60 protein-coding genes, 2 pseudogenes and 1 riboswitch (1 of these 63 cut by a window edge) are annotated in these 54,106 nt (G+C 69.6%); of the genes and pseudogenes, 19 read left to right on the top strand and 43 right to left on the bottom strand.

Going from position 1 to position 54,106, the window contains the following annotated elements:
- The 4 genes and pseudogenes from MKK54_RS09700 to MKK54_RS09685 form a co-directional block, all read left to right on the top strand.
- Positions 1-1,652: pseudogene (locus tag MKK54_RS09700) on the top strand (PAS domain S-box protein) (its annotated part extends 580 nt beyond the left edge of the window); the annotation flags it as partial.
- A gap of 133 nt (positions 1,653-1,785) precedes the next feature.
- Positions 1,786-2,580, top strand: coding sequence for a heme ABC transporter permease (locus MKK54_RS09695; protein ID WP_244010580.1), 795 nt, complete (start codon positions 1,786-1,788; stop codon positions 2,578-2,580).
- A gap of 80 nt (positions 2,581-2,660) precedes the next feature.
- Complete coding sequence (gene ccmD, locus MKK54_RS09690; RefSeq protein ID WP_244010579.1) at positions 2,661-2,813, top strand: heme exporter protein CcmD; 153 nt, start codon at positions 2,661-2,663, stop codon at positions 2,811-2,813.
- A complete protein-coding gene (locus tag MKK54_RS09685; protein WP_244010578.1) occupies positions 2,810-3,409 on the top strand; it encodes a DsbE family thiol:disulfide interchange protein in 600 nt (199 codons plus the stop codon). The genes ccmD and MKK54_RS09685 overlap by 4 nt, the downstream gene beginning before the upstream one ends.
- Before the next feature lie 95 nt (positions 3,410-3,504).
- On the opposite strand, the gene MKK54_RS09680 is transcribed toward MKK54_RS09685, so the two are convergent.
- Positions 3,505-4,122, bottom strand: coding sequence for a septation protein A (locus MKK54_RS09680; protein ID WP_244010577.1), 618 nt, complete (start codon positions 4,120-4,122; stop codon positions 3,505-3,507).
- A 72-nt stretch (positions 4,123-4,194) separates the two neighbouring features.
- Positions 4,195-5,670 (bottom strand): signal recognition particle-docking protein FtsY, encoded by a 1,476-nt coding sequence (gene ftsY, locus MKK54_RS09675; protein ID WP_244010576.1) that lies wholly within the window; start codon positions 5,668-5,670, stop codon positions 4,195-4,197.
- Between the two features lie 41 nt (positions 5,671-5,711).
- On the opposite strand from ftsY, the gene MKK54_RS09670 reads away from it, so the two are divergent.
- Positions 5,712-6,413, top strand: a complete 702-nt coding sequence (locus MKK54_RS09670; protein ID WP_244010575.1) for an RluA family pseudouridine synthase — start codon at positions 5,712-5,714, stop codon at positions 6,411-6,413.
- A 34-nt stretch (positions 6,414-6,447) separates the two neighbouring features.
- Here the strand turns inward: MKK54_RS09670 and mtaB are convergent, their stop codons facing one another.
- Together mtaB and dapF are read right to left on the bottom strand one after the other, a co-directional pair.
- Positions 6,448-7,737 (bottom strand): tRNA (N(6)-L-threonylcarbamoyladenosine(37)-C(2))-methylthiotransferase MtaB, encoded by a 1,290-nt coding sequence (mtaB, locus tag MKK54_RS09665; protein WP_244010574.1) that lies wholly within the window; start codon positions 7,735-7,737, stop codon positions 6,448-6,450.
- A gap of 1 nt (position 7,738) precedes the next feature.
- Positions 7,739-8,677, bottom strand: a complete 939-nt coding sequence (gene dapF, locus MKK54_RS09660) for a diaminopimelate epimerase (protein ID WP_244010573.1) — start codon at positions 8,675-8,677, stop codon at positions 7,739-7,741.
- A gap of 243 nt (positions 8,678-8,920) precedes the next feature.
- Between dapF and MKK54_RS09655 the strand changes: the two genes are divergently transcribed.
- Positions 8,921-9,634: a GyrI-like domain-containing protein gene (locus MKK54_RS09655; protein WP_244010572.1), complete on the top strand. Its 714-nt coding sequence runs from the start codon at positions 8,921-8,923 to the stop codon at positions 9,632-9,634.
- Positions 9,635-9,894: 260 nt separating this feature from the next.
- On the opposite strand, the gene MKK54_RS09650 is transcribed toward MKK54_RS09655, so the two are convergent.
- Positions 9,895-10,407 (bottom strand): methylated-DNA--[protein]-cysteine S-methyltransferase, encoded by a 513-nt coding sequence (locus MKK54_RS09650; RefSeq protein WP_244010571.1) that lies wholly within the window; start codon positions 10,405-10,407, stop codon positions 9,895-9,897.
- Positions 10,408-10,635: 228 nt separating this feature from the next.
- Between MKK54_RS09650 and MKK54_RS09645 the strand changes: the two genes are divergently transcribed.
- Both MKK54_RS09645 and MKK54_RS09640 read left to right on the top strand, forming a co-directional pair.
- Positions 10,636-12,009, top strand: coding sequence for an MFS transporter (locus tag MKK54_RS09645; RefSeq protein WP_244010570.1), 1,374 nt, complete (start codon positions 10,636-10,638; stop codon positions 12,007-12,009).
- 166 nt (positions 12,010-12,175) lie between these two features.
- Entirely contained in the window at positions 12,176-13,312 is a 1,137-nt protein-coding gene (locus MKK54_RS09640; RefSeq protein ID WP_244010569.1) for an L-talarate/galactarate dehydratase, read from the top strand.
- Positions 13,313-13,416: 104 nt separating this feature from the next.
- Here the strand turns inward: MKK54_RS09640 and gcvP are convergent, their stop codons facing one another.
- The 3 genes from gcvP to gcvT all read right to left on the bottom strand — a co-directional run bounded on the left by gcvP (position 13,417) and on the right by gcvT (position 17,916).
- Positions 13,417-16,263 carry an aminomethyl-transferring glycine dehydrogenase gene (gene gcvP, locus MKK54_RS09635; protein WP_244010568.1) on the bottom strand — a complete coding sequence of 949 codons (2,847 nt, stop codon included), beginning with the start codon at positions 16,261-16,263 and terminating at the stop codon, positions 13,417-13,419.
- 83 nt (positions 16,264-16,346) lie between these two features.
- The gene (gcvH, locus tag MKK54_RS09630) at positions 16,347-16,709 is read right to left on the bottom strand and encodes a glycine cleavage system protein GcvH (RefSeq protein ID WP_244010567.1); all 363 of its coding nucleotides are present in this window, start codon (positions 16,707-16,709) and stop codon (positions 16,347-16,349) included.
- Between the two features lie 76 nt (positions 16,710-16,785).
- Positions 16,786-17,916, bottom strand: coding sequence for a glycine cleavage system aminomethyltransferase GcvT (gene gcvT / locus MKK54_RS09625; RefSeq protein ID WP_244010566.1), 1,131 nt, complete (start codon positions 17,914-17,916; stop codon positions 16,786-16,788).
- A gap of 51 nt (positions 17,917-17,967) precedes the next feature.
- Positions 17,968-18,075: riboswitch (glycine riboswitch) on the bottom strand.
- Between the two features lie 258 nt (positions 18,076-18,333).
- Here gcvT and nth point away from each other — a divergent pair.
- Complete coding sequence (gene nth / locus MKK54_RS09620) at positions 18,334-19,125, top strand: endonuclease III domain-containing protein (RefSeq protein WP_244010565.1); 792 nt, start codon at positions 18,334-18,336, stop codon at positions 19,123-19,125.
- 118 nt (positions 19,126-19,243) lie between these two features.
- Positions 19,244-20,311: a tryptophan--tRNA ligase gene (trpS, locus tag MKK54_RS09615; protein WP_244010564.1), complete on the top strand. Its 1,068-nt coding sequence runs from the start codon at positions 19,244-19,246 to the stop codon at positions 20,309-20,311.
- A 45-nt stretch (positions 20,312-20,356) separates the two neighbouring features.
- Here the strand turns inward: trpS and MKK54_RS09610 are convergent, their stop codons facing one another.
- The 6 genes from MKK54_RS09610 to MKK54_RS09585 all read right to left on the bottom strand — a co-directional run bounded on the left by MKK54_RS09610 (position 20,357) and on the right by MKK54_RS09585 (position 25,978).
- Positions 20,357-21,010 (bottom strand): pyridoxamine 5'-phosphate oxidase family protein, encoded by a 654-nt coding sequence (locus MKK54_RS09610; RefSeq protein ID WP_244010563.1) that lies wholly within the window; start codon positions 21,008-21,010, stop codon positions 20,357-20,359.
- A gap of 251 nt (positions 21,011-21,261) precedes the next feature.
- Positions 21,262-22,329, bottom strand: a complete 1,068-nt coding sequence (gene ilvC / locus MKK54_RS09605) for a ketol-acid reductoisomerase (protein WP_279597274.1) — start codon at positions 22,327-22,329, stop codon at positions 21,262-21,264.
- 98 nt (positions 22,330-22,427) lie between these two features.
- The gene (locus MKK54_RS09600) at positions 22,428-23,066 is read right to left on the bottom strand and encodes a glutathione S-transferase family protein (protein ID WP_244010562.1); all 639 of its coding nucleotides are present in this window, start codon (positions 23,064-23,066) and stop codon (positions 22,428-22,430) included.
- An 83-nt stretch (positions 23,067-23,149) separates the two neighbouring features.
- Entirely contained in the window at positions 23,150-23,491 is a 342-nt protein-coding gene (locus MKK54_RS09595; RefSeq protein ID WP_244010561.1) for a MazF family transcriptional regulator, read from the bottom strand.
- 55 nt (positions 23,492-23,546) lie between these two features.
- Positions 23,547-24,089, bottom strand: coding sequence for an acetolactate synthase small subunit (ilvN, locus tag MKK54_RS09590; RefSeq protein WP_244010560.1), 543 nt, complete (start codon positions 24,087-24,089; stop codon positions 23,547-23,549).
- Positions 24,090-24,202: 113 nt separating this feature from the next.
- Positions 24,203-25,978 carry an acetolactate synthase 3 large subunit gene (locus tag MKK54_RS09585; protein WP_244010559.1) on the bottom strand — a complete coding sequence of 592 codons (1,776 nt, stop codon included), beginning with the start codon at positions 25,976-25,978 and terminating at the stop codon, positions 24,203-24,205.
- Positions 25,979-26,144: 166 nt separating this feature from the next.
- Between MKK54_RS09585 and MKK54_RS09580 the strand changes: the two genes are divergently transcribed.
- The 9 genes from MKK54_RS09580 to MKK54_RS09540 all read left to right on the top strand — a co-directional run bounded on the left by MKK54_RS09580 (position 26,145) and on the right by MKK54_RS09540 (position 37,833).
- Positions 26,145-26,345 (top strand): hypothetical protein, encoded by a 201-nt coding sequence (locus MKK54_RS09580; RefSeq protein ID WP_244010558.1) that lies wholly within the window; start codon positions 26,145-26,147, stop codon positions 26,343-26,345.
- Between the two features lie 118 nt (positions 26,346-26,463).
- Positions 26,464-26,958 carry a chemotaxis protein CheW gene (locus MKK54_RS09575; protein WP_244010622.1) on the top strand — a complete coding sequence of 165 codons (495 nt, stop codon included), beginning with the start codon at positions 26,464-26,466 and terminating at the stop codon, positions 26,956-26,958.
- 29 nt (positions 26,959-26,987) lie between these two features.
- Positions 26,988-28,454 carry a CheR family methyltransferase gene (locus MKK54_RS09570; RefSeq protein WP_244010557.1) on the top strand — a complete coding sequence of 489 codons (1,467 nt, stop codon included), beginning with the start codon at positions 26,988-26,990 and terminating at the stop codon, positions 28,452-28,454.
- Between the two features lie 5 nt (positions 28,455-28,459).
- Positions 28,460-28,999 (top strand): chemotaxis protein CheW, encoded by a 540-nt coding sequence (locus tag MKK54_RS09565; RefSeq protein ID WP_244010621.1) that lies wholly within the window; start codon positions 28,460-28,462, stop codon positions 28,997-28,999.
- Between the two features lie 63 nt (positions 29,000-29,062).
- Entirely contained in the window at positions 29,063-30,736 is a 1,674-nt protein-coding gene (locus MKK54_RS09560) for a methyl-accepting chemotaxis protein (RefSeq protein WP_244010556.1), read from the top strand.
- Positions 30,737-30,855: 119 nt separating this feature from the next.
- Positions 30,856-33,171, top strand: coding sequence for a response regulator (locus tag MKK54_RS09555; RefSeq protein WP_244010555.1), 2,316 nt, complete (start codon positions 30,856-30,858; stop codon positions 33,169-33,171).
- A 44-nt stretch (positions 33,172-33,215) separates the two neighbouring features.
- Positions 33,216-34,259 carry a chemotaxis-specific protein-glutamate methyltransferase CheB gene (cheB, locus tag MKK54_RS09550; protein ID WP_244010620.1) on the top strand — a complete coding sequence of 348 codons (1,044 nt, stop codon included), beginning with the start codon at positions 33,216-33,218 and terminating at the stop codon, positions 34,257-34,259.
- The gene (locus MKK54_RS09545; protein ID WP_244010554.1) at positions 34,256-35,974 is read left to right on the top strand and encodes a response regulator; all 1,719 of its coding nucleotides are present in this window, start codon (positions 34,256-34,258) and stop codon (positions 35,972-35,974) included. Before cheB ends, MKK54_RS09545 begins: the two co-directional genes overlap by 4 nt.
- Before the next feature lie 2 nt (positions 35,975-35,976).
- Positions 35,977-37,833, top strand: coding sequence for a response regulator (locus MKK54_RS09540; RefSeq protein WP_244010553.1), 1,857 nt, complete (start codon positions 35,977-35,979; stop codon positions 37,831-37,833).
- Positions 37,834-37,943: 110 nt separating this feature from the next.
- Here the strand turns inward: MKK54_RS09540 and rplQ are convergent, their stop codons facing one another.
- From rplQ to tuf, 29 genes and pseudogenes are all read right to left on the bottom strand, one after another.
- Positions 37,944-38,354 (bottom strand): 50S ribosomal protein L17, encoded by a 411-nt coding sequence (gene rplQ / locus MKK54_RS09535; RefSeq protein ID WP_244010552.1) that lies wholly within the window; start codon positions 38,352-38,354, stop codon positions 37,944-37,946.
- Between the two features lie 188 nt (positions 38,355-38,542).
- Complete coding sequence (locus MKK54_RS09530; protein ID WP_244010551.1) at positions 38,543-39,562, bottom strand: DNA-directed RNA polymerase subunit alpha; 1,020 nt, start codon at positions 39,560-39,562, stop codon at positions 38,543-38,545.
- 120 nt (positions 39,563-39,682) lie between these two features.
- The gene (locus tag MKK54_RS09525; RefSeq protein ID WP_244010550.1) at positions 39,683-40,558 is read right to left on the bottom strand and encodes an MBL fold metallo-hydrolase; all 876 of its coding nucleotides are present in this window, start codon (positions 40,556-40,558) and stop codon (positions 39,683-39,685) included.
- 44 nt (positions 40,559-40,602) lie between these two features.
- Positions 40,603-40,992, bottom strand: coding sequence for a 30S ribosomal protein S11 (gene rpsK, locus MKK54_RS09520; RefSeq protein ID WP_055949325.1), 390 nt, complete (start codon positions 40,990-40,992; stop codon positions 40,603-40,605).
- A 173-nt stretch (positions 40,993-41,165) separates the two neighbouring features.
- The gene (gene rpsM, locus MKK54_RS09515) at positions 41,166-41,534 is read right to left on the bottom strand and encodes a 30S ribosomal protein S13 (protein WP_238280526.1); all 369 of its coding nucleotides are present in this window, start codon (positions 41,532-41,534) and stop codon (positions 41,166-41,168) included.
- 217 nt (positions 41,535-41,751) lie between these two features.
- Positions 41,752-42,354 carry an adenylate kinase gene (locus MKK54_RS09510; protein ID WP_244010549.1) on the bottom strand — a complete coding sequence of 201 codons (603 nt, stop codon included), beginning with the start codon at positions 42,352-42,354 and terminating at the stop codon, positions 41,752-41,754.
- A 115-nt stretch (positions 42,355-42,469) separates the two neighbouring features.
- A complete protein-coding gene (gene secY / locus MKK54_RS09505; RefSeq protein WP_244010548.1) occupies positions 42,470-43,807 on the bottom strand; it encodes a preprotein translocase subunit SecY in 1,338 nt (445 codons plus the stop codon).
- Positions 43,808-43,930: 123 nt separating this feature from the next.
- The gene (gene rplO, locus MKK54_RS09500) at positions 43,931-44,437 is read right to left on the bottom strand and encodes a 50S ribosomal protein L15 (RefSeq protein ID WP_244010547.1); all 507 of its coding nucleotides are present in this window, start codon (positions 44,435-44,437) and stop codon (positions 43,931-43,933) included.
- 11 nt (positions 44,438-44,448) lie between these two features.
- On the bottom strand, positions 44,449-44,640 hold the full coding sequence (rpmD, locus tag MKK54_RS09495; protein ID WP_244010546.1) for a 50S ribosomal protein L30: 192 nt from the start codon (positions 44,638-44,640) through the stop codon (positions 44,449-44,451).
- 12 nt (positions 44,641-44,652) lie between these two features.
- Positions 44,653-45,240 carry a 30S ribosomal protein S5 gene (gene rpsE, locus MKK54_RS09490; protein WP_244010545.1) on the bottom strand — a complete coding sequence of 196 codons (588 nt, stop codon included), beginning with the start codon at positions 45,238-45,240 and terminating at the stop codon, positions 44,653-44,655.
- 94 nt (positions 45,241-45,334) lie between these two features.
- Positions 45,335-45,697 carry a 50S ribosomal protein L18 gene (gene rplR, locus MKK54_RS09485; protein ID WP_244010544.1) on the bottom strand — a complete coding sequence of 121 codons (363 nt, stop codon included), beginning with the start codon at positions 45,695-45,697 and terminating at the stop codon, positions 45,335-45,337.
- A gap of 12 nt (positions 45,698-45,709) precedes the next feature.
- The gene (rplF, locus tag MKK54_RS09480; protein WP_244010543.1) at positions 45,710-46,243 is read right to left on the bottom strand and encodes a 50S ribosomal protein L6; all 534 of its coding nucleotides are present in this window, start codon (positions 46,241-46,243) and stop codon (positions 45,710-45,712) included.
- A gap of 24 nt (positions 46,244-46,267) precedes the next feature.
- The gene (gene rpsH / locus MKK54_RS09475; RefSeq protein ID WP_055881679.1) at positions 46,268-46,663 is read right to left on the bottom strand and encodes a 30S ribosomal protein S8; all 396 of its coding nucleotides are present in this window, start codon (positions 46,661-46,663) and stop codon (positions 46,268-46,270) included.
- Positions 46,664-46,675: 12 nt separating this feature from the next.
- Positions 46,676-46,981 (bottom strand): 30S ribosomal protein S14, encoded by a 306-nt coding sequence (gene rpsN, locus MKK54_RS09470; protein ID WP_244010542.1) that lies wholly within the window; start codon positions 46,979-46,981, stop codon positions 46,676-46,678.
- 40 nt (positions 46,982-47,021) lie between these two features.
- Complete coding sequence (gene rplE, locus MKK54_RS09465) at positions 47,022-47,588, bottom strand: 50S ribosomal protein L5 (protein WP_056469600.1); 567 nt, start codon at positions 47,586-47,588, stop codon at positions 47,022-47,024.
- Positions 47,581-47,898 carry a 50S ribosomal protein L24 gene (gene rplX, locus MKK54_RS09460; protein WP_244010541.1) on the bottom strand — a complete coding sequence of 106 codons (318 nt, stop codon included), beginning with the start codon at positions 47,896-47,898 and terminating at the stop codon, positions 47,581-47,583. The genes rplE and rplX overlap by 8 nt, the downstream gene beginning before the upstream one ends.
- On the bottom strand, positions 47,898-48,266 hold the full coding sequence (rplN, locus tag MKK54_RS09455) for a 50S ribosomal protein L14 (protein ID WP_018044219.1): 369 nt from the start codon (positions 48,264-48,266) through the stop codon (positions 47,898-47,900). Before rplN ends, rplX begins: the two co-directional genes overlap by 1 nt.
- 344 nt (positions 48,267-48,610) lie before the next feature.
- Complete coding sequence (gene rpsQ / locus MKK54_RS09450) at positions 48,611-48,874, bottom strand: 30S ribosomal protein S17 (RefSeq protein ID WP_244010540.1); 264 nt, start codon at positions 48,872-48,874, stop codon at positions 48,611-48,613.
- An 11-nt stretch (positions 48,875-48,885) separates the two neighbouring features.
- Entirely contained in the window at positions 48,886-49,101 is a 216-nt protein-coding gene (rpmC, locus tag MKK54_RS09445; RefSeq protein ID WP_244010539.1) for a 50S ribosomal protein L29, read from the bottom strand.
- Positions 49,102-49,113: 12 nt separating this feature from the next.
- Positions 49,114-49,527, bottom strand: a complete 414-nt coding sequence (rplP, locus tag MKK54_RS09440; RefSeq protein WP_055949287.1) for a 50S ribosomal protein L16 — start codon at positions 49,525-49,527, stop codon at positions 49,114-49,116.
- A 47-nt stretch (positions 49,528-49,574) separates the two neighbouring features.
- On the bottom strand, positions 49,575-50,315 hold the full coding sequence (gene rpsC / locus MKK54_RS09435) for a 30S ribosomal protein S3 (protein WP_055949284.1): 741 nt from the start codon (positions 50,313-50,315) through the stop codon (positions 49,575-49,577).
- Positions 50,316-50,325: 10 nt separating this feature from the next.
- Positions 50,326-50,712, bottom strand: coding sequence for a 50S ribosomal protein L22 (rplV, locus tag MKK54_RS09430; protein WP_244010538.1), 387 nt, complete (start codon positions 50,710-50,712; stop codon positions 50,326-50,328).
- A 2-nt stretch (positions 50,713-50,714) separates the two neighbouring features.
- A complete protein-coding gene (gene rpsS / locus MKK54_RS09425; RefSeq protein ID WP_055949278.1) occupies positions 50,715-50,993 on the bottom strand; it encodes a 30S ribosomal protein S19 in 279 nt (92 codons plus the stop codon).
- A 5-nt stretch (positions 50,994-50,998) separates the two neighbouring features.
- A complete protein-coding gene (rplB, locus tag MKK54_RS09420; protein ID WP_244010537.1) occupies positions 50,999-51,835 on the bottom strand; it encodes a 50S ribosomal protein L2 in 837 nt (278 codons plus the stop codon).
- A gap of 27 nt (positions 51,836-51,862) precedes the next feature.
- On the bottom strand, positions 51,863-52,159 hold the full coding sequence (locus MKK54_RS09415) for a 50S ribosomal protein L23 (protein ID WP_018044227.1): 297 nt from the start codon (positions 52,157-52,159) through the stop codon (positions 51,863-51,865).
- Positions 52,156-52,776, bottom strand: coding sequence for a 50S ribosomal protein L4 (gene rplD, locus MKK54_RS09410; protein ID WP_244010536.1), 621 nt, complete (start codon positions 52,774-52,776; stop codon positions 52,156-52,158). The genes MKK54_RS09415 and rplD overlap by 4 nt, the downstream gene beginning before the upstream one ends.
- Positions 52,776-53,516 (bottom strand): 50S ribosomal protein L3, encoded by a 741-nt coding sequence (gene rplC, locus MKK54_RS09405; RefSeq protein ID WP_055949264.1) that lies wholly within the window; start codon positions 53,514-53,516, stop codon positions 52,776-52,778. The genes rplD and rplC overlap by 1 nt, the downstream gene beginning before the upstream one ends.
- Positions 53,517-53,566: 50 nt before the next feature.
- Positions 53,567-53,875 carry a 30S ribosomal protein S10 gene (gene rpsJ, locus MKK54_RS09400; RefSeq protein ID WP_018044230.1) on the bottom strand — a complete coding sequence of 103 codons (309 nt, stop codon included), beginning with the start codon at positions 53,873-53,875 and terminating at the stop codon, positions 53,567-53,569.
- Between the two features lie 89 nt (positions 53,876-53,964).
- Positions 53,965-54,106 (bottom strand): annotated as a pseudogene (tuf, locus tag MKK54_RS09395) (elongation factor Tu); the annotation flags it as partial.

Raw genomic sequence — 54,106 nt, 5'->3', positions numbered from 1 at the left:
CCGATATCCGCGCGGCGATCGGGGGCAGCGGCGACGATTGGAGCCACGAGTACCGCTTCCTGCGCGCCGACGGCACCTATGCCGACGTGCTCGACCGGGGCTACATGGTCCGCGACGCCTCCGGCGCGCCGACACGGATGATCGGCGCGATGCTCGACATCACCGAGCGCAACCGCGCCGGCGCCCAGTTCCGCGCGGTCTTCCAGAACGCCAATATCGGCATCGTGCAGTTCGACCCCCGCAGCGTCCGCGCCTTCGCGGTCAACGCCAAGCTCTGCGAGATCTGGGGCGCGCCCGAATCGGAGATCCTCGGGCATTCCCTGGCCCGCTGGACGCCTCCCGAGGACGACACGGAGCGCGCCGCGCTGCACGAGCGCCTGGCGTCCGGCCAGACCATGCAGGTCCGCCTGGAGAAGCGCTACCGGCGCCTCGACGGGCGCGTCATCTGGGCCCGGGTGAACCTCGTCTCGCAGAGGCTGGGCAACGGCGTCCATGCCACGGCGATGATCGAGGACATCACCGAGGAGAAGCGTGCCGACGCCCGTCGCGAGGCGCTGATCGCCCTGAGCGATCGCCTGCGCGACCTGCATACGCACGCGGACGTCGTGGCCGCCACGGCCGAGAGCCTGGGGCGTGCCCTCGGCGTCGCCCGCGCCGGCTACGCGCAGGTCGATGCCGGCGGGCAGATCACCTCGATCACGCCGGACTGGATGGCGGACGGGGCCGATGCCGGCACCGGGATGCCGGGCCTGCCCACCGCCCCGCGCTCGACCCTGGCGGCGAGCGTCGACCGGCTGGGGCGCGGCGACATCATCAGCGTGGCCGACATCCGGGCCACGCCGGACCGCGTCGACGATCCCGCGGGGTATGACCGCCTCGGAATGCGCGCGGTGATCAAGGTCCCGGTCCTGCGGCGCGGCCGGCTCGCGGGCATCCTCTACGTCCTGGACCGGGTGCCCCGCGACTGGAGCACGGGCGAGATCGCCTTCGCGCGCGAGGTGGCCGAGCGGGCCTGGGGCGGCCTGACCCGCGTCGAGGCGGACGAGCAGCAGCGCATCCTCAACCGCGAACTCAGCCACCGGCTCAAGAACACGCTGGCCATGGTCCAGGCCATCGCCTCGCAGACCCTGCGCAACGTCACCGACGTGGAGGCGGCCAAGGAGGCCCTGGCCGCGCGCCTGATCGCGCTGGGCAAGGCCCACGACATCCTGCTCTCCGGCGCTCACGAGAGCGCCGAGATGGAGGCGGTCATGCACGGCGCCCTCTCGATCCACGACGACCGCCAGCCGGGGCGCTTCCACCTCGCGGGGCCGCCGATCACCCTGGGGGCGAAGGCGGCCCTGTCGCTGGCGCTGATGCTGCACGAACTGGCCACCAACGCGGTCAAGTACGGCGCCCTCTCCGTGCCCGACGGCCGCGTCGCCGTGGCCTGGAGCCTGGATCTGGAATCGTCCGGCCCGGTGGTGCGGCTGGCCTGGTCCGAGACGGATGGTCCCACGGTCACGCCGCCCACGCATAAGGGCTTCGGCTCGCGGCTGATCGAGCGCGGGCTCGTGGGCGCCGTCGGCGGCACCATCAGCGTCGACTACGCGCCCACCGGCCTCGTCTGCCGCGTGGTGGCACCCCTGGCCGGCTTCCAGGCTAACACCTGATGCCGGGGACGAAGGGCCGCCCCGCCCACCCCCTGCCCGCTGGGCGCACCCCCGAAGAACCGGCGGCGTGCGGCGCCCTGCGCACCATCTGCGCATTGCCGCTGCACCGCACCCTGGGGTAGAGGGCGGAACCATGTGGACTCGCTTCGCCCATCCCGGTCACTTCCTGCGCTGGACGCAACCCGCGATGCCCTGGCTCGCCGGATTGTCGGGCCTGCTCCTCGCGGTCGGCCTGTATCTCACCTGGTTCATGGTGCCGCCCGACTACCAGCAGGGCGAGACCGTGCGGATCATGTACATCCACGTGCCGGCGGCCTGGCTCGGGGTGTTCTTCTACGGCGGCATGGCGCTCTCGGCCCTCGGCACCCTGGTCTGGCGCCATCCCCTGGCGGACGTGGCGCAGCGCGCCGCCGCGCCGATCGGGGCGGCCTTCACGTTGATCTGCCTCGTGACGGGCTCCCTCTGGGGCAAGCCCATGTGGGGCACCTACTGGGTCTGGGACGCGCGCCTGACCTCCATGCTGGTGCTGTTCCTGATCTATTGCGGCATCATCGCCCTGTGGCGGACGATCGAGGACCCGAACCGGGCGGCGCGCGCCATCGCGATCCTGACCCTGGTCGGGGCGGTGAACCTGCCGATCATCAAGTTCTCGGTGAACTGGTGGTCGACGCTGCACCAGCCCGCCTCGATCATGCGCATGGGCGGTTCGGCGATCGACCCGAGCATGCTCTACCCACTGCTGGAGATGATCCTGGCCTTCACCCTGCTGGGGGTGACGCTGCACCTCTACGCCATGCGCACCGAGATCCTGCGCCGCCGGGTGCGCACCCTGACCATCCGTGAGGCCGAGCGCCTCGACGCGGGCATCACGCCGGCGCGCGTGTCCGTGGCGCCCTCGCCCATGGGTGGAGCCGTCCAGGGCCTGTGAAGGGTCCCGCCTGCCCGGTCCGGCCCCTGACGCTGCCCAGAAACCCATGATCCTCGGAAGTCCATAAGTCTCGGAAGCCCATGATTCTCGGAACGCATGCCGGGTACATCCTCGGCGCCTACGCCTTCACCGCCCTCGTCATCGGCGGCCTGATCCTCCACGCCGTGCGGGATCACCGGGCGCAGAAGCGGGCGCTCGCCGGTCTCCAGGACGCGGGCGGAGAGCGCGCGTGAGCGAACCCGCGACGGAGGCTCCGGCGCCGGCCCGGCGCTCGCTCCTGGTGATCCTGCCGCTGGTCACCTTCGCGGTGCTCGCCGCGATCTTCTTCCTGCGCCTGCGCTCGGGCGCCGACCCGGCGGCCATCCCCTCGGCCCTGATCGGCAAGCCCGCCCCCGCCTTCGACCTCCCGGCGATGCCGGGCCTCTCCGCCAACGGCGCGGCGGTTCCGGGCCTGGCGCGCGCCGACCTCCTCGGCAGCGTCACGGTGGTGAATTTCTGGGCCTCCTGGTGCGCGCCCTGCCAGATCGAGCATCCGCAACTCATGCGCCTCGCGCGCGAGCCGGGCGTGCGGCTGGTCGGCGTCGACTACAAGGACACGGCGGAGAACGGACGCCGCTTCCTGACGCGCAACGGCGTGCCGTTCGCGGCGGTCGGGATGGACAGCGAGGGCCGCGCCGGCATCGATTTCGGCGTCTACGGCGTACCCGAGACCTTCATCATCGGGCCGGACGGCACGATCCGCGACAAGCTCGTGGGCATCGTCACGCCGGAGAACTTCGCATCCGTGCTCGACAAGATCCGCGCGGCCGGCACGCCCGCCGCGCGCTGAGGCGGCGGCCTCGAACGCCGTCCGGAGCGGCCGGCGCCCCGGTCGCGGGCTCCCTTTGTGCCGGAGGCCGTGTCCGGGGGCGCCTGATCGGTTCGTCAGACCGGGTCCGGGCCGGGCTCCTTGCGCTCGTGGCGCATCAGCAGCGGGGTCTGGGCCAGCGCGAAGGCGATGGTCAGCGGCATGATGCCGAAGACCTTGAAGCTGACCCAGAAATCCTCCGTCTGGGTGCGCCACACCACCTCGTTGATGGCGGCGAGAACGAGGAAGAACACGCCCCAGCGGAAGGTCAGCTTGCGCCAGCCGTCCTCGGTGAGGGCGAACATCGAGTCGAGCACCACCGAGAGCAGCGACTTGCCGAAGGCGAGCCCGCCGAGCAGCACGAGGCCGAACAGGGTGTTCACGATGGTGGGCTTCATCATGATGAAGGTCTTGTCCTGGAGCGCCAGCGTCAGCCCGCCGAACACCACCACGACGACGCCCGAGACCAGCGGCATGATGGGGAGCCGCCGCATCAGCGCGTAGTGGATGCCCAGCGCCACCACCGTGGCGGCGATGAACACGCCGGTGGCCACGAACAGCTTCTGGTCGGGATGCACCCCGAGGCGCTCGGCGTAGGCGTTGCCGAAGAAGAAGATCATCAACGGCCCGAGCTCCAGGGCGAGCTTGAGCAGTGGCGGAAGGTGGCGGCGCGGAGGGATGGCTTCGATCTGCATGGTGTCCATCATAGGGGAGCCTCGGCACCGGCGTGCCGCGACAAGGCGTTCCAGTGGTTTCGTGGGCGATCGTCAGCCCGCGTCCAGGCCGGCGATCGCGCGGGCGAAGTCGCGCGCCGCGAAGGGCTCCAGGTCCTCGACGCCCTCGCCGACGCCGATGAAGTGCACGGGCAGGCCGAACTTGGCCGCGAGCGCCACCAGGATGCCGCCGCGTGCGGTGCCGTCGAGCTTGGTCATGACGAGGCCGGTGACGTTGGCGGCCTTCGAGAACAGCTCGACCTGGCTCAGCGCGTTCTGGCCCACCGTCGCGTCGAGGACGAGGAGCACCGCGTGGGGAGCCTGCGCGTCGATCTTGCGGATCACCCGCAGGATCTTCTCCAGCTCCGCCATCAAGCCGGCCTTGTTCTGGAGCCGGCCGGCGGTGTCGATCAGGAGGACGTCGGTGCCCTGGGCCTTGGCCGCCTCGTAGGCGTCGAAGGCGAGGCCGGCCGCGTCCGACCCCTGCGCGCGGGCGATGACGGGGGTCTGCGTGCGCTGGCCCCAGACCTTGAGCTGCTCGATCGCCGCCGCCCGGAAAGTGTCGCCGGCCGCCAGCATCAGCGAATGCCCGTCGGCTTTCAACTTCATCGCGAGCTTGCCGATGGTGGTGGTCTTGCCGGCACCGTTGACGCCGATCATCAGGATCACGAACGGCTTCTTCGTGGTGTCGATGCGGAAGGGGATCGCCACGGGGGTGAGGGCGCGCTCGACCTCCGCCGCCAGGATCTCCCGCACGGCGTCCGGCGAGATGCCCTTGTCGTAGCGGCCCTTGCCCACGGCCTCCGAGACCCGCATGGCGGTCTCGATGCCGAAATCGGCCTGGATCAGCGCGTCCTCCAGTTCCTCCAGCGTGTCGGCGTCGAGCTTGCGCTTGGTGAACAGGCCGGTGACGCGCTCGGTCAACGCCGAGGAGGTCCGCTTCATGCCTCCCGTCAGGCGGCTCCACCAGCCGCGCTTCGGCTCCTCGGCGGACGAATCCGGCTCGGGCATGAAGATCTGGGTCGAGACCTCGGGCTCCGGGGCCGGCTCGGGCTCGGGTTCCGGCTCGAGATGCGGCTCAGGCTCCGATGTCGTCGGGAGGACGGGTTCGGGCGAGAATGCCTGGCTCGTGGTGTCGGCGGCCTCGGCGCCGCGCGCCGGGTCGTCGCCGGCCGTGCCGGCGGGCGGGCGCTCCTCGGCGCCCGCCACGGGCTGCAGGTCGGCCCCCTCGAGTTCGTCGGGGACCGCGTTCTTGCGCGCGTTCTCGTCGCCCGGCTCGCCCGCGGGCGGGGGCACGGACGAGACGTCCGTGGCGGCGGTCGTAAAATCCGGCTGTCCCTCGGAGAACGAGGCGGGGGAGTCGGGCGGCGGCGCCACGGGCGCGATGGCCGGCTCGGGCGCCGGCCGCGGGGCGGGCGTCGCGGCCGGCTTCGGATCGGGCGGCTGCACCGGCACCGGCGCGGGCCGCGCCTCCTCCTTGGTGCCGAACATCTTGCGCAGCAGCCAGCCCGGCCTCTTGTCTTCGCTCATTCCCGCTTGCTCCCCGGACCCGGCATAGTTAGCGCGAGGCTATGCCCCCAGCCGATGCCCTCGTACCAGACATAGGCGCGCGCCTCCTCTACCGCGATGCCCTTGTGCTCGTCATCGACAAGCCGGCGGGTTTGCCCGTCCATCCCGGCCCGAAGGGCGGCGAGACCCTCACCGACCATCTCGACGCCCTGCGCTTCGGCCTGCCCCGGCGCCCGGAGGCCGCCCACCGCCTCGACCGCGACACCTCCGGCTGCCTCGCGCTCGGGCGCCACGCCAAGGCGCTGGCTCGCCTCAACAAGCTCTTCGCCGCGAGCGGCACGGTGGAGAAGACCTACTGGGCCCTGGTCGAGGGTGGTCCGTCCGAGGAAGCCGGGAGCATCGACCTGCCGCTGGCCCGCCGCTCCGACGATCCGCGCTCCTGGTGGATGAAGGCCGACCCGGCGGGGGATCCGTCCCTGACCCGCTTTTCCGTGCTCGGACGCGGTGGCGGCCTGACCTGGCTCGCGCTCGCGCCGGTCACCGGCCGGACGCACCAACTGCGGGTCCATTGCGCCGCGATGGGGTTCCCGATCCTCGGCGATCCGATCTACGGCGCCGCGCCCCGCAGCGGCGGCCCGGGCCTGCAGCTTCACGCCCGCGCGCTGCGCCTGCCGCTCTACCCGAAGAAGCCGCCGATCCTGGTCGAGGCGCCCGCGCCCGAGCACATGCGGGCGGGATTGGAGCGGTGTGGCTTCACCGGCTGATCGCTGTCTCGTCTCTCGCGTCCGCGAACGGGACTCACGCGGCGATCAGCACGCGCCCGTCATGCCCGGCGATCGTGACGTCGCGAAACACGCCCGCCGGCTGGTCCGGTGACAGTCGCACGGGCGTGAACCCCTCGGTCCGGCCCATGCCGCCGCGCTCGGTGAGCACGCGGTGGGGCCGGCCGACCTCCCCCGCCAGGTGGGCCTCCAGGGCCGAGGCGCCGGCCGCGCGCAGGCGGGCGGCGCGGTCCCGCACGATCTCGCCGGGCACCGGCGGCATCCGCGCGGCCGGGGTGCCGGGGCGCGCCGAGTAGGGGAAGACGTGCAGGTGCGTCAGGCCGCAGGCGGCCACGAGGTCGAGGGAGCGGGCGAACTGCGCCTCGGTCTCGGTGGGAAAGCCCGCGATGAGGTCGGCGCCGAAGACCGCATGGGGGCGCAGGGCCCGCACGGCCTCGCAGAACCGGATCGCGTCGGCGCGGGCGTGGCGCCGCTTCATCCGCTTCAGGATCAGGTCGTCGCCCGCCTGGAGCGAGAGATGGAAATGCGGCATCAGCCGCTTTTCATCGGCAATGGCCTCCATCAGGGCGTCGTCGGCCTCGATGGAATCGATGGAGGAGAGGCGCAGGCGGCCGAGGCCGGGCACCCGCGCCAGGATCGCCCGGACCAGCCGGCCGAGGCTCGACGGCGCCGGGAGATCGCGGCCATAGGCGGTGAGGTCGACGCCGGTGAGCACCACCTCGCGCCCGCCCCGCTCGACGATGTGGGCGATCTGATCGATCACGTCGCTCACCGCCACGGAGCGGGAATTGCCGCGCCCGAACGGGATCACGCAGAAGGTGCAGCGATGGTCGCAGCCGTTCTGCACCGGAACGAAGGCACGGGTGTGCCCCGCGATGCCGGCGATCCGGGTCGGGGCGGCCTCCCGCACGGCCATGATGTCGTCGACCCGGGCTCGCGACGACGGCGCGCCCTCTATGGTCCAGGTCTTCTCGTCCCAGGCCTTCGCGTCCCAGGTCTCGGCTCGGCCCTTGGCGTCGTTGCCGACGAGGCGCGCCACCTCCGGCATCGCGGCGTAGTCGGCGGTCTCGACCTGCGCGCCGCAGCCCGTCACCACGATTTCGGCCCCCGGCCGCTCGCGGGCGAGACGGCGGATCGCCTTGCGGGCCTGGCGCCCGGCCTCCGCCGTGACCGTGCAGGTGTTCACGATGACGAGGTCGCGGTCGGCGAGTCCCGCTTGGGCAAGTCCCGCTTCGGCGTGCCCGCGCATCACCTCCGACTCGACGGTGTTGAGGCGGCAGCCGAAGGTCAGGGTCTCGACCGCCATGTCAGGCGGTGCCTTCCCGCGAAGTGCCTGCCCGCGAAGTGTCCGCCTGCGAAGTGTCTGTCTGCGAAAAGATGTCCGGCGGGAGGGTGCCGTCCCATTCGAGGGCCACCGGGCCGGTCATCAGCACATGGTCGTCGGCGCGCCACTCGATGGCGAGGTCGCCGCCGGGCAGGCTCACGGCGGCGCTCCGGCCGATCATCCGCAGGCGCGAGGCCGCCACCACCGTGGCGCAGGCGGCGGTGCCGCAGGCGAGCGTCAGCCCGGCGCCGCGCTCCCAGACCCGCAGCTTGATCCGGTCCGGCCCGAGCACCTGCGCGACCGAGATGTTGGCGCGCTCGGGAAAGATCGGATGGTTCTCCAGCATCGGCCCGATGCGGGCGAGGTCGTAGCCGTCGGGGTCGCGCGCGACGAAGAAGACCGCGTGCGGGTTGCCCATGCTGACCGCCCCCGGCGAGTGCAGCACCGGATCGTCGATGGGGCCGATCTGGAGTTCGATCCGACGCGTGTCCTGGAACGGCTCGGCCAGCGGGATCTCGTCCCAGGCGAGTTTCGGCCGGCCCATGTCGACGGTGAAGGAGCGTTCGGCCTCGCGCTTGACGCCGACGAGGCCGCCGGCCGTCTCCAGGGTCAGCCGGCCGCTCTCGGCGGGGCGCGCCATGGCCGGGTCGTCGAGCATCGCGTAGGCGACGCAGCGCGTGCCGTTGCCGCAGGCGCCGGCCTCCGAGCCGTCGGTGTTGTAGATGCGCAGGCTCGCGTCGGTGCCGGGCGTGCGGGCATCGTGGATCACCATGAGCTGATCGAAGGCCGAGCGCGGATAGGCCGCGATGGCGCGCGCCTCCGCGGCCCCGACCCGCACGGCGGTGCCGCGCAGGTCCAGCACCACGATCCGGTTGCCGGCGCCGTGCATCTTCAGGAAGCGTCGATGCGCAAGCTCGCTCATGCCGCCCTGTCTCTCCTCCGCGTCGTCGGTTCGCTCTGGCCGCCGCTATAGGCCAAAGCGCCGCCGCGCGCACGGGGGCCGCGACGCCCGGCTGCGTTGCAGAAGCGCCGCGCCCGGCGCGCTTCGTGCGGGCCGGCACGCGGTGCGTCTCGCCGGCCCGTGCCATCGCCACTACCTTATGGCGGATGGCCGGGATTCGTCCGATTCGACGATCCGGCTCAGCGACCTTCCGGAGCTCCCGCCTTGACCCGCACTCGTTTCACGCTGCTCGCCGGGTGCTTCGCTCTCTCGGTCGCCTGCGCCGCGCCCCCGGCCTTCGCTCAACCGACGCCGCCGGCCGTGGCGAACCCGCTGCCGACCACCACCAACCCGGACCCGAAGACGCCAGGAACGGCGGACATTCCGGTGCCCGCGCAGGCCGGCGCCGCGCCCTCCCCGGCCACGCCGCCGGCCGCTGCCCGCCAGACCCTGGTGGCGACGCCGGGCGACGCCAACGACGTCGACGAGGTCTCGCTGCCGGCCAAGCCCGCCGCGATCCTGGCCGGACGGGCGAAGTGGGAGGAGGCGGTGCCGAGCCTCAAGGCGGCCTTCCAGCGGATCGAGGCGGACCTCGCCAAGGCCGGCATCCAGCCGGTCGGGCGCCCGATCGCGGTCTTCGCCAAGACCGACGACGACGGCTTCCAGTACGACGCCATGATCCCGATCGCCGCGATGCCGGACCCCAAACCCGCCGAGAGCGACGGCCTGCGCTTCGGCACCACGCCGAGCGGCCGGGCCCTGCGCTTCCCGCACAAGGGCTCCTACGACGAGATCGACGGCACCTACGAGACCCTGACGGCCTATCTCGATGCCAAGGACGTGGTGGTGCAGGACCGGTTCATCGAGGAATACGTCACCGACCTCAACGACAAGGCGGACGAGAAGCTCGACGTGAACATCTACGCGCTGCCGAAATAGGGCGCGGTCAGGCCGGCACCGCCTCCGCGGCGGTTTCTTCCGAAGAGACGTCGCGGATCAGGCCGTCCCGGAGGTGGATCACGCGGTCCGCCGCGTCGAAGTCGCGGTCGTCGTGGCCGAGGACGATCAGGGGCCGCGTGCAGAACAGGCGCCGGACCGTCGGATCCTGCTCGGCCGCCCACGCGTCGAGGACGAGGACCGGGATACCCCTCGATGGTGGCCCAAGAACCAGGCGCGACGTGCGCGGCGCCCGGGCGATCTCATAGCAGGCAGCCCTGCGCGGGTTCCGCGCAGGAGCCGCCCCGTTCCAGCGCGAGCAGGAAGCGCTTCGTGTCGAGCCCGCCGGCAAAGCCCGTCAGGGCGCCGCCGGCGCCGATGACCCGGTGGCAGGGCACCACGATGGGCAGGGGATTGGCGCCGTTGGCCGCGCCCACCGCCCGGCTGGCGCTCGGGCGCCCGATCCGGCGGGCGAGTTCGCCGTAGGAGATCGTCGTGCCCGGCGGAATGTCGGTGAGCGCCCGCCAGACCTCGCGCTGGAACGGCGTGCCGCGCGGGGCCAGCGCGAGGTCGAACCGGGTGAGGCGCCCCTCGAAATAGGCGCCGAGCTGATCCCGCGCCTCCACGAAGGCCGCATCGTCCCGAAGCCAGTCCGCCCCCGGCGTCACCGCGCCCTTTCCGGAGGGGAAGCCGATGCAGGCGAGCCGTTCGTCCGTGCCCGCGAGGACGAGCGGGCCGATGGGGCTGGGCAGGATCGTGTAGCGCGTCCCGGTCACGACCGCTCCTCTTCACCGGACTCGCATGGCCGGTGCGAGGACGATCGCGGCGGGTGGTCGCCCGTGAGCGGCGGGCTGGCCCGACGAACGATCATTCCAGATTCGGTATCGATCAATTCAGGAATAGGCTTGGACGGCATTATCCTGCTGCCTCATGACGGGCGGTGGCAAAAGGCCGCCGCGAGGTCTGTCCCTCGCGAGAATGGCTTGCCCCACCGGAGGAATGTCATGTCTCAAGCCGAGCTTGGCCCGCGCAGGACGAATATCAGGTACGTCATTCTGACGCTGATTTTTCTGGCCACCACGTTCAACTACGTCGACCGCGCCACCCTGTCGGTCGCCGCGTCCGCCATGCGGGCCGAATTCGGCTTCGACGCGATCACGATGGGCCTCGCCTTCTCGGCGTTCGGCTGGGCCTACACCGCCATGCAGATTCCCGGCGGCTGGATCCTCGACAAGTACGGTGCCCGGCTCGTCTACGGCATCGGCCTGATCCTGTGGTCGGCCTTCACGATGATGCAGGGTCTGGTCCACCTCGTCTCGTTCACCTTCTTGGCGCTCTTCGGCCTGCGCTTCCTCATGGGCATCGCGGAATCGCCGGCCTTCCCGGCCAACAGCCGCCTGACCGTGATGTGGTTCCCCACGAAGGAGCGCGCCTTCGCGACCTCGATCTTCCAGTCGGCGCAATACTTCGCGCTCGCGGTCTTCACGCCGGTGATGACCTACATCCTCCACGCCCATAGCTGGCAGGCGATCTTCTTCTGGGCCGGCGGCGTCGGCATCGTGCTGGGCTTCGTCTGGCTCGTCTACGTTCACGAACCGCGCCAGCACGGCCGCGTGAACCAAGCCGAGATCGACTACATCGAGGCCGGCGGCGGCCTGCCGAACATGGGCGACAAGCGCGACCGCATCCGCTGGTCCGAGGTCAAGGCCCTGGTCACCAACCGGATGATGGTCGGCATCTATATCGGCCAGTTCTGCCTCACGACGATCACCTGGTTCTTCCTGACCTGGTTCCCGACCTACCTGCTCGAAGCGCGGGGCATGTCGATCCTCAAGGTCGGCCTCGTCGCGGCCATCCCGGCGATCTGCGGCTTCCTCGGCGGGCTCGCCGGCGGCGTCTGGTCGGATTGGATGCTGCGGCGCGGCTACAGCCTGACCGTGGCGCGCAAGCTGCCCATCATCACCGGCCTGCTGTTCTCGAGCAGCATCGTCCTGGCGAACTACGTCCGCTCCGACGTCTTCGTGATCGTGGTGATGAGCGTGGCGTTCTTCGCCAAGGGCATCGGCAATCTCGGCTGGTGCATCGTCGGCGACGTTTCCCCGAAGCAGATCATGGGCGTCAGCGGCGGCGTGTTCAACTTCTGCGGAAACATCGCCAGCATCGTCACGCCCCTGGCCATCGGCATCATCGTCAAGGAGATGGGCTCGTTCGACCTCGCGCTGGTCTATATCGGCTTCGTCGCCCTCGTCGGCGCGTTCTCCTACCTCGTCATCGTCGGGCCGCTGCGGCGCCTGGAGGTGGAGCCGGGCTCCGAGCCCGCGCCGGCCCCCGCCGCGACGCCCCTGCCGGCGGGGCTCGGTTCGACGCGCGGCGCCTGAGCGAAGCCCGAATCCGCCATCCCCGAATCCGCCATCCCGAAGGGAGCAACCGGATTCGGTTCGAGGCGCCCGCACGAGACACCGAGACCACGACACTTCGAAGCCGGACGCGCCGCGGCTCGGCCGATCCACGCACGCGAAACATCCGAAACCCCTGGAGATGACGATGGTCGACACGCACGAGACAGTCACCGGCATCCGGCTGCGCTCCGTCTACCTGCCGCTGAAGAACCCGATCAGCGACGCCAAGGTGCTCACCGGCCGCCAGAAGCCGATGACCGAGATCGCGATCCTGTTCTGCGAGGTCGAGACCAGCGCGGGGCATCGCGGCCTCGGCATCAGCTACTCGAAGCGGGCCGGCGGCCCCGGTCAGTTCGCTCATGCCCGCGAGATCGCCCCCGCCCTCCTCGGCGAGGACCCGAGCGATATCGGCAAGGCCTGGGACAAGCTGGCCTGGGCCGGCGCCTCCGTCGGCCGCAGCGGCCTCGCCGTGCAGGCCATCGGCGCCTTCGACGTGGCGCTGTGGGACCTCAAGGGCAAGCGGGCCGGCCTCTCGCTCGCCAAGCTCCTCGGCGCGCAGCGCGATTCGGTGCGCTGCTACAACACCTCCGGGGGCTTCCTGCACACGCCGCTCGACGAACTGCTCGTCAACACGGACCGTTCCCGCGAGCGGGGCATCGGCGGCATCAAGCTGAAGGTCGGGCAGCCGGACTGGGCCCTCGACATCGAGCGGGTGTCCCGGGTGCGCGAACATCTCGGCGACGCGTTCCCGCTGATGGTCGACGCCAACCAGCAATGGGACCGGCCGACGGCCATGCGCATGGGCCGCATCTTCGAGCGCTTCAACCTGATCTGGATCGAGGAACCCCTCGATTGCTACGACGCGGCGGGCCACGCGGCCCTGGCGGCGGCGCTCGATACCCCGATCGCGACCGGCGAGATGCTGACCAGCGTGTCCGAGCACTGGGACTTCATCCGCCAGAACGGGGCCGACTTCCTGATGCCGGACGCGCCGCGCGTCGGCGGCATCACGCCCTTCCTCAAGGTCGCGACCCTGGCCGAGCATGCGGGCATGACGATCGCGCCGCACTTCTCGATGGAGTTGCACATTCATCTGGCCGCGGCGATGCAGCGCGAGCCCTGGGTCGAGCATTTCGAGTGGCTGGAGCCCCTGTTCAACGAGCGCCTGGACCTGAAGGACGGGCGCATGCTCGTGCCGACGCGGCCCGGCCTCGGAATCAGCCTGAGCGAGCAGGCCCTCGCCTGGACCCGCGAGACCGCCGGATTCGGCAGCCTGGGCTGAGCGGCGCCCCGGCGCGACCGGGCTCCAAGGTTCGGGTCCGACCCCGCGCGCGGGCCACCCGCTTGGCCTCCCCCGGACGGGGAGGCCAAGCGGCCGGAGCGTCCCTACTCGGCCGCCTCGCTGTAGGCATCCACCGGCGGGCAGGCGCAGACGAGGTTGCGGTCGCCGTAGGCGTTGTCGACCCGGTTGATCGGGGGCCAGTACTTGTCCATCCCGAGGCTGCCCGAGGGGAAGCAGGCGGCTTCCCGCGAATACGGGCGCTCCCACGTGCCGACGAGGTCGCGCACCGTGTGCGGCGCGTGCTTGAGGGGATTGTTCGCCCTGTCCATCCGCCCCTCCTCGATGGCGCGGATCTCCTCCCGGATCGCCAGCATGGCGTCGCAGAAGCGGTCGATCTCGCCCTTGGTCTCGGATTCGGTGGGCTCGATCATCAGGGTGCCGGCCACCGGCCAGGACATGGTCGGCGGGTGGAAGCCGCAATCGATCAGCCGCTTGGCGATGTCGTCGACGGTGATGCCGGCGCTCTTCTGGAACGGCCGCACGTCGATGATGCACTCGTGCGCCACGCGTCCCCGGGCGCCGGAATACAGCACCGGATAGGCACCGCCGAGGCGGGCCGCGATGTAGTTGGCGTTGAGGATGGCGATGCGGGTCGCCTGGGTCAGGCCGCGCCCGCCCATCAGCAGGCAGTAGCTCCAGGAGATCGGCAGGATCGAGGCCGAGCCGTAGGGCGCGGCCGAGACCGCGCCCGCCTCGCCCGTGCGGGGATCGGAGGGCAGGAACGGGATCAGGTGCGCCTTGACGCCGATCGGGCCCATGCCCGGGCCGCCGCCCCCGTGCGGGATGCAGAAGGTCTTGTGCAGGTTGAGGTGGCTGACGTCGGCGCCGATGTCGCCGGGCCGGGCCAGACCCACGAGGGCGTTCAGGTTGGCGCCGTCGAGATAGACCTGCCCGCCATGGCCGTGGACGATGTCGCAGATCTCCCGCACCTGCACCTCGAAGACGCCGTGCGTCGACGGATAGGTGATCATGCAGGCCGCGAGGGTCTCGCCGTGCAGGTCGGCCTTCTCGCGGAAATCCGCGAGGTCGACGTTGCCCTGCGCGTCGGCGCCGACCACGACGACGCTCATGCCGCACATCTGGGCCGAGGCCGGGTTGGTGCCGTGGGCCGAGGACGGGATGAGGCAGACCGTCCGGTGCGCCTCGCCCCGCGAGAGGTGGTAGGCCCGGATCGCCAGCAGCCCCGCATATTCGCCCTGCGCGCCCGAATTCGGCTGCATCGAGATCGCGTCGTAGCCGGTGATGGCGCAGAGTTTTTCGGAGAGATCGCCGATGAGGGCCTGATAGCCCTGAGCCTGATCCACCGGCACGAAGGGGTGGATCTCGGCGAATTCCGGCCAGGAGACCGGCAGCATCTCGGCCGTGGCGTTGAGCTTCATCGTGCAGGAGCCGAGCGGGATCATCGCCCGGTCCAGCGCCAGGTCGCGGTCGCTGAGCCGGCGCATGTAGCGCGTCATCTCGCTCTCGGCCCGGTTCATGTGGAAGATCGGGTGGGTGAGGTACTCGGAGGTCCGCACCAGCCCCTCGGGCAGGCGGGCCTCGGGCCAGGCCTCGTCATAGGCGAGGTGCGCGCCTCCGAAGGCGCTCCACACTGCCTGGAGGATGTCGGGCCGGGTGCGCTCGTCCACCGTGATGCCGATCCGGTCGTCGCCGACCTTGCGCAGGTTGACGCCGTTGGCGACCGCCTGTCCGAGGATCACGCCCTGGAACGCCCCCACCTTCACCGTGACGGTGTCGAAGAAATGCGCGGATTCGACCGTGAAACCGAGCGTCTCCAGGCCGCCCGCGAGCCGCACCGCGTCGCGGTGGACGCGGGCCGCGATGGCCTTGAGCCCGCGCGGGCCGTGGAAGACCGCGTACATGCCGGCGATGACCGCGAGCAGCACCTGCGCGGTGCAGATGTTCGAGGTCGCCTTCTCGCGGCGGATGTGCTGCTCGCGGGTCTGGAGCGCGAGGCGGTAGGCGCGGTTGCCGCGCGCATCCACCGAGACGCCGACGAGGCGGCCCGGCAGGGTGCGCTTGTGGGCGTCGCGGGTCGCCATGTAGGCGGCGTGCGGGCCGCCATAGCCCATCGGCACGCCGTAGCGCTGCATCGAGCCGATGGCGATGTCGGCCCCCATCTCGCCCGGCGATTTGAGGAGCGTCAGCGCCAGCGGGTCGGCCGCCACCACCGCGACCGCGCCGGCGGCGTGCAAGTCGGCGATGGCCTGCGTCAGGTCGCGGATGCCGCCGCAGACGCCGGGATACTGGAAGATCGCGCCGAAGACCCCGGCCGGGTCGAGATCGGTGGCCGGATCGCCGACCACGATGCGCCAGCCCAGCGGCGCGGCGCGGGTCTTCAGCACCGCGATGGTCTGGGGCAGGCACTCGGCATCGACGAAGAAGGCGTCCCGGCCGTTGCCGGCGACGCGCCGGGCCATGCCCATGGCCTCGGCGGCGGCAGTGGCCTCGTCCAGCAGCGAGGCGTTGGCGATGTCGAGGCCGGTGAGGTCGCAGACCAGGGTCTGGAAGTTCAGGAGCGCCTCGAGACGGCCCTGGCTGATCTCGGGCTGGTAGGGCGAGTAGGCCGTGTACCAGGCCGGGTTCTCGAAGATGTTGCGCTGGATCACCGGCGGCATCGTGGTGCCGTGGTAGCCCTGCCCGATCAGCGAGACGAGGAGGCGGTTCCGGTCGGCGATGCCGCGCATGTGCTCGATGACCCGGCGCTCGGTCATGGCGGTTCCGAAATCCAGGCGCTCCGCCTGCCGGATGTCGGCCGGCAGGGTCTCGTCCATCAGGGCGTGCAGGCTGTCCGCGCCCACGACGCCGAGCATCGCATCGATTTCCTGCGTCGTCGGGCCGCTGTGGCGGCGGTTGGCGAAGTCGTAGGGGTCGTAGCGGTCTTGGGGCATCGGAGCCTCATCGGGATCGAAACAAGTCGCATGCGCCTCGGGCGCGTTCCTCCCCCTGCGGAGGGGGAAGGGTCGTGTTCGCGCTACTTCGCGAAGGCTGCGTAGGCCGCCTCGTCCATCAGCCCGTCGAGGCTGGCGGGATCGTCGAGGCGGATGCGATAGAGCCAGCCGGCCCCCTGCGGGTCGGCGCCGACGCTGGACGGATCGGCCACCGCCGCCGCGTTCACCTCCGTGACCTCGCCGGAGACCGGCGCGTAGACGTCGGAGGCCGCCTTCACCGACTCCACTACGGCCGCCGCCGCGCCCTTGGTCAGCTTCGCGCCGACCTTCGGCAGCTCGATGAAGACGAGGTCGCCGAGCTGCTCGGCGGCATGGGTGGTGATGCCCACCGTGGCGACGTCACCGGCGCAATCCAGCCACTCGTGCTCGTCCGTGAACTTCCGCATCGTTCTCTCCTGGTTGATGAAGGGGCAGGTCTTGTTACCGAAGGGGCAGGTCTTGTTGCCGAAAGCACAAGTCGGTTCAGGCGCGCTTGAAGACCGCCGGAACGAAGGGCAGCGCCGAGACAGCGACGGGCAGGCGCTGGCCGCGCACCTCCGCGAACACGCGGGTGCCGGGCGCGGCGAGCGCGGCGGGCAAGTAGCCCATGGCGACCGGCGCCTGCAGGCTCGGCCCGAAGCCGCCCGAGGTGACGCGGCCGACGGCCTCGCCGGACGCGTCGGCGAAGAGAGGCGCGCCGGCCCGCACGGGGGCCGGCCCCTCGGGACGCAGGCCGACGCGCTTGCGCGACGGGCCGGCCTCCAGGGCGTCGAGGATGCGCGCGGCCCCCGGGAAGCCGCCGGCGCGGGCGCCGCCGCGCCGCCGCACGGACGGGATCGCCCAGGACAATCCGGCCTCCACCGGGTCGGTGCCGGGATCGATGTCGTTGCCGTGCAGGCACAGGCCCGCTTCGAGGCGCAGGGAATCGCGGGCGCCGAGCCCGATCGGCAGCACGGCGGGATCCGCCAGCAGCGCCTCGGCCAGGGTCTCCGCCCGGTCCTCGGGCACCGAGATCTCGAAGCCGTCCTCGCCGGTATAGCCGGAGCGGGTGACGATGGCCGAGGCTCCGGCGAGGTCGAGGGTCCGCACGTCCATGAAGCGCATCCCCGCGACCTCGGGCGCGAGCCGGGCCAGCACCGCCTCCGCGCCCGGCCCCTGAAGGGCGACGAGGGCGCGCGCCAGCACCGTCACCGCGCAGATGTCGGAGAGGTACGCGCGCAGAATGTCGGCGTCGGCCGCCTTGTTGGCGGCGTTGACCACAAGGAGGAACCCGTCGCCGCAATGGGCGACCATCAGGTCGTCGCGGATGCCCCCGGTCTCGTCGAGGAGCAGCCCGTAGCGCTGGCGGCCCGGCTTGAGACCGAGCACGTCGATGGGCAGGAGGGTCTCGAGGGCGCGGGCCGCGTCGGCGACGTCGCCCGAGCGCGGGGTCAGCCGGATCTGGCCCATATGCGACACGTCGAACAGGCCGGCCGCTTCCCGCGTGTGCAGGTGTTCCTTCAGCAGGCCCGCCGAGTATTGCACCGGCATGGCGTAGCCCGCGAACGGGACCATGCGGGCGCCGTGGCGCTGGTGCAGGGCGTAGAGGGGCGTGCGGGCAGCATCTTGGGACATCGGATCACTCCACGACAGAACACGTCCGGACGCGCATCGATGCGTTTCCGGCTGCCCCCATCTGTCGCGGTTACCTGAGAGCTTCTCCCGAGCCGCCTGGACGGCTCAGGATTTCTCCTTCGGTGGACGCCGTCGGCGCCTCTCTCCAGATTGTCCAACGATACGGTGATTGTGCCTGAGAGTTTCCGGGGGTGGTTGCTCCGTCGGCGCCATGGTTCGAGGGGTTCGTCGCGCGAAACCCTCGGCCTGGGCTCTCCCGTATCGTCATTGCTGACAAGACCAGGGTTCCACACGGCACCGCATCATGCAAGGCGGGTTCGGGCCGCGGGGCTTTACGCTTGCGCCGATCCGTCATCCGCCGCCGGGCCGCCGCATCCTGAAGGGGAACCCGCGCGACGCGGCGCGGATTCCTCCGTCATGCCGATCGCACCCGGGCACGACCTCGCCGGCCCCCGCCCCCGCCGGACCCGACCCTCAAAGCCCGAGCCGGCCGCCGCCGACCCGGCCCTGAGCGACAAGGCGCTGGCGATCCACGCGCGCCTCTGCCCGGTCTACGGCTGTCCGATCCCGTATTTCCACAGCCTCGATCCGTTGAGCGAACTCGTCTCCTCGCTCCTGTCCCACCGGACCCGCAACGCGGATTCGGGGCGCGCCTTCAAGGCGCTGCGGGCGCGCTATCCCGATTGGGAGGCGATGCTGTCGGCCCCCGTCGCCGAGATCGAGGCGGCGATCGCGGGCGTGACCTGGCCGGAACTGAAGGCGCCGCGCCTTCAGGCGATCCTGTCCGCCGTGAAGCTGCGCCACGGCAGCCTCGACCTCGACTTCCTGCGGGACATGGCGGTCGGAGAGGCACGGGCCTGGCTGGAGGCGATCCCCGGCGTCGGGCCCAAGACCAGCGCGGCGGTGCTCTCGTTCAGCGTCCTGCGGATGCCGGCCCTGCCGGTGGACAGCCACCACCACCGGGTGGCCGAGCGCACCGGGCTGATCGGTCCGCGCATCGATGTCGGCCCGGCTCATCCGGTCCTGCGAGCCCAATTGCCGGAGGATTGGAGCGCGCAAGCCCTCTACGACAATCACGAGGTGCTGATGCTGCACGGGCAGCAGGTCTGCCACCACCGCAATCCGTCTTGCGGGCGCTGCGTCCTCCTCGACCTCTGCCCCAAGGGGCAGGCGCGCATGGTCGCGGGCGGCGCGATTCGCGAGCCCTGATGGAGGCGCCCTGATCGGCGAGCCTTGACCGTCTCCTGCGCGGCGTCCAGAAACCGGCGCTCGGTGGTGCGGCTTCGCGCTGCCCGTCTCATCACAATCCGCACGGGGACCACGCGCGATGACCGCGTTCAAGGAACTGGTGTTCTCGGGCGTGCAGCCGACCGGGAACCTGCATCTCGGCAATTACCTCGGCGCCATCAAGCGCTTCGTGGAGATGCAGGCGCGCGACGCGCAATGCCTGTACTGCGTGGTCGACCTGCACGCGATCACCCTGTGGCAGGACCCGGCCGCCCTCAAGGGCCAGATCCGCGAGGTCACCGCCGCGTTCCTGGCCGCCGGCATCGATCCGAAGCGCAGCATTGTCTTCAACCAGAGCCAGGTGCCCCAGCACGCGCAACTCGCCTGGATCTTCAACTGCGTCGCGCGTCTGGGCTGGCTCAACCGCATGACCCAGTTCAAGGACAAGGCCGGCAAGGACCGCGAGAACGCGAGCATCGGGCTCTACGCCTATCCCGTACTGATGGCCGCCGACATCCTGGCCTACCGGGCCACCCACGTGCCCGTGGGCGAGGACCAGAAGCAGCACCTCGAACTGACCCGCGACATCGCCCAGAAGTTCAACAACGATTTTTCGCAGTCGATCGCCGCCCATGGGCACGACGAAGGGGCCGGCTTCTTTCCCGTCACCGAGCCGCTGATCGGCGGGCCGGCGGCACGCGTCATGAGTTTGCGCGACGGCACCAAGAAGATGTCGAAATCGGATGCCTCCGACAATTCGCGCATCAACCTCACGGACGATGCCGACGTCATCGCCGCCAAGGTGCGCAAGGCCAAGACCGACCCGGACGCCCTCCCCTCCGAGGTGGCGGGGCTCGGCGGGCGGCCCGAGGCCGACAACCTCGTGGGCATCTTCGCGGCGCTGAAGGACGTCTCGCGCGAGGACGTGCTGCGCGATTACGGCGGCGCGCAGTTCTCGCAATTCAAGGGGGCTCTCGTCGAACTCGCCGTCGAGACCCTGGCGCCGCTGGGCGCCGAGATGAAGCGCCTCGTGGCCGATCCGGCCGAGATCGACGCGGTGCTGGCGGACGGCGCCGAGCGGGCCGAGGCCATCGCGGCCCCGACCCTCGACGCCGTCAAGGACATCGTCGGCTTCGTCCGGCGCGGGCCGCGCCTGACGATGGTGTGAGACGACACGACCCTCGCCCGCTCGCGGGTGAGGGCGCCCGTAGGCTCAGCTTTCGCCGCGCGCGACGCGGGCCTCGTATTCCGGCAGTTCGATCCGGCCTTCCTTCTCCACCCGAGCCTTGTCCTCCTCCGAGATCACGTCGCCGACCATGTCGAGGCGCTTCCAGAGGGCGAGCGGCGTCTCCTTCTCGGGGGTCGGCACGTACCGGTTCTGCGCCACCTTCTGGTACTTGTGGATGTAGCGCGGGCAGTTGACCCAGGCCTTGGTGACTTCCACGCGCACGAGATACTTGGCCTCGGTGTATTCGGCCATCAGGGGATCGTCGCGCAGCATCCGGGCATGGCCCTGGACGCGGACCCGATGCGGGGTCTCGAAGTCGATGAACAGCAGGCCGACCTTGGACTGCCCCTCGATGTTGCCCATCGAGTACCACATGCCGTTGCCGTCGAAGCCCGGGAACACCAGCGTGCCGCCGTCGAGCACCTTCACGAAGCCGGGGCTGCCGCCCTTGTAGGAGACGGTGGGCATGCCGTCCGGATCGACCGTGGAGAGGAAGAACATGTCCCGGCTGCCGATGAAGGCGGCCTCGTTCTCGCCGATCCTGTCCTGCACCCAGCCCGTGTCCAGGCGCTCGGCGAGCTTGACGGTGTTGAACTCCTCCTGAAGCGCGCGATGCGCATCGTGGTAGAGCGATGCCATGAATGTCCTCCCGGTTTCGGCCGCTCTCAGGTGGGCGGCCGTTGCCGGCGACCATCACCGGATTTCGCCGGGATCACAACAGCGCAGAGGCCGGACGGGGATCGGCGTCGCCGAAAGACACCGCCCTCGCGCCTCATTTTTCCGCGATGTCCCGCATCCGCGCGGCGGCCGGCACGAAAAAGCCGGCGCCGCTTTCGCGACGCCGGCTTCATCCGCCGGCGGCCGGGCAAAACCGGCCGCCCGATTTCAGATCAGTTCTTCGCCTTGTCGACGAGGGCCTTCTCGGAGATCCACGGCATCATGCCGCGCAGCTTGGCGCCGACTTCCTCGATCGGGTGGGCGGCGAGCTTGGCGCGGGTGGCCTTGAACGAGGTCTGGCCGACCTTGTTCTCGAGCATCCAATCGCGGGTGAACTTGCCCGACTGGATGTCGTTGAGGACGCGCTTCATCTCGGCCTTGGTCTCCGGCGTGACGATGCGGGGTCCGGTGACGTACTCGCCGTACTCGGCCGTGTTCGAGATCGAGTAGTTCATGTTGGCGATGCCGCCCTCGTAGATGAGGTCGACGATGAGCTTCACCTCGTGCAGGCACTCGAAATAGGCCATCTCGGGGGCGTAGCCGCCCTCGACCAGGGTCTCGAAGCCGGCCTTGATCAGCTCGACGAGGCCGCCGCAGAGCACGGCCTGCTCGCCGAACAGGTCGGTCTCGCACTCTTCCTTGAAGGTGGTCTCGATGATGCCGGCACGTCCCCCGCCATTGGCCGAGGCGTAGGACAGGCCGAGGTCGTGGGCGTTGCCCGACGCGTCCTGCGCGATGGCGATGAGGGTCGGCACGCCGCCGCCCTTGAGGTACTCGCCGCGCACGGTGTGGCCGGGGCCCTTCGGGGCGACCATGAGCACGTCGAGGTCCTTGCGGGGCTCGATCAGGTTGAAGTGCACGTTGAGGCCGTGGGCGAACAGGAGGGCGGCGCCCTGCTTCATGTTCGGCTCGAGGGACTCCTTGTAGATGTCGCCCTGCAGCTCGTCGGGGGTGAGCATCATGACGACGTCGGCCTGCTTGGCGGCGTCGGCGACGTTCATCACCGTGAAGCCCTCGTGCTCCGCCTTCTTGGCGGTGGCCGAGCCCTCGCGCAGGGCGATGACGATGCCCTTCACGCCGGAATCGCGCAGGTTCAGCGCGTGGGCGTGGCCCTGGCTGCCGTAGCCGACGATGACGACCTTCTTGCCCTTGATCAGGTTGAGGTCGGCGTCACGATCGTAATAGACCCGCATGGCGGTACCTTCTCTTTTTTGAACATGAGTGCGCCCCGGCGCCCTCATCTGAAACAGCATCCGCGCGGCCGTGCGATCCGGCGGCTTTTAACGAGACGTGTCCCTTGACGAAAGGGGAATCGTCATCGGACCGCGTCCCACGAGGCTCACGCGGGCAGCCGGAGGCCTTCGCGGGCGAAGACCGCCTGTACCGCGGGACGCGCCGCCATGGCACGGGCATGCGCGGTCCAGTGGGGAAAGCGCTCGGCCATGTCGAACCCGAGGGCCGGGCCGCGGCCCCAGGTCCAGAACAGGAGCAGGTAGGGATCGACCACGCTGTAGCGGTCGCCGAGCGCCCAGCCGCCGCCCGCGAGCTTCACGTCGGTCATGGTGAAGAGGTCGCCGCAGGTATCCGCGCCCTTGGCGCCAATGGCCGGATAGGCGTCCTCGTCGGTGGTGTAGCGCTCGGGCCGCCGGACATGGGCGTAGGCGATGTGATGGTTCGTGGAGAGCCAGGCGAGCCATTCGTCGGCCCGCGCCTGCGTGCGGGCATCCTCGGGCCAGAGGGAGGCGTCCGGATGCGTGCGCGCGACGTGGCGCAGGATCGCCGTGTTCTCGGTGAGGACCCAGCCCTCCTCCACCAGGGCCGGCACGCGGCCGCGCTCGTTGACGGCGAGATACTCCGCCGCGCGCTGGTCGCCCTTGGCGAGATCGAGCCGCACGGTCTCGAAGGCCGCGCCGGTCTCCTCCAGGGCGATGTGGGAGGCCAGCGAGCAGGCGCCGGGCGCGTAGTAGAGGGTGGTCATGGGGTTACGAGGCCATTCCAAGAGATGCCGATCGGCGTGGCGAACTTTCCACGAACTTCGGCGAGGACATCGTCCGGCACGAATCAGAGGGAGCGGGGGATTCGGGTGTCCCGATCGATCGAGCCGAGTGGGTCGTCGTCATCGATGATCTCGGAACCCCGGTCGGGCCCCCAATCCACGGTCGGAGGCTCGAAGGCCGGACCCAGCCGCTGTGCCTCCGCGACCATCTCAGCCATGGTGAAGACCGGCAGCCCGTTCACGAACCGAAGGCTCCGGCAGGGTGATGCGGCATCCGAACCGACGCCGGGCCCACCCTTCGGCAGAACTTCGACGGTCTGGCCTTCCGACAATCCGAGCGCCCGAACGTCGTCCGCCGACAGTCGGACGGCATAGTCGGACCCGGCTCGCTCCAGCTTGGCTTCCATTCCTCAGCCCCCGTCGCCGACCATCCCCATCATGGCGAGGTCGCGTGAAAAAGCCTCACATCGCTTCCGCGCCCCGCCCCATGGCGGCGATGCCGGTGCGGGAGATCTCGACGAGGCCGATCACCGTCATCAGGCCGATGAAGCGGTCGATCTCCTCCGTGGTGCCGGTCACCTCGAACACGAACGAGTTCAGCGTGGCATCGAGCGTCTTGGCGCCGAAGGCGGCCGCGAGGGTGAGGGATTCGGTGCGGTGCTCGCCGGTGCCCGCCACCTTGACGAGGCAGAGCTCGCGCTCGAGGGCCTTGCCCTGGAGCGTGAGGTCGACGACCCGGTGGACGGGCACGAGGCGGTCGAGCTGCGCCTTGATCTGCTGGATCACCGCGTCGGTGCCGGCGGTGACGATGGTGATGCGCGAGAGGTGGCGCGCCACCTCGGTCTCCGACACCGTCAGGCTCTCGATGTTGTAGCCTCGGCCGGAGAACATGCCCGAGATGCGGGCGAGCACGCCGGGCTCGTTGTCGACGATCACCGCCAGGGTGTGCCGGTTGATCGGCTCGATCTTGGTGGCGTCGGGATAGTGCGTGTTCATGGCGTTCATGGCGTGCCCCGGATCTGCGTCTGCGATGGCGTGTCGTGGGTGGCCCGGTCGGGGCCCGATGGATGAAGGATGGGCCGGGCGAGGAACCGCCCGGCCCGGACGCGCCTCGCGGCTCAGACCAGCATCTTGCCTTCTTCGGAGATGACGTCGCCGATCTCGACCCCGGTCTCGCCGAGATAGTCGGACAGCAGCATCTCGTTGTGCGCCTTGCCCGACGGGATCATCGGGAAGCAGTTCTCCTTCTTGTCGACGACGCAATCGAAGACGACCGGGCCGTCGTAGTCGAGCATCTCCCGGATCGCCGCGTCGAGGTCGCCGGGCTTCTCGCAGCGGATGCCCTTGGCGCCGTAGGCCTCCGCCAGCTTGACGAAGTCCGGCAGGCTCTCGGAGTAGCTCTGCGAGTAGCGCGAGCCGTGCAGCAGCTCCTGCCACTGGCGCACCATGCCCATGTACTCGTTGTTCAGGATGAAGATCTTGACCGGCAGGCGGTACTGCACCGCCGTGGACAGCTCCTGCATGTTCATCAGGATCGAGGCTTCGCCGGCGATGTCGATGACGAGTCCGTCCGGATGGGCGAGCTGCGTGCCGATGGCCGCCGGCAGGCCGTAGCCCATGGTCCCGAGGCCGCCCGACGTCATCCAGCGGTTCGGCTCGTCGAACTTGAAGTACTGCGCCGCCCACATCTGGTGCTGGCCGACCTCCGTGGTGACGTAGGTCTCCCGGTCCTTGCAGGCCTCGTAGAGGCGCTGCACCGCATATTGCGGCTTGATGATCGTGCCGGACGGCCAGTAGGCGAGGCAGTCGCGGGCCTTCCAGGCCTGGATCTTGGTCCACCAATCGTCCAGGCGGGCCTTGTCCGGCTGGCGCGGCAGCGCCTTCCAGGCGGCGAGCATGTCCTCCAGCACCGAGCCGCAATCGCCCACGATCCCGACATCGACCTTGACGACCTTGTTGATCGAGGAGGCGTCGATGTCGACGTGGATCTTCTTGGAGAACGGCGCGAAGGCGTCGAGGCGCCCGGTGATGCGGTCGTCGAAGCGCGCGCCGATGCAGACCATGACGTCGCAATCATGCATCGCGAGGTTGGCCTCGTAGGTACCGTGCATGCCGAGCATGCCCAGGAACTTCTCGTCCGAGGCCGGGAAGGCGCCCAGGCCCATCAGGGTCGAGGTGACGGGAAAGCCCGTCTCGGCGGCGAGCCTGCGCAGCAGGGCCGAGGCGTGCGGACCGGCATTGATGACGCCGCCGCCGGTATAGAGGATCGGCCGGCGCGCGGAGGCCATCAGTTCGACGGCGGCCTGGATCTGGGCCGCGTCGCCCTTGAAGGCGGGCTTGTAGGTCTTGTGGCCGTTGCGCGTGGGCCGCTCGTAGACGCCGCTCGCGAACTGGATGTCCTTCGGCAGGTCGATGACGACCGGGCCGGGACGGCCGTGGGCGGCGACGTAGAACGCCTCGTGCAGGATGCGCGGCAGGTCCGCGATCGATTTGACGAGGTAGTTGTGCTTCGTGCAGTGGCGCGTGATGCCGACCGTGTCGCATTCCTGGAACGCGTCGGTGCCGATGAGGTGCGTCGGAACCTGTCCGGTGATGCAGACGAGCGGGATCGAGTCCAGCAGCGCGTCGGTCAGGCCCGTGATGATGTTGGTGGCGCCCGGCCCCGAGGTGACGAGGACGCAGCCGACCTTGCCCGACGAGCGGGCATAGCCCTCCGCCGCGTGGACGGCCCCCTGCTCGTGGCGCACGAGGATGTGCTTCAGGGTCTCCTGGTGGAAGAGCGCGTCGTAGATCGGCAGCACCGCCCCGCCCGGATACCCGAACAGCGTGTCGACACCCTGATCCTGAAACGCCCGGATGACCATTTCGGCCCCGGTCATGACCTCGCCGCCCATCGTCCTGCTCCTTCGAAACTCGTGCGAAACTCGTGCGTGCTGTTCGTGTCGTCGGCTCGTCGCGGCAATAAAAAAGGGCCCCGAGGGACCCTGCATGCGCCACCATCCGGATCGCGGACCCTGGTGTCAGGCCCGCCCCGTCAGTGGCGCTTCCGTTACGATAAGGATGGCACGCATCGGTGAAATCTCGATCCTGTTCGCCCGGCCGACGCGGCTTGCACCGGACGAGTCGAAAATCGTGTCGCGTGTCTTAGCGAAGCGCGCATCCCCGGTCAACGCCGGGAACGCGGTCCAGGCGTGCAATATCGCCGGTCCGGCCACAGGCCGGACCTCGCATCGCCGTCGCGATGGCGTCCGCCCGGCCTGATCGCCCCGTCGCCGGCCCGCATTCGCGTTTGCCCGGTCGCGCATCCTCGTCCTATCTAGGCCGACGAGGGCGAAAGGTCGCCGATCGCACCGTCTCCCGCCCGCGAGGACATCCGGCCCTGCCCGAGACCGAAGCCTTCCTCCTCCTCGACGTCGCGGGCGTCGCCTGTGCGCTGGCGCGGTCGTCGGTGAGCGAGATCCTGCCGCTGCCGGACCTGCACGCGCCGCCGGGGAGCGGCGGATTCCTGGCGGGATTCCTCAATCTCGGAGGCGTTCCGGTGCCGGTGGTCGATCTCGCCCGGCTCCTCGGCCTGCGCCTCGTGGCGGCACCGGGCGCCGACGATCCCTACCGGCACATCCTGCTCGATGCCGAGGGCACGACGGGCTTCCTGGTCGACAGGGTCGAGAACCTGTTCGTGGTCGAGGCCTCGGCGCTCCGCCCGGTTTCGGCGGAGCGGACCCTCAACGGCTGCGTGGTTTCGGAGATCGCGCGCGCAGACACCCTGGTCCACGTGCTGGGCCTGCCGCAACTCCTCACGGTGGAGGAGCGCACCCGCCTGTCCGCCCTGACCGATGCGGCGGCGACGCGCCTCGCCGCGCTGCCCGCCGCCTGACCGCCGCGCGCCGCGAGGATGCCGTCGGCATGAGCCGCCCGCCGCGTTCCGGCCCGCAGGTCGATCCGGGCTTCCCGGCGCTCAAGGCGCGGATCATCGCCCGCACCGGGCACCACTATTACGCCGACAAGGACGACCTGCTGTTCGACCGGCTGCGCAAGCGCTTCCGGGCCAATGGCCTTGCGGATTCCACCGCCTACGGCGCCCTCCTGGACGACCGGATCGCGGGCGGGCCGGAATGGGCCGCGCTCGAGGCCGAGATCACCATCGGCGAGACGTTCTTCTTCCGCTACGCCGAGCAGTTCGCGGCCCTGCGCGCGACGATCCTGCCCGCGCTGATCGCCGCCCGCGCGACGGAACGCGGGCTGAAAATCTGGAGCGCGGGCTGCTCCACGGGGGCGGAGCCCTACTCGATCGCCATCCTGCTGCACGAACTCCTCGGCGCGGATTTGTCCGATTGGCGGGTCTCGATCCTCGGCACCGACATCAGCGCCACGGCGCTCGAGACGGCCCGGGCGGGGATCTACGGCCGCTGGGCCCTGCGCACCCTGCCGCCGGGCGAGCGCCTGCGCTACTTCGTGCCCGGGGCACCCGTGGCCGGTGCCGGCCGCGACGGCACCTATGCGCTGCGCCCGGAATTCCGCCGGATGGTGCGCTTCGAGCGGCGCAATCTCATGGACCTCGTCGACGGTCGCGCCGCGCCCGCCCCGGCGGAGTTCGACCTCATCCTGTGCCGCAACGTGCTCATCTACTTCGAGGCGGACGTGGTGCTCGGCATCGTGCGCGGGCTCGGCAGGCGCCTGCGCCCCGAGGGCTGGCTGCTCATCGGTCACGCCGAGCCGAACCCGGCCATCGCCGCGATGCTCGATCCGGTCAATCTGCCCGGCACCGTCGCATACCGCCCGCCGGGCGCGGCCGAGCCGGTCCCGGCGCTCCCGGTCTGGCGGCCCGAATCCGTCATCGCGCCGCTCGCCGAGCTCGCGCCGGTTCCGGTTCCGGTTCCGCGACACGCTCCCGCATCCGCCGATCCCATTCCGGGGGGACCGGACCCTGGCCGGGCCGGTGCGGACGAGCCCGCGCCCATCGATCCCGTGACGAGCCTCGCGAGCATTCGCGCGCTGGCCGATGCCGGCGAGACGGCCGAGGCGTGGCGAGCCTTACGCCTCGCGATCCGCGCGGCGCCGACCGATCCCGCCCTGCACTACTACGACGGGCTGCTCGCCCACAGCCTGGGTCGGGAGCCCGAGGCCGAACGGGCCCTGCGCGGCGCGCTCTACCTCGACCGGGACTTCGTGATGGCCCATTATCAACTGGGCCTGCTCATGCTCGGCCTCGGCCGGCGCGGGGAGGCCGCGCGGGCCCTGGACAATGCGGTCCGCCTCGCCCAAGCCCTGGCACCGGACGCGGTGGTGGCGGAGGGCGATGGGCTCGGGCCGCGCGAACTCGCGCGCAGCGCCGCCCTCGCCCGCGCCGGGCTGACAGGAGATGTCCCGTGACCCAGATGCGGGCCGGCGTTGGTCGGGCCTCGACGCCCGACGCCCTGCGCGAGGAGCGCACGCGGGCGCTCGCCCGGCGGGGGCACGCCGCGACGGCGGCCGCGGCGGCGCGATCCTACCTCGTCTGCGCCTGCGGCGCCGACCGGTTCGGCCTCGCCCTGGGCCAAGTGGCGCAGGTGCTGCCGGGCCGGGTGCCGACCCCCCTGCCCGGTGCGCCGCCGGCGATCCTCGGCCTCATCGCCCTCTCGGGCCGCGTCGTCAGCCTGCTCGCCCTGGCCCGCGCCCTCGGCCGGTCGGCGGACGCCGACCACGCGGCCGGGCACGTGGTCCTGGTGCGGGGGGCCACGATCCCGGTGGCCCTCGCGGTCGACCGGGTCGTCGGCGTGGCCGAAATCCCCGATGCGGCGCTCGATACGGCGTACAGCGATGCCGGTTTGAGCGCGGAGGCGGTTTCGGGCTATGCCCCGGCGGGCGCCGGACCCGGCGCCGAATCCGGGTTCGTCGTCGTCGACCTGCCGCGCCTCGTGCGGCGATACTTCTCCTGAGGCCGGGATCCGGGGCTGTGCGCGCCCCGGGTCACGGCCGTTTCGCGGAGCCTTGAGCCAGCAGTGTCGATCTCGATCGGAAAACGCATCCTCCTCGGCTTCGTCGCCATCATCCTGGTGATCCTGGCGCTCGGCATCTACGCCCTCGGACAGATCGGCTCGGTACGGGACACCACCGACGCCATCGTCGCCCGCGACCTCACCGTGATGCGCCAGCTCGACGAACTGGGAAACAGGGCGCGCGACATGGGCATCCTGCGCCGCAACGCCGTCATCGCGACGCTCATGAAGGCGCAAGGGAACACGGTGAAGGATGAGGACACCTTCGCGATCTGGCGCCGCACGGCCTCCTCCACGGAGGCTCTCTACAAGGAGCTGCTGCAGGAGGCCGCCGATTACAGGACCCGCGCGGTCTCCCAGGACCGGGGCATGGCCTGGGACCGGATGCACACGACGCTCACCGCCGCCTTCGAGATCTATCACCGCTACCGGGACGGCAGCGAGGCGCAGCTCAACGCCAACGCCGCCGCCGACGTGATGGGCGTCGAGAGCCGCAACGAGGAGGTCTCCCGCCTCTACGAGGCGACGGTGACGGGAATCGCCCGGGCGCGGGACACCCTCGACGAGAACATCACCGCCGGACAGCGCGGCGTCGCCGACCTCTACGAGCGCAGCCGGATCTCGATCGGGCTGACCCTGGCGGCGGCCGTGGCGCTCAGTCTCCTCATCACCTTCGTCATCAGCCGGGCGGTGGTGCGTCCGCTCGAAGCGGTGATGGACTTTGCCGAGCGCGTCGGAGCGGGCGACCTCTCCCGGACCGTCGACATACGCGGCCACGACGAGATCGCCCGCCTCGGCCGCGCCCTCAACGGCATGGTGGCCGGCCTCGCCGACCTCGCTCGCACCAACCGCGCCGCCACGTCCGACCTCAACGCGGCGGCGGCCGAGATCCGCGCCTCCGCGCAGGAGCAGGCCGCCAGCGTCGAGGAGCAGTTCGCCGCCGTGCAGGAGACGGCCGCCACCGTCGACGAGATCACCCATTCGGGCGCGCAGATCGGCAAGCGGGCCGGCGAGGTCATCGCCACCGCCCAGTCGACCGCGCAGACCTCCCGCGCCGGCCTGCGGGCCGTGGCCGACACGGCGCGCGCCATGGAGTCGATCCGCGAACAGGCCGAAGCCGTGGCCGGAAACATCGTCGCCCTCTCGGAGAAGACGCAGGCGATCGGCGACATCATCACCACCGTCAACGACATCTCGGAGCGCACGCATCTCCTGGCCCTCAACGCCGCGATCGAGGCGGCGGCGGCCGGCGAGAGCGGGCGCAGCTTCGCGGTGGTCGCCTCCGAGATGAAGCTCCTCGCCGATCAGGCCAAGGCCGCCACGGGGCAGGTCCGCACCATCCTCGGCGAGATCCAGCGCGGCATCAACACCTCGGTCATGCTGACGGAAGAGGCGGTCAAGCGCGCCGCCGCCGGCAAGGCCCGCTCCGATACGACGCAGCGGACCATCGAGGAGATCACCGCGCGGGTCGAGGAGAGCGTGCAGACCTTCCAGCAGATCGTCGCCTCCACGAACCAGCAGCAGCTCGGCATCGAACAGGTGATGGGCGCCCTCCAGAACATCCGGCAGGCGAGCCAGCAGACGGCGGCCGGAACCCGCGAGGTCGAGGCGGCCTCGGCCAACCTCACCGAGCTGGCGCAGGCCCTGATGACCCTGGCCGAGCGCTATCGGCACTGATGCGTTTCCTGCCGTCGAAGGCACTTGAGCAGCGGGAAAAGAACATGGTTAACGAGAGGCTTGCCGGAACTTTCGAAGGTTGGGAAACCGGCCTAAGTCAGGGACGGCCCTGAGTCGGGATGGACATCCGCCAGCTTCTTCTCGCGGCCTTCGAGGTCGAGCACCGCGAGCATATCGATGCGATCCGGACGGCGCTCGCCGGCGGCGCGGCCGAATCCGCGCCGGACTGGAACGACATCTTCCGGCGGGCGCACAGCCTGAAGGGGGCTTCGCGGGCCGTCGATCTGCCGGCGGTCGAGGCGGTGGCGCATCGCCTGGAAGCCTTGTTCGAACGCGTCGTGTCCCAGGATTCCGCCCTGTCGCGGGCCGAGACCTCCGCCGTCCATCTCGCCCTCGACCGGATCGAGGCCTACGTCGCCGGGCTCACCGACGGGGCCGGGCCCGCGATGCCGGACGACGCTCTCGCGGCCCTGGACGGGACCCTCGACCCGGCCGCCCGACCCGATGCGGCGCCCGCAACGCCTCCTCCCTCTCCTCTTTCCCCTCCCCCGCTTCCGGAGGCGTCGGCGCCCGCCAAGCCGGAATCCGGCAGGCCCACGCCGACGGACGGGCCCACGGACGGCCAGCAGGCGCTCCTGCGCGTTCCGGCGGATGCGATCGAGGCGCTGACCCGCGCCACCCACGAACTCGCCAGTGCCCTCGGGGGCGAAGCCCTGGTGGCCGACGGCCTCGGCCGTCTCGCGCGCCGGGCCGCCGAACTCGCCCGCCTCGCCGAGCGCCTGCGCGGCACCGGGGCGCCCGGACGCCGGAAGCCCGGCGTGTCGGAGGTCGGGCCCCGCGCGGAGACCGAGTGGCGCGCGCTCGAGGCCGGTCTCCTCGCCCTGTCGCGGGACGCCGCCGAGGTCTCCCGGATGCGCGGCGCCCTCGCCTCCAGCGTCGAGGGTGCGATGACACGGGTCACGGGCGAGGCCGAGCGCCTCGCCCTCGTCCCGGCCGAGACCGCTTTCGGCGGCTTCCCGCGCGCCCTGCGCGACCTCGCCCGCGATGCCGGACGCGAGATCGCCGTGACGGCGCGCGGGCTCGAACTGCCGGTCGACCGGGCGATGCTCCAGGTGCTCAAGGACCCGGTGCTGCACGCCCTGCGCAACGCCCTCAGCCACGGGGCCGATGCCCCCGAGGCACGCCAGCGCCAGGGCAAGCCGAGCGCCCTGGCCATCGGCCTCGACGTGGAGGTGCGGGGCGGGCGCCTGGTGATCGGCGTCCACGATGACGGGCGCGGCCCCGACCTGGCCGCCATCGCCGCGACCGCGCGGCGGCGGGGCCTGCTCGCGCCCGAAGCGGACGATCCGGGGGCCGAAGCGCTCCTCGCGCTGGTGTTCGAGCCCGGCTTCTCCACCGCGTCCTCCGTCGACACCCTGTCGGGACGCGGCATCGGCCTTTCCGTGGTGGCCGATGCCGCGCGCCGCCTCGGCGGCACGGTGCGGCTGGCGCCGCGCGCGCGCTTCGGCACCGAACTCGTCATGAACCTGCCGCTCTCGGCCGCGCACCGGGCGATGCTGCTCGTGGAGGCGGGCGGCGTCACCTATGCCCTGCCGAGCGCCTCGGCAGAGCGCCTGCTGCGCCTCGGCGCCGAGGACATCGCCTCGGTGATGGGCCGCACCGTCACGCGCCTCGAGATCGACGGCGCGTCCGCCACCGTGCCGGTCCTGGACCTCGCGAGCGTTCTCGGGGTGGCGGCCGCCGCGCCCGAGCCGGGCCGGACACGGCCGGCGATCCTGCTGCGGGCTCCGGGTCGCCGCTGCATCCTGACGGTCGATGCGCTCTCGGACGTGCGCACCCTGCGCGTCCTGCCCGCGCCGCCGATCGGGACCGACGCGCGCCTCATCGCCGGAACCGTGATCCTCCCGGGCGACCGGCCGGCCCTGGTGCTGGATGCCGATGGCCTCGCGGGGCGTGTCGATAGCCTCGCGGGGCGTGCCGACAGCCTCGCGGGGCGTGCCGGGGACACCGGGACCATTGCGGCGCGACACCCCGGGGATCCGCGCGGAACGATCGCGCAGGCGCCACGTTCGACGATCCTCGTCGTGGACGATTCGATCACGACCCGGACTTTGGAGAAGGGCATCTTGGAAGCGGCCGGGTACCGTGTCGTGGTCTGCGTCGACGGCCAGGACGCCCTCGACCGCCTGCGGGCGGGCATCGAGCCCGTGGACCTCGTGGTCGCCGACGTGGAGATGCCTCGTCTCGACGGATTCGGCCTCGTGAAGGCGTTGCGCGGCGAGGAGGCCTTCGCCCGCCTGCCGATCATCCTGATGACCTCGCGGGGGGATGCCGACGACGTGGCGCGCGGCCTCGAACTCGGCGCCGACGCCTACCTGACCAAGCAGACTTTCGACCAGCGCCAGCTCCTCGACACTATCGGGCAATTGTTGTGAACGGACACGAGCAGGATAGGACGGCGCCCGCGCGGGTCCGGGTGATGCTGGTCGAGGATTCCCTCGTGGTGCGCCAGCTCCTGATCCACATCGTCGGGCGCGATCCGCGCCTGGAGGTCGTCGCGGCCGTGGGGTCCGGCGAGGAGGCGCTGGCCACGATCGGTCAGGCCCGCCCGGACGTGGTCTCGATGGACATTCGTCTGCCGGGCATCGACGGTCTGGAGACGACGCGGCGCATCATGGCCGAGCGGCCGACGCCGATCGTGGTCATCGCCGACTCGATCGAGGATTCGTCGCTCCGCATCTCGATGAACGCCTTGCGGGCCGGCGCCCTGTCGGTGGTCGAGAAGCCCGTGGCGACCACCCATGCGGGCTACGACGCGGTGGCGGCCGAGATCTGTACGCAGCTGCGCATCATGGCCGCCGTGCCGGTCATCCGCCGACGCCCGATCGGCTCGGAATGGGCTGGGCGGACCGCCGTGCCGGCTCCGGTCTCGGCCGCGCTCCGGGTGCCGGAATCCGCCAGCGTCCTGGCTCTGGCGGCCTCAACGGGCGGCCCGCCCGCCCTCGCCCGCGTCATCGGTGGCCTGCCCGCGCAGTATCCCCTGCCCGTGCTCGTGGTCCAGCACATGGGCCCCGCCTTCATGGAGGGCTTCGCCGCCTGGCTGAACGGGGTCGTGGGCCTCGCCGTGTCGGTGGCCCGCGAGGGCGAGCGGGCCGAGCCGGGCCACGTCTACGTGGCGCCGGGGGATCGTCACCTCGAGCTCGGCGGCGGCGGTCACCTGCGCATCACGGATGCGGCCCCGGTCGGCGGGCAGCGCCCGGCGGCGACCGCCCTGTTCCGTTCCGTCGCCCGGCACGCGGGCGCGCGCGGCATCGGCGTGCTGCTGACCGGGATGGGCGAGGACGGCGCGACCGGCCTCCTCGACATGCGTCGGGCCGGCGCCCAGACCATCGCCGAGGACGAGACCACCGCCGTGGTGTTCGGCATGCCGGCGGCCGCGATCCGCCTCTCCGCCGCCGGCACCGTCCTGCCCCTCGACCGGATCGCGGCCCACCTCGCCCGGATCGCGGAGGTCGCGCCGTGAGCGAACGCCCCGCGACCGCGCCGCATCTGCTCCTCGTGGAGGATTCCGAGACCCAGGCGCTCGAACTGCGCCTGCTCCTCGAATCGAAGGGCTTCGCGGTGGAGCGCTGCGCCACGGCGGAGGCGGCCCTCGACCACCTCAACACCCGTCTGCCCGACCTCGTGGTGGCCGACCACCACCTGCCGGGCATGAACGGCGACGAGTTCGCGCGCCAGCTCCGGCTCTCCCTGCGCACCCGCGCCCTGCCCCTTCTCATGTTGACGGGCGCGCGCGACGGCGAGCGCCAGGGGCTGGAGAGCGGTGCCGACGCCTACGTGGCGAAATCCGCCGACCGCGACCTCCTCGTCCTGCGCATCCGCGCGCTCCTGCGCGAGCGCCTGGGCGGGGGCGGCAGCGACGGGCCCGGCGTCTCGGCCTTCCGGCGCGGGCGCGTCCTCGTGGTCGACGGCAGCGCCACCTATCGCACCTTCCTCGCCGGCCTGCTGGCCCATGAGGGCCACGAGGTCGCCACCGCCGACGGCCACGCCACGGCGCTCGCCGCCCTCGACGCGCCGGGGGCGGCCTTCGACTGCGTGACCATCGACCTCCTCGGCCCCTCCTACGACGGGCTCGCCCTGTGCCGGGCGATCAGCGAGCGCCGGACCGCCGGCCTTGCGGGCCGCGAGGCGGGCGCGCCGACCTTCCAGGTGGTCGGCATCGCCGGGACGCTGCCCGCCAAGGACTTCCTGGTGGAGGCCTTCGCGGCGGGGGCCGACGATGTCGTCTCGAAGTCGGACGGCGAGATCCTGGTGATGCGGGTGCGCAGCCTCGTGCGCCGCAAGCTGCTCGAGGAGGACAACCGCCGCATCGCCGGGGAATTCGGGAACCGCGAGCGCGCCCTGGAACGCGCCCGCGCCGAGGCGGAGGCGGCCGAGGCGCGCGCGGCCCTGGCGGGCGCCCTCGAACAGGCCAATGCGGACCTCGCCACGGCCAACCGCAAGCTCACCGATGCGCAGGCCAAGCTCGTCCAGGCGGCCAAGATGGCCTCGCTGGGCGAGTTGGTGGCGGGCATCGCCCACGAGATCAACAACCCGCTGGCCTTCATCCTGGCGCATCAGGGCACGGTGGAGCGCATCCTCGGCGAGGTGGTCGCCGAGCCCGATTCGCCGGACGGGCCGCGCAAGCTGCGAAAATGCGGCGATCGGGTCGGCGCGATGCGGATGGGCCTGACCCGCATCCAGGACCTCGTGCTCAACCTGCGCAAGTTCTCGCGCCTCGACGAGGGCGAGCGCACCCTCGTCCACGTGCCGGAGGCGATCGAGACCGTGCTGGCGCTGATCCAGCACAAGCTCGGCGAGCGAATCGCGGTGGTGCGGGATTTCGCGGGCCGGCCGGAGATCCACTGCACCCCGGCCCTGCTCAACCAGGTGGTGATGAACATCCTCGGCAATGCCGCCGACGCGATGCCCGAGCGCGGCACCATCACCATCGAGACGCGCACCGCGCCGGACACCGACGTCATCCGCATCAGCGACACGGGCCCCGGCATCCCGGAAACCCTCCGCGAGAAGATTTTCGAGCCGTTCTTCACGACGAAGCCCGTCGGCTCCGGAACCGGCCTCGGCCTCGCGATTGCGTACTCCGTGGTACAGGCGCATAGCGGCTCGCTCAACGTCGAGGCCGCTCCCGGCGGTGGGGCCTGTTTCGTGATCGGTATTCCCCGGCAGACGGATTGAGCATGTCACTAGGCACGATCCTGGCCGTCGATGACGAGCCGGATATCCTGATCGCCCTCGAGGACCTGTTCGAGGACGAGTACCGCGTCCTCACCACCTCGAAGCCCGCCGAGGCGCTGGAAATCCTGGCCGCGACCCCCGAGATCGCCGTGATCCTCTCGGACCAGCGCATGCCCGGCATGACCGGGGACGCCATGCTGGCCGAGGCCCGCCGGATCCACGACGCCCAGGCCATCCTGCTCACGGGCTACGCCGACATGAGCGCCGTGATCGCGGCCCTGAACCAGGGCGGCATCACGGGCTACGCCACCAAGCCCTGGGACGCCGACCTGCTGCGCAACACCGTGCGGCAGGCCTTCGAGCGCCACCAGCTCGGACGCGACCTCGCCACCGAGCGCGCCCTCCTGCGCGGCCTCCTCGACAACGCCGAGGACGCGATCGCCTTCAAGGACGCCGCCGGCCGCTTCGTGCGCGTCAACGCACGCAAGGCCGACAGCCTCGGGCGAACGATCGCCGATTGCCTCGGGCGCACCGAGGAGGACCTCGTCGGCGACGGCACGGACGTCCGGCTCGCCGACGCGGCCGCCATCGCAAGCGGCGAACCGGCGGACACGCTGACGGCCCGCGGCGCGGTGGGCGCCGAGACCTGGCGCCACGTCACCCGCGTGCCGATCCGCGACGGCGCGGGCGCGATCACCCATCTCGCCACGATCGAGCGCGACGTCACCGAGCAGAAATCCCTGGAGGCGCGGCTGCGCCAATCCGACAAGATGCAGGCGCTCGGCACCCTGGCGGGCGGCATCGCGCACGACTTCAACAACCTGCTGACGGCGATCCTCGGGAGCCTCGAACTCGTCGGCCCGAAGATCGTGGACCAGCCCCGCGTGCAGCGCCTCGTCGGCAACGCGACGCAGGCCGCGCAGCGCGGCGCCTCCCTGACCCGGCGCCTCCTCAGTTTCAGCCGCTCCCGCGACCTGCGCCCCAGGGCCGTCGACGTGAACGCCCTGATCGAGGGCATGCACGATCTCCTCGGCGGCAGCCTCGGGGGCCTCGTCACCGTCGAGACGCACCTCGCGCCCGAGGCTCCGGCAGCCTGCGTCGACCCGGACCAGCTCGAACTCGCGATCCTGAACCTGTGCATCAACGCCCGCGACGCGATGCCGGAGGGCGGCCGGATCGTGGTGAGCACCCGCGTCCTCGCCGTCGACGACGATCCGGACCTGACGCCGGGCGACTATCTCAGCGTCGAGATCGCGGATTCCGGCAGCGGTATCGCGCCCGAAATCCTTGCGCGGGTCTGCGAGCCCTTCTTCACCACGAAGTCCGTGGGCCAGGGCACGGGCCTCGGCCTCGCCATGGTGTTCGGCCTCGCCCAGCAATCGGCGGGACGCCTGCGGATCGCGAGCGCGCCCGGCGCCGGCACGCGCGTCGAGATCCTGCTTCCGCGCACCGATGCGGCGACCCCCGCCGAGATTGCCGCGCGGGCCTCGGCCGTGCCCGCCGCCCGGGCCGCCCGCATCCTCGTGGTCGACGACGATGCCGAGGTCCGGCACGTCACCGCCTCGTTCCTGTCGAGTTTCGGCTACCATGAGAGCGAGGCAGCCGACGGCTCGGCGGCGCTCTCGCTGCTGGAGCAGAACCGCTTCGACCTCGTGGTGGCCGACCTCGCCATGCCGGGCATGACGGGCGTGGAACTCGCCGAGATCGTGCGCGTGCGCTGGTCCGGCGTCCCCGTGCTCATCGTCACGGGCCACGCCGAGGCGATCCCGATCCCGCCCGACCTGCCGGTGCTGCGCAAGCCCTTCGAGTCGGTCGCTCTCGCGGCCGAGGTCTCGCGGCTGCTCGACCGGGCGGCGTAGGCGCCTCACGGCACCACCCGACCGAACCCGGCCATAAAAACCGGACCGACCATGAAAAAAGGCGGCCCGAAGGCCGCCTCTCCTCATCTCTCGCGACGCTGCGACGTGGCTTACGCCACGTCGTCGACCAGCACCGGGCCGGAATCCTTGCCGCGCGCATCGACGTCACGGTCGACGAACTCGATGACGGCGAGGGGAGCGTTGTCGCCGTAGCGGAAGCCGGCCTTCATGATGCGGCAGTAGCCGCCCGGACGGGTGTTGTAGCGCGGGCCGATCACCGCGAAGAGCTTGCGGACCATGGCCTCGTCGCGGATCTGCGACATGGCGAGGCGACGGGCATGCAGGCTGTCGGTCTTGCCGAGCGTGATCAGCTTCTCGATGACCGGACGCAGATCCTTGGCCTTCGGCAGGGTGGTGACGATCTGCTCGTGCTTGATCAGCGCGGCCGACATGTTGGCGAACATCGCCTTGCGGTGCTCGGTGGTGCGGTTGAAGCGACGACCGCGAAATCCGTGACGCATGATGGCTGGTCCTTCTCTGATGGCCGCCGTGCCACGGTACGGCCAAGCGCCCCCAAACGGGGCTGTTCATTCCGCATGACCCCGCGGCGGGATTTCTTTGGGAGTTCGCGTTTGCACGAACTCCCGACGTGTCGGCCAAACAAACGGTGTCGCGATGCGCCGGAAAGTTCTGGCCGAGGCGGCTCGCCTCAGTAGTGCTCTTCGAAGCGCTTGGCGAGGTCCTCGATGTTCTCCGGCGGCCAGCCGGGGATGTCCATGCCGAGGTGCAGGCCCATCGCGGCAAGCACTTCCTTGATCTCGTTGAGCGACTTGCGGCCGAAGTTCGGGGTGCGCAGCATTTCGCCCTCGGACTTCTGGATGAGGTCGCCGATGTAGACGATGTTGTCGTTCTTCAGGCAGTTCGCCGAACGCACCGAGAGCTCGAGCTCGTCGACCTTCTTGAGCAGGGCCGGGTTGAAGGGGAGCTGCGGCGCAAGCGGCTGCGCCTCCTCCTTGCGGGGCTCCTCGAAGTTCACGAACACCTGGAGCTGGTCCTGGATGATGCGCGCGGCATAGGCCAGCGCATCCTCCGGCGAAACGGCGCCGTTGGTCTCGATCGTCATCGTCAGCTTGTCCTTGTCGAGATCCTGGCCCTCGCGGGTGGTCTCGATGCGGTAGGACACCTTGGTGACGGGCGAGAACAGGGCGTCCACCGGGATCAGGCCGATGGGCGCGTCCTCGGGGCGGTTGCGCTCGGCCGGGACGTAGCCCTTGCCGGTGGCGACCGTGAACTCCATGCGGATCTCGGCACCGTCGTCGAGGGTGCAGATGACGAGATCGGGGTTCAGGATCTGAACGTCGCCCACGGTGCCGATGTCGCCGGCGGTAACGAGGCCGGGGCCGGTCTTGCGCAGGGTCAGGCGCTTCGGAGCCTCGGTCTGCGAGCGGATGGCGATGGTCTTGATGTTGAGGACGATGTCGGTGACGTCCTCGCGCACGCCGGGGATCGACGAGAATTCATGGAGCACGCCGTCGATCTGAACCGAGGTCACGGCCGCGCCTTGGAGCGAGGAGAGCAGCACCCGGCGCAGCGAGTTGCCGAGCGTCGTGCCGAAGCCGCGCTCGAGGGGCTCGGCGACGACGGTGGCGACCCGCTTGGGATCGTGTCCGGTCGAGACCTGAAGCTTGTTCGGCTTGATGAGCTCTTGCCAGTTCTTCTGAATGACCACGATGCTACCTCTCGCAAAATCGGCGCGGGCCACGTCGGTGGTCCGCGCACCGCCCGTCGACGCCGCGCCCTCGGCGTCGGACAGGCTCGAAACGACTGCGTCCGCGCCGAGCGCCGACGGTTACTGTGCCGCGACCCAGAGTTCCGGGACGAAACTGTACGCGGCTCCGTCCCGGGCGACGTAGCCCAGGGCGGGAAATTCGAGGTGCGCGCCCGCCACGAAGGTGCGGTCGCTGGCCACCATATCGAGCATGCGGCGGCGCACGGCGCGCGCCTGGTCGCCGTCGGTGTCGAACACCATACCGGCTTCCGGCTGCTTGAACTGGATGGCCGGCAGGTGGACGATGTCCGCCCACATCAAAAGCGATGCGCCGCCCGACGTGATGCGATACCCGGTATGGCCGGGCGTGTGCCCGGGCAGCGGAACCGCCTCGATGCCGGGCGCCACGACGCCGCCGGTCATGGTCCGAAGACGTCCGCCGTAGGGGGCGGTCGCCTTGCGGGCCATCTCGAAATAGGGCTTGGCCCCGTCGGGCGCCCGCGCGAGCGCGCCGTCGTCGAGCCAATTGGCCGCCTCGTCGGCATGCACCACGAGTTCGGCGTTGGGGTAGGCCGCGATACCGTCACCGGCGAGCAACCCGCCGGCATGGTCGGGGTGCAGGTGGGTCAGCAGCACGGTCTCGATCGCTTCCGGCGCGACGCCGGTGGCCCTCAGGGCCGCCGGGACGCGACCGAGGGACGGGCCGCCGAAGCTGCCCATCCCCGAATCGATCAGCACCGGCTTGCGGCCGGGGCCCGTGATCAGAAACGCGTTCAGCGTGATGCGGGGATCCTGAGCGCGGAAGCCGGCGGCCTGAAGGGCGCCGGCCTCCGTGCGATCGATCCCGGTGACGAGGTCCAGCGACACTTGCAGGTAGCCGTCGTTCATCACCGTGATCGTCAGATCACCCAAGCTCCACCGCAGCACACCCGGAAGCGGATTCTGAGCATTCGACACGCGCGTCTCCGTGACAGGCCCCAAGGTCTCGCGATCGTCCCCGCTCAGACGCGGCGGCGCTTGCGCGGGCGGCAGCCGTTATGCGGGATCGACGTGACGTCGCGGATGGAGGTCACGGTGAAGCCGGCGGCCTGGAGAGCGCGCAGAGCCGATTCACGGCCCGAACCCGGACCCGAGACTTCGACCTCAAGGGTGCGCATGCCATGCTCCGCGGCCTTGCGGGCGGCGTCCTCGGCGGCGACCTGCGCGGCGTAGGGGGTCGACTTACGCGAACCCTTGAAGCCCATGGCGCCGGCGGACGACCAGGAGATGGTGTTGCCCTGCGCGTCCGTGATGGTGACCATCGTGTTGTTGAACGAGGCGTTCACGTGCGCCACGCCCGAGACGATGTTCTTGCGTTCGCGGCGACGAACGCGGGTGGTTTCCTTGGCCATCTGTACCTTCTCGTCCTTCAAGCGCGCCCGTCATTCCAGGCGCTCGGGATTCTCTTGCGATGTCGGCGGCGCGGTCTTGGATCACCGTGCCGCCACGCGCGGTTCCCGCAGACGGGACACCAGGCGCGACGGAGCGGAAGCCGAGCGTTGCACGGCCTCCCAATGCCGAAAAATTACTTCTTCTTGCCGGCGATCGGCTTGGACTTGCCCTTGCGGGTGCGCGCGTTGGTGTGCGTGCGCTGTCCACGGACGGGCAGGTTGCGGCGATGGCGCAGGCCCCGGTAGCAGCCGAGATCCATCAGGCGCTTGATGTTCATCGACACTTCGCGACGCAGATCGCCCTCGACGAGGTAATCGCGGTCGATCGTCTCGCGGATCGACAGAACCTCGGCGTCGGTGAGCTGGTTCACGCGGCGCTCGGCCGGGATGCCGACCTTGCCGGTGATTTCCTCGGCCTTCTTGGGGCCGATGCCGTGGATGTACTGCAGCGCGATGACGACGCGCTTGTTGGTCGGGATGTTAACGCCAGCGATACGAGCCAAGTGTCTCTCCATGGAGGCGGGATCGGGGATCCGGCCAGGGTGTGACGCGCGTCCGGTGGAGACCGGCCCATGCGCGCCGTCCAAAACGACAAATCGGCCCGCATCGACCCCTTGAGAGGCGATCCGGACCCACTTCCTCTGAACGAAGACCGGCCCACTAGCGCGGGCCGGGCGATGTGTCAAGGCCGAACCAGGCCCTTATGGTCCCAGGGGCGGCTCAGGACGCCACCGTCGCCGCGTGGCGGTCGAGGACGCTCACGAGGTGTTCCGTCACCGCATCGACGGGCTTCATGCCGTCGATGGTCTGGAGCAGGCCCCCGCCGGCGTAGTAGTCGGAGAGCGGCGCGGTCTGCTTGCGGTAGGCCTCGAGACGGGTCTTGAACACCTCGGGCGTGTCGTCCTTGCGCACGGGCTGGCCGCGCGCGGCGGTCTCCTCGGCGCGCTTGGCGATCCGGCCGACCAGGGCGTTCTCGTCGACGACGAACTCGACGACGGTGTCGAGGGCGATCCCCTTGTCCGAGAGCATCGCGTCGAGGGCCTCGGCCTGCTCCACCGTGCGGGGAAAGCCGTCGAGAATGAAGCCCGCCTTGGCATCGGCCTCCTCGATCCGGTCGGCGACGATGCCGACCACGATCGCGTCGGAGACGAGGCCGCCGGATTCCATCACGGCCTTGGCCTGCAGGCCCACCGGAGTGCCCGCCGCCACGGCGGCGCGCAGCATGTCGCCGGTCGAGAGCTGGGGGATGCCATAGCGCGCCACGATCCGCTCGGACTGCGTTCCCTTCCCAGCGCCGGGCGGCCCAAGCAGGATGATGCGCATGGTGTCGTTCCCTCAGATCCGATTTTCTTGGTTGCCCGCCGACACCCGACGACGCCGGCGCAGAGATACGTCTAACAAGACTCGCGGCGGCCGCGATACCCGCCGCCCTCGAAGGTCAGCGCCGACGCGTGGCGCCGCGCAGCTTGGCCTTCTTGACGAGGCCCTCGTACTGATGGGCCATCAGGTGCCCGTGGATCTGCGCCACCGTATCCATCGTCACGGAGACGACGATGAGCAGGGAGGTGCCGCCGAAGCCGATGCTGGCCGAAGAGTACGACGCCAGGATTTCCGGCACCAGGCAGACGAAAGTCAGGTACAGCGCGCCGATCAGGGTGATGCGCGTGAGCACCTTGTCGATGAAGGCGGCGGTGCGCTCGCCCGGCCGGATGCCCGGGATGAAGCCGCCATGCTTCTTCAGGTTGTCCGCCGTCTCCTCCGGGTTGAATACGACCGCGGTGTAGAAGAACGCGAAGAAGATGATCAGGGCGGCGTAGAGCACCATGTAGAGCGGCCGCCCGTGGCCGATATAGGTCGTGATCGTCGCCAGGATGCCGGTGCCGCCATTGTTGGCCGAGAAGCTCGCCACGGTGGCGGGCAAAAGCAGCAGCGAGGAGGCGAAGATCGGCGGGATCACGCCGGCCGTGTTCAGCTTCAGCGGCAGGAACGAGGTCTGGCCCTCGTACATGCGGTTGCCGACCTGGCGCTTGGGGTAGTTGATCAGCAGGCGGCGCTGGGCGCGCTCCATGAACACGATGAAGTAGACGAGCGCGATGGCGGCGACACCCATGCCCAGGATGACGGCCGAGGAGAGCGCGCCGGTGCGGCTCAGCTCGAGTGCGCCCACGATGGCGACCGGCAGATGGGCGACGATGCCCGCGAAGATGATCAGCGAGGAGCCGTTCCCGATACCGCGGGAGGTGATCTGCTCGCCGATCCACATCAGGAAGAGCGTGCCGCCGGTCAGCGTGATCACGGTCGACAGGATGAAGAACGGACCGGGATCGATGGACGCGCTGGACGATTGCAGGCCGAAGGCGATGCCCCAGCTCTGCACCAGGGCCAGCACCACCGTGAGGTAGCGGGTGTACTGGTTGATGACCTTGCGGCCGGATTCGCCCTCCTTCTTCAGCGCCTCCAGGCTCGGGATCACCGAGGTCAGGAGCTGGATGATGATGGAGGCCGAGATGTACGGCATGATGTTGAGCGCGAAGATCGCCATGCGCTCGACGGCACCGCCGGAGAACATGTTGAACAGGCCGAGCACGCCGCCCGATTGCTGCTGGAAGTTCCGCGCGAACTGCTCCGGATCGATGCCCGGGATCGGGATGTAGGTGCCCAGCCGGAACACGATGAGCGCACCCAGCGTGAACCAGATGCGCTTCTTGAGCTCGTCGGCCTTGGCGATGGCCCCGAAATTGAGGTTCGCGGCAAGCTGCTCGGCGGCTGAGGCCATGGCACCGGTTCCTGAGATCAGTTCAGACGGGAGCGATCGCTCCCCGATGAAACGGGAACGGCGGCCGCGCGCGAGGTCGCACGGGCCGCCGCTCAGAGCTTCGACTTAAAGTCAGACGTAGGGCTACGCAACCGCCGCGTCGGCGGCCTTGCCGCGCGTGGAGACGCCGGAACCATAGGCCACGGTGACCGAACCGCCGGCCTTCTCGACACCCTCGATCGCCGACTTCGACGCGCGGGTGACCTCGAAGGTCAGCTTGGCGGTGAGCTCGCCGACGCCGAGGAGCTTCACGCCGTCACGCGCGCGGGCGCAGATGCCGGCGGCGATCAGGGTCTCGACGGTGACGGTGGCGCCCGCCTCGATGCGGCCGGCATCGACAGCCTGCTGGACGCGGCCGAGGTTCACCTCGTTCAGGTCCGTGGAGTACAGGTTGTTGAAGCCGCGCTTCGGAAGGCGACGATGCAGCGGCATTTGACCGCCCTCGAAGCCCTTGATGGAGACGCCGGTCCGGGCCTTCTGACCCTTCACGCCGCGTCCCGCGGTCTTGCCCTTGCCGGAGCCGATGCCCCGGCCGACGCGCATCCGGTTCTTGGTGGCGCCGTCGTTGTCGCGGAGTTCGTTGAGTTTCATGATGCCCTCCCTCAGGCCGCGTCGCTGACAACGCGCACGAGGTGCTGCACCTTGCGGATCATGCCGCGCACGGAGGGGGTATCCTCCAGCTCGGAAACCCGGTGCAGCTTGTTGAGCTTCAGGCCGATCAGCGTCGCGCGCTGGTCGCCTTCGCGGCGGATGGGCGAGCCGATCTGCTCGACCCGGAGTGTCTTGTGTGCCATCGGACCCTCCCCTTACGCCACGGCTGCTTCGGACAGGTCGGACGGATCGGCGTCACGGCGACGGGCCTGGAGGGCCGACACCTTGAGACCGCGACGGGCCGCGACGGAGCGCGGGCTGTCCTCGTTCTTGAGCGCCTCGAAGGTGGCGCGCACGAGGTTGTAGGGGTTCGACGAGCCGAGGCTCTTGGCCACCACGTCCTGCATGCCCAGCGTCTCGAAGACGGCGCGCATCGGGCCGCCGGCGATGATGCCGGTACCCTGGGGGGCGGCGCGCAGGATGACCTTGCCGGCGCCGTGACGACCGTAGACGTCGTGGTGCAGGGTGCGGCCCTCACGGAGCGCCACGCGGACGAGGCCGCGCTTGGCGGCTTCCGTCGCCTTGCGGATCGCCTCCGGCACTTCGCGTGCCTTGCCGTGGCCGAAGCCGACCCGGCCCTTCTGGTCGCCCACGACGACGAGGGCCGCGAAGCCGAAGCGACGGCCGCCCTTCACCACCTTGGCGACGCGGTTGATGTGGACGAGCTTGTCCACGAACTCGCTGTCGCGCTCCTCGCGATCTTCGCGGCGGCCGCGGCCACCGCCTTCACGTTCACGTGCCATACTCAGATATCCATCTCACTGGCGCGGGTGGCGGACCCGCTCGCTTGAATCGTTTGGAACAGAGGGCGACCCGAGCCGCCCTCCTCCGCCAGATTTAGAACTCGAGACCACCCTCGCGGGCGGCTTCGGCGAGCGCCTTGACGCGCCCGTGATAGAGGTAGCCCGAGCGATCGAAGATCACCTGGGAGACGCCCGCCGCCTTGGCCCGCTCGGCGACGAGCTTGCCGACGGCCTGGGCCGCCGCGACGTCGGCGCCGGTCTTGAGACCGCCGCGCACATCCTTCTCCAGGGACGAGGCCGAAGCGAGGGTCTTGCCCTGCGCGTCGTCGATGACCTGGACGTAGATCTGCTTGGACGAACGGAACACCGAGAGCCGGGGCCGCCCATTGGCCGCCGCCCGCAGCGCGCGGCGCACACGCGCCTTGCGGCGGTCGAGTGCATCGATTTTGCGTGACATGTTGGCCGGCCCTTACTTCTTCTTGCCTTCCTTGCGGAAGATGAACTCGCCCGCGTACTTCACGCCCTTGCCCTTGTAGGGCTCCGGGCCGCGATAGTCGCGGATCTCGGCGGCCACCTGGCCGACCACCTGCCGGTCGATGCCGGAGATGACGATCTCGGTGGGCTTCGGCACCGCGATCGTGATCCCCGTGGGGATCTCGTACTCGATGTCGTGGCTGTAGCCGAGCGAGAGCTTCAGTGCCTTGCCGGCCATCGCGGCGCGGTAACCCACGCCGGTGATCTCGAGCTTCTTCTCGAAGCCCTTGGAGACGCCCTCGACGAGGTTCGCCACCTGAGCGCGGGAGGTGCCCCAGAGCGAGCGGGCCTCCTTGGTCTGGTTCCGGGGCTGCACCGAGACGGCGCCGTCCTCGAACTTCACGTCGACCACGTTGGGCACGACGTACTGGAGCTCGCCCTTGGAGCCCTTCATCTTCACCGTTTGACCGGTCACCGTGGCCGTCACGCCGGACGGGACGGGAACGGGCTTCTTGCCTACGCGAGACATCGCCTTATTCCTCCAAGTCCGAGATCAGAACACCTTGCAGAGCACTTCGCCGCCGACGTTGCGCTCGCGCGCCTCGTGGTCGGCCATGACGCCCTGCGGGGTGGACACGATGGTGACGCCGAGACCGTCGGCGACGCGCGGCAGCTCGCCGACCGACGAGTAGACGCGGCGGCCGGGCTTCGACACGCGCTGGATCGAGCGGATGACGGGCTGGCCGTCGTAGTACTTCAGCTCGATCGCGAACTCGGTGCGGCCGTTGCCGTAATCCGTGGTCGCGTAGTCGCGGATGTAGCCCTCGGACTTGAGGACGTCGAGCACGCTGGCGCGCAGGCGCGAGCCGGGCGTCTGGACGACGTTGCGGCGGCGCTGCTGACCGTTGCGGATGCGGGTGAGCATATCACCCACGGGATCGTTGACCATGGTGGTTGCTCCTTACCAGCTCGACTTGACGAGACCGGGGATCAGACCCTGGTTGCCGAGTTCGCGCAGCGCGATGCGCGAGATGCCCATCTTGCGATAGAAGGCGCGCGGACGGCCGGTCATGCCGCAACGGTTGCGGACGCGGGTGGGGGACGAATTGCGGGGGAGTTCCGCGAGCTTGAGGCGCGCCTCGAAGCGCTCCTCCATCTCGAGGGACTCGTTGTTCGCCGTGGCAAGCAGCGCCTTGCGCTTGGGAGCGTAGAGCTTCACCAGCGCTTCGCGGTGCTTGTTCTTCTCGATCGAGCTTTTCTTTGCCATTTCTCTCTCCGGTGTCCGCGTATGAGACCTTAAGCAGGCCTCACTGCCGGAACGGGAATCGGAACTGCGTGAGGAGCGCGCGCGCCTCAGCATCGGTGCGGGCCGTCGTCTGGATGACGATGTCCATGCCCCAGGTGGCCTCGGCCTTGTCGTACGAGATCTCCGGGAACACGAGGTGCTCCTTCAGACCCAGCGCGTAATTGCCGTTGCCATCGAAGGAGCGCGGGTTCAGGCCACGGAAATCGCGGACGCGCGGGAGCGCGATCGTGATCAGGCGGTCCATGAACTCGTACATGCGCTGCTTGCGCAGCGTGACCTTGCAGCCGATCGGCATGCCCTCGCGGACCTTGAAGGTCGCGATGGCCTTGCGGGCCTTTGTGATGACCGGCTTCTGACCGGCGATGAGGGCCAGATCGCCGGCGGCGACGGAGGCCTTCTTCGAGTCGGCGGTGGACTCGCCGACACCCATGTTGATCACGATCTTCTCGATGACCGGAACCTGCATGGGGTTCTTGTAGCCGAACTCCTCGATCAGCTTCTGGCGCACCACTTCGTCGTAGTGCTTGCGCAGGCGCGGGACGTACCCGTCAGTGTTCTTCTCAGCCATCGATCAGATCCCCCGAGCGCTTGGCGAACCGAACTTTGCGGCCGTCCTCGAGAATGCGAAAACCAACGCGCGTGGGCTGACCATCCTTGGGGTCGGCGACGGCGATGTTGGAAAGGTGAATCGCAGCTTCCTTGGAGACGATGCCGCCTTCCTGGTTCTGCGTCTGCTTCTGATGCTTCTTCACCAGGTTGATGCCGCGCACCACGGCGCGATCTTCCTTGGGGAGCACTTGGATGACTTCGCCGGAGCGACCCTTGTCGCGACCGGTGAGCACGACGACCTTGTCGCCTTTCTTGACCTTGGCGGCCATTACAGCACCTCCGGCGCGAGCGAGATGATCTTCATATGGTTGCGGGCGCGCAGCTCGCGCGGAACCGGTCCGAAGATGCGGGTGCCGATCGGCTCCTTCTGATTGTTGATCAGAACGGCGGCGTTCTTGTCGAAGCGGATGACCGAGCCGTCGGCCCGCTTCACTTCCTTAGCCGTGCGCACGACGACCGCCTTCATGACGTCGCCCTTCTTCACGCGACCCCGGGGAATCGCTTCCTTGACCGAGACCACGATGATGTCGCCGACACCGGCGTATTTACGCTTCGACCCGCCCAGAACCTTGATGCACATCACGCGGCGCGCACCAGAGTTGTCGGCGACGTCCAGATTCGTCTGCATCTGGATCACGGGCAGTGACCTTTCCTTGTTTCAGGCGGGTTTCCGCACGCGGACGGTATTGCCCGGCGGACGACGCCTGATGGGGATCTGATGTCCCCGGCTCATATGAAGCACCGCGCAATCGGTGTCTTGTCACACCGGCGCGGTCGCCGCGTACGAAGGATGCGAACACCCTTCTCACATGTCGCGAAGGCATGCCCAATACACCGGGCGACCTTCGCGCGCAAGGTTTATTTCCGAACGCGCGGCTTCCGTAGGAACCCGCGCGCAAGGGCGTTCGGATCGAGATCTGGTCGCACCAACGAAAAAGCGGGCGCAGCGATCTGCGCCCGCTTCAACGACGGTGCATGGCCTCACGCCTCGGCGGGAGCGGCCTCGGTGGCGGCGCCGGCCTCGACCAGTTTCCAGGTCTTGGTCTTCGAGAACGGACGGCACTCCTCGATCGACACGGTCTGGCCGACCTTGGCGACGTTGGTCTCGTCGTGAGCGTGGTAGTTCTTCGAGCGACGGACGGTCTTCTTCATCACCGGGTGGGTGAAGCGGCGCTCCACCTTCACGACGATGGTCTTCTCGCCCTTGTCGCTGACGACGACGCCCTGCAATACGCGCTTCGGCATGGTGTGACTCCTCAGGCCTGCGCGGACTTCAGCGTCTTCTGACGCTGGAGCGTACGAACGCGGGCGATATCGCGGCGGACTTCGCGGACGCGCGCGACGTTCTCGAGCTGGCCGGTGGCACCCTGGAAGCGCAGGTTGAACTGCTCCTTCTTCAGGTTCAGCAGCTCATCGTTCAGCTGATCGGACGACAGGGCGGCCAGATCCGACTGTCTCTGCGACGACTTCATGATCCCCTCCCCTCAGTCAGCGATGCGCTGAACGACGCGCGTGCGGATCGGGAGCTTCGCCGCGCCAAGGCGCAGGGCCTCCTTCGCAACGTCCTCGGCCACGCCGTCGACTTCGAACATGATACGTCCGGGATGCACGCGGGCAGCCCAGAACTCGGGTGCGCCCTTACCGGAGCCCATGCGGACTTCGGTGGGCTTGGCCGTGACCGGAACGTCCGGGAAGATCCGGATCCAGACGCGGCCCTGGCGCTTCATCTCGCGGGTGATCGCGCGGCGGGCCGCCTCGATCTGGCGCGCGGTGATGCGCTCGGGCTCGACGGCCTTCAGGCCGAAGGTCCCGAAGTTGAGGTCGAAGCCGCCCTTGGCCGCACCGTGGATGCGACCCTTGAATTGCTTACGGAACCTGGTCTTCTTGGGTTGCAACATGGCAGCCTCTCAACACCTTTCTGGGTGACGGGGTCACGAGCGCGCCGTCAGGCGTGCTCGCGCCGGCCGCGCTCGCGGCCACCCTCACCATCGCGCTCGCGACGGCCGCCCGAACGGCCACCCTCTTCCTGCGCCTTCTTGTCCTGTGCCATCGGGTCGTGCTCGAGGATCTCGCCCTTGAACACCCACACCTTGATGCCGCACGTCCCGTAGGTCGTGAAGGCGGTGGCGACGCCGTAATCGACGTCGGCGCGGAGGGTATGCAGGGGCACGCGGCCCTCGCGGTACCATTCCTGGCGGGCGATCTCGGCGCCGCCGAGACGGCCCGAGCAGTTGATGCGGATGCCCTCGGCACCGAGACGCATCGCCGACTGAACGGCGCGCTTCATGGCGCGACGGAAGGCGACGCGGCGCTCGAGCTGTTGGGCGATCGAGTCGGCCACCAGGGTGGCGTCGATCTCGGGCTTGCGCACCTCGACGATGTTGATCGTCACGTCGGCCTTGGTCAGCGTGCCGACCAGCTTGCGCAGCTTCTCGATGTCGGCGCCCTTCTTGCCGATCACGACGCCCGGACGGCCCGAGTGGATGGTGACGCGGCACTTCCGGTGCGGACGCTCGATGACGATCTTCGAGACGGCAGCCTGCTTGAGCTGCTTCATGAGGGCGGCGCGGATCGCGACGTCCTCGTGCATGAGCTTGGCGTATTCACCCTTCTGGGCGAACCAGCGGGAGTCCCAGGTCCGGTTGATACCGAGCCGCAGACCGATCGGATTGACTTTCTGGCCCATCAGGTCCTCCTCACGCCGCTTCGGCGGTCGGGACTTCGCGCACCACGATGGTGAGGTTCGCGAAGGGCTTCAGGATACGGGCGCCGCGGCCGCGGGCACGAGCGTGGAAGCGCTTGAGCACGAGGGCCTTGCCGACGAAGGCCTGGGAGACGACGAGATCGTCGACGTCCAGGTTGTGGTTGTTCTCGGCATTGGCGATGGCGCTCTCGAGGCACTTCTTGACCTCGCGGGCGATCCGCTTGCGGGAGAATTCGAGGTCGGCCAGGGCCGACTCGACCTTCTTGCCGCGAATGAGCTGCGCGACGAGATTGAGCTTCTGGGGGCTGACGCGCAGCATGCGCGCGACGGCCTGAGCCTCGTTCTCGGGGAGCGCGCGGGGAGTGGCGGGCTTGCCCATGATCAGCGCCTCTTCGACTTCTTGTCGGCTGCGTGACCGTGGAAGGTGCGGGTCGGCGAGAACTCGCCGAACTTGTGGCCGACCATTTCCTCGGAGACGTAGACCGGGATGTGCTTCTGTCCGTTGTGCACACCGAAGGTGAGCCCCACGAACTGCGGCAGGATCGTGGAGCGGCGGCTCCAGATCTTGATGACTTCGTTACGGCTGGAACCGCGAGCGGCTTCGGCCTTCTTGAGGAGGTAGCCGTCGATGAACGGCCCCTTCCAGAGCGAGCGTGCCATGGGCGTTACTTCTTACGGTTATGACGGCTGGACAGGATGAAGACGTCGGTCCGCTTGTTCGAGCGGGTCTTCTTCCCCTTCGTGGGAACGCCCCAGGGCGTGACCGGGTTACGGCCGCCCGAAGTGCGTCCCTCGCCGCCGCCGTGCGGGTGGTCGACCGGGTTCATGGCAACGCCGCGAACGTGCGGGCGCTTGCCGAGCCAGCGATTGCGGCCGGCCTTGCCGAGCGAGATGTTCATGTGGTCCGGGTTGGAGACCGCGCCGACGCTGGCGAAGCACTGACCGTGGACCAGACGCTGCTCGCCCGAGTTCAGGCGGAGCGTGACGTAGCCCTGATCGCGGCCGACGATCTGGGCGTAGTTGCCGGCCGAGCGGGCGATCGCGCCGCCCTTGCCGATCTTGAGCTCGATGTTGTGGACGATCGTGCCCACCGGCATGTTGCCGACCGGACCGGCATTGCCGGGCTTGATGTCGACCTGCTCGGCCGCGATCACCTTGTCGCCGGGCGACAGGCGCTGCGGAGCCAGGATGTAGCTCTGCGTGCCGTCGGGGAAGGCGATCAGCGCGATGAACGCGGTGCGGTTCGGATCGTACTCGATCCGCTCGACGGTGGCGGACACGCCCATCTGCTCGCGACGCTTGAAATCCACGTTGCGGAGCGTGCGCTTGTGCCCGCCGCCACGGAAGCGGACCGTGATGCGGCCGAGGTTGTTGCGGCCGCCGGACGACGACTTGCCCTCGGTGAGCTTCTTGACCGGCTTGCCCTTGTAGAGCTCACGGCGGTCGACGAGCACGAGCTGGCGAAGGCTCGGCGTGACCGGTTTGAATGTCTTCAAGGCCATCGGTGGTAATCCTTAACCCGACTTGTCTCAGAGGCCGGTCGTGACGTCGATCGTCTCACCCTCGGCGAGGGTCACGATCGCTTTCTTCACGTCCGAGCGCTGTCCGCGAAGCCCGCGGAAAATCTTCTTCTTGCCCTTGGTGACGAGCGTGTTCACGCCCGTGACCTTGACGTCGAACAGCTTCTCCACCGCTTCCTTGATCTGCGGCTTCGTCGCCTTCGGGGAGACCCGGAACACGACCTTGTTCTGTTCGGTGAGGTTCGTCGCCTTCTCGGTGATGACCGGGGAGACGATGATGTCGTAGTGGCGCGGATCGGCACTCATTGGAAACGCGCCTCCAGCGCATCGATCGCTGCGCGCGTCAGCACGAGCTTGTCGCGACGCAGGATGTCGTAGACGTTGATGCCCTGGATCGGAAGCACGTCGATCTGCGGGATGTTGCGGGCGGCGCGCGCGAAGTTCACGTCCACCTCGGCACCGCCGATGATCAGCGCGCTCGACAGGCCCATCTTCTCGAAGCGCTCGACGAGCGCCTTGGTCTTGCCCTCGGCCAGCTTCACGTCGTCGACGATGATGAGGGTCGAATCCTTCACCTTCGCGGACAGGGCGTGCTTCAGGGCGAGCGCGCGGACCTTCTTGGGCAGGTCGTGGGCGTGGCTGCGCACGACCGGACCGAAGGCACGCCCACCGCCGCGGAACTGCGGGGCTGAAGCGGCGCCGTGACGGGCGTTACCCGTGCCCTTCTGCTTGTAGAGCTTCTTGCGGGTCCGGTTGACGTCCGAACGGTTCTTGACCGCGTGGGTGCCGGCCTGACGCTTGGCGAGCTGCCAGCGCACCATGCGCTGGAGCAGGTCGGCGCGCGGCTCGAGACCGAAGATGGTCTCGTCGAGGTCGACCGAACCGGCGCCCTCGCCGTCGAGGGTGGTGATATCGAGCTTCATCACGCGTTCTCCTCGGAAGCGGGAGCCTCGGGAGCCGGCGCTTCGGTGGCGGGAGCGGAAGCGCCCTGCTCACGGAACTTGCCAGGCTGCGGAACGTCCGCGGGGAGCTTGCGCTTCACCGCGTCGCGGATTTGGATCCAGCCGCCGGCGACGCCCGGAACGGCGCCCTCGACGAGGATGAGGCCACGCTCAGGGTCCGTGCGCACGACGCGCAGGTTCTGGGTGGTGACCCGGTCGACGCCCATGTGACCGGGCATCTTCTTGTTCTTGAAGGTCTTGCCCGGATCCTGGCGGCCACCGGTCGAACCGATCGAACGGTGCGAGATGGAGACGCCGTGGGTGGCGCGCAGACCGCCGAAGTTCCAGCGCTTCATGCCGCCGGCGAAGCCCTTACCCGTGGTGGTGCCCGTCACGTCGACGAACTGGCCCGGGATGAAGTGGTCGGCGGTGATCTCGGCGCCGACCGGGATCAGCTTGTCCTCGGACACGCGGAACTCGGCGAGCTTCTGCTTGGGCTCGACCTTGGCGACCGCGAACCGGCCGCGCTCGGCAGCCGACACGTTCTTCACCTTGGCCTTGCCGACGCCGACCTGAAGGGCGACGTAGCCGTTCTTCTCGACGGTACGGTGGGCAACCACCTGGCATTGATCGATTTTTAGCACTGTGACGGGGACATGTTCGCCTGCATCCGTAAAGATGCGGGTCATGCCGACCTTCTGTGCGATGACGCCTGAGCGCATAGGTGTCTCCCTCGCGCGATTCTACGGTAAGCTCTAAATCCCGGCGGGACTTAGAGCTTGATCTCCACGTCCACGCCGGCGGCGAGGTCGAGCTTCATCAGCGCGTCCACGGTCTGGGGCGTCGGATCGACGATATCGAGGACGCGCTTGTGGGTGCGCATCTCGAACTGCTCGCGCGACTTCTTGTCGATGTGGGGCGAGCGGTTGACGGTGAACTTCTCGATATGCGTCGGCAGCGGGATGGGACCACGGATGGTGGCGCCGGTGCGCTTGGCCGTCGAGACGATCTCGCGGGTCGACGCATCGAGGATGCGATGGTCGAACGCCTTGAGGCGGATGCGAATATTCTGACCGTTCATGACCTGAAACCTTGGCGGGGCGAAGAGGGGGCGGGCGCGAGGACCCGCCCCTCTGTCGTTCCCTGCAGACTGACCGTTTGGACGGACGATTACTCGTTGATGGCGGCGACGACGCCTGCGCCGACGGTGCGTCCGCCTTCACGGATGGCGAAGCGCAGCTTCTCTTCCATGGCGACGGGGACGATCAGGGTGACGTCCATGGTCACGCTGTCGCCGGGCATCACCATCTCG

The sequence above is a fragment of the Methylobacterium sp. J-068 genome, assembly GCF_022829445.1.
Classification (GTDB): domain Bacteria; phylum Pseudomonadota; class Alphaproteobacteria; order Rhizobiales; family Beijerinckiaceae; genus Methylobacterium.
The sequence above is the reverse complement of the archived record's forward strand: the minus strand, read 5'-3'. Positions and strand labels throughout refer to the sequence as shown.

Coding starts and splice junctions, on each gene's coding strand:
- MKK54_RS09695 (WP_244010580.1), top strand. CDS start 1,786: ATGTGGACTCGCTTCGCCCATCCCGGTCACTTCCTGCGCTGGACGCAA.
- ccmD (WP_244010579.1), top strand. CDS start 2,661: ATGATTCTCGGAACGCATGCCGGGTACATCCTCGGCGCCTACGCCTTC.
- MKK54_RS09680 (WP_244010577.1), bottom strand. CDS start 4,122: ATGCAGATCGAAGCCATCCCTCCGCGCCGCCACCTTCCGCCACTGCTC.
- ftsY (WP_244010576.1), bottom strand. CDS start 5,670: ATGAGCGAAGACAAGAGGCCGGGCTGGCTGCTGCGCAAGATGTTCGGC.
- MKK54_RS09670 (WP_244010575.1), top strand. CDS start 5,712: ATGCCCCCAGCCGATGCCCTCGTACCAGACATAGGCGCGCGCCTCCTC.
- mtaB (WP_244010574.1), bottom strand. CDS start 7,737: ATGGCGGTCGAGACCCTGACCTTCGGCTGCCGCCTCAACACCGTCGAG.
- dapF (WP_244010573.1), bottom strand. CDS start 8,677: ATGAGCGAGCTTGCGCATCGACGCTTCCTGAAGATGCACGGCGCCGGC.
- MKK54_RS09645 (WP_244010570.1), top strand. CDS start 10,636: ATGTCTCAAGCCGAGCTTGGCCCGCGCAGGACGAATATCAGGTACGTC.
- MKK54_RS09640 (WP_244010569.1), top strand. CDS start 12,176: ATGGTCGACACGCACGAGACAGTCACCGGCATCCGGCTGCGCTCCGTC.
- gcvP (WP_244010568.1), bottom strand. CDS start 16,263: ATGCCCCAAGACCGCTACGACCCCTACGACTTCGCCAACCGCCGCCAC.
- gcvH (WP_244010567.1), bottom strand. CDS start 16,709: ATGCGGAAGTTCACGGACGAGCACGAGTGGCTGGATTGCGCCGGTGAC.
- gcvT (WP_244010566.1), bottom strand. CDS start 17,916: ATGTCCCAAGATGCTGCCCGCACGCCCCTCTACGCCCTGCACCAGCGC.
- nth (WP_244010565.1), top strand. CDS start 18,334: ATGCCGATCGCACCCGGGCACGACCTCGCCGGCCCCCGCCCCCGCCGG.
- trpS (WP_244010564.1), top strand. CDS start 19,244: ATGACCGCGTTCAAGGAACTGGTGTTCTCGGGCGTGCAGCCGACCGGG.
- MKK54_RS09610 (WP_244010563.1), bottom strand. CDS start 21,010: ATGGCATCGCTCTACCACGATGCGCATCGCGCGCTTCAGGAGGAGTTC.
- ilvC (WP_279597274.1), bottom strand. CDS start 22,329: ATGAGGGCGCCGGGGCGCACTCATGTTCAAAAAAGAGAAGGTACCGCC.
- MKK54_RS09600 (WP_244010562.1), bottom strand. CDS start 23,066: ATGACCACCCTCTACTACGCGCCCGGCGCCTGCTCGCTGGCCTCCCAC.
- MKK54_RS09595 (WP_244010561.1), bottom strand. CDS start 23,491: ATGGAAGCCAAGCTGGAGCGAGCCGGGTCCGACTATGCCGTCCGACTG.
- ilvN (WP_244010560.1), bottom strand. CDS start 24,089: ATGAACGCCATGAACACGCACTATCCCGACGCCACCAAGATCGAGCCG.
- MKK54_RS09585 (WP_244010559.1), bottom strand. CDS start 25,978: ATGGGCGGCGAGGTCATGACCGGGGCCGAAATGGTCATCCGGGCGTTT.
- MKK54_RS09580 (WP_244010558.1), top strand. CDS start 26,145: ATGGCACGCATCGGTGAAATCTCGATCCTGTTCGCCCGGCCGACGCGG.
- MKK54_RS09570 (WP_244010557.1), top strand. CDS start 26,988: ATGAGCCGCCCGCCGCGTTCCGGCCCGCAGGTCGATCCGGGCTTCCCG.
- MKK54_RS09565 (WP_244010621.1), top strand. CDS start 28,460: ATGCGGGCCGGCGTTGGTCGGGCCTCGACGCCCGACGCCCTGCGCGAG.
- MKK54_RS09555 (WP_244010555.1), top strand. CDS start 30,856: ATGGACATCCGCCAGCTTCTTCTCGCGGCCTTCGAGGTCGAGCACCGC.
- cheB (WP_244010620.1), top strand. CDS start 33,216: ATGCTGGTCGAGGATTCCCTCGTGGTGCGCCAGCTCCTGATCCACATC.
- MKK54_RS09540 (WP_244010553.1), top strand. CDS start 35,977: ATGTCACTAGGCACGATCCTGGCCGTCGATGACGAGCCGGATATCCTG.
- rplQ (WP_244010552.1), bottom strand. CDS start 38,354: ATGCGTCACGGATTTCGCGGTCGTCGCTTCAACCGCACCACCGAGCAC.
- rpsK (WP_055949325.1), bottom strand. CDS start 40,992: ATGGCCAAGGAAACCACCCGCGTTCGTCGCCGCGAACGCAAGAACATC.
- MKK54_RS09510 (WP_244010549.1), bottom strand. CDS start 42,354: ATGCGCATCATCCTGCTTGGGCCGCCCGGCGCTGGGAAGGGAACGCAG.
- secY (WP_244010548.1), bottom strand. CDS start 43,807: ATGGCCTCAGCCGCCGAGCAGCTTGCCGCGAACCTCAATTTCGGGGCC.
- rplO (WP_244010547.1), bottom strand. CDS start 44,437: ATGAAACTCAACGAACTCCGCGACAACGACGGCGCCACCAAGAACCGG.
- rpmD (WP_244010546.1), bottom strand. CDS start 44,640: ATGGCACACAAGACACTCCGGGTCGAGCAGATCGGCTCGCCCATCCGC.
- rpsE (WP_244010545.1), bottom strand. CDS start 45,240: ATGGCACGTGAACGTGAAGGCGGTGGCCGCGGCCGCCGCGAAGATCGC.
- rplR (WP_244010544.1), bottom strand. CDS start 45,697: ATGTCACGCAAAATCGATGCACTCGACCGCCGCAAGGCGCGTGTGCGC.
- rplF (WP_244010543.1), bottom strand. CDS start 46,243: ATGTCTCGCGTAGGCAAGAAGCCCGTTCCCGTCCCGTCCGGCGTGACG.
- rpsH (WP_055881679.1), bottom strand. CDS start 46,663: ATGGTCAACGATCCCGTGGGTGATATGCTCACCCGCATCCGCAACGGT.
- rpsN (WP_244010542.1), bottom strand. CDS start 46,981: ATGGCAAAGAAAAGCTCGATCGAGAAGAACAAGCACCGCGAAGCGCTG.
- rplE (WP_056469600.1), bottom strand. CDS start 47,588: ATGGCTGAGAAGAACACTGACGGGTACGTCCCGCGCCTGCGCAAGCAC.
- rplX (WP_244010541.1), bottom strand. CDS start 47,898: ATGGCCGCCAAGGTCAAGAAAGGCGACAAGGTCGTCGTGCTCACCGGT.
- rpsQ (WP_244010540.1), bottom strand. CDS start 48,874: ATGCCGAAGCGCGTATTGCAGGGCGTCGTCGTCAGCGACAAGGGCGAG.
- rpmC (WP_244010539.1), bottom strand. CDS start 49,101: ATGAAGTCGTCGCAGAGACAGTCGGATCTGGCCGCCCTGTCGTCCGAT.
- rplP (WP_055949287.1), bottom strand. CDS start 49,527: ATGTTGCAACCCAAGAAGACCAGGTTCCGTAAGCAATTCAAGGGTCGC.
- rpsC (WP_055949284.1), bottom strand. CDS start 50,315: ATGGGCCAGAAAGTCAATCCGATCGGTCTGCGGCTCGGTATCAACCGG.
- rplV (WP_244010538.1), bottom strand. CDS start 50,712: ATGGGCAAGCCCGCCACTCCCCGCGCGCTCCCCGAGAACGAGGCTCAG.
- rpsS (WP_055949278.1), bottom strand. CDS start 50,993: ATGGCACGCTCGCTCTGGAAGGGGCCGTTCATCGACGGCTACCTCCTC.
- rplB (WP_244010537.1), bottom strand. CDS start 51,835: ATGGCCTTGAAGACATTCAAACCGGTCACGCCGAGCCTTCGCCAGCTC.
- MKK54_RS09415 (WP_018044227.1), bottom strand. CDS start 52,159: ATGAGTGCCGATCCGCGCCACTACGACATCATCGTCTCCCCGGTCATC.
- rplD (WP_244010536.1), bottom strand. CDS start 52,776: ATGAAGCTCGATATCACCACCCTCGACGGCGAGGGCGCCGGTTCGGTC.
- rplC (WP_055949264.1), bottom strand. CDS start 53,516: ATGCGCTCAGGCGTCATCGCACAGAAGGTCGGCATGACCCGCATCTTT.
- rpsJ (WP_018044230.1), bottom strand. CDS start 53,875: ATGAACGGTCAGAATATTCGCATCCGCCTCAAGGCGTTCGACCATCGC.